The following is a 57,671-nucleotide window of genomic DNA, read 5'->3' on the forward strand; positions in this document are numbered from 1 at the left end:
CGCAGGCAGGCGATCACCTGGGTAGCGGCAATCGAGTTGCCCCCCAGGAGGAAGAAGTGATCGTCGGCGGCCACTGAAGCGCATTGCAGTTGCTCCTGCCAAATGCGCCCGATCAGGGTTTGCAGCGCGTCACCGGCGCTGTCTGCGGCATCAGCCATTGCGCCGCCGGCCTGCGGGAACAGCGCGTAGTAATCCAGGCTGCCATCGGCCAGCCGGGTGCGGCAGGCGGAACGCTGCAACTTGCCGCTGGAGGTTTTCGGCAGGGCCCCGGGGTTGAGCAGCACCACCACGCTCGGCGCTTCCTGGCAGGCTTCGGCCACCGCCTGGCGGATGGCCTTGATCAGCGCCTCGGGGGGCAGGATCTTCTGCACGCTGCGGCTGATTTCCGCGGCGATGCCGATGCCTTCCTGGCCCTGCTCGGTGACCGCAAACGCCGCCACCCGGCCCTTGCGCACCACTTCCACCTCGCGCTCGATGGTCTTTTCGATGTCCTGGGGGTAGAGGTTGTGCCCGCGCACGATCAGCAGGTCCTTCAGGCGCCCGGTGATGAACAGCTCGCCATCGCGGATAAAGCCCAGGTCACCGGTGCGCAACCAGGTACGACCGGCATGCTGGACGAAGGTCTTGGCGGTGGCTTCAGGATTGCGCCAGTAGCCATGGGCAATGCTCGGCCCGGCGGCCCAGACTTCGCCAATACGGTTGTCAGGCAATTCGCCCAGTTGCTGCGGATCCATCACCAGCACGGCGTGTTCCGGCTGGCTGAAGCCGCAGCTCATCATCGCGCTGCCCTGCCCCGGCTCAGCGCGGTTCTGCGCCAGGGCCTGGTCGTCCAGGTGCAGGGCCGGGATGCCCTGGCCGCGCACGCCACCGGCCACGAACAGGGTGGCTTCGGCCAGGCCGTAGGAGGCGAGGAAGTTTTCATGGCTGAAACCGCAGGCGCTGAACTTCTCGGCGAAACGCTCCAGGGTGTCCAGGCGGATCGGCTCGGACCCCGAATAGGCCACGCGCCAGCCGCTGAGGTCGAGGCGCTCCAGGGCCGACTCGCTGACCCGTTCGCTGCATAGGCGGTAGGCGAAATCCGGGCCGCCGCTGATGGTGCCGCCGTATTCGCTGATCGCTTCCAGCCAGCGTACGGGCCGCGCCAGGAAGTAGGCCGGTGACATCAGCACACAGGGCACGCCGCTGAAAATCGGTTGCAGCAGGCCGCCAATCAAGCCCATGTCGTGGTACAGCGGCAGCCAGCTGACGATCACGTCGTCCGGGTTGAGGTCGATACCGAAGCCGCGACGGATCAGCAGTTCGTTGGCCACCAGGTTGCCATGGCTGACCTGCACGCCCTTGGGCAGCGCGGTGGAGCCCGAGGTGTATTGCAGGAAGGCGATGTCGTCGTCCTGCAGCGCCACGGCCTGCCAGTCTTCGACCAACCCGGCTTGCAGGGTGTCCACACACAGCAGTTGCGGCGCGCCCGCGGCCTTGAGTTCGTCCATCTGCAGCAGTGAATCCCGCAGCCCGGCGCTGGTCAGCAGCAACCGTGGCTCGGCGTCGGCCATGATGGAAATCAGGCGCTCCTGGTGATGACGACGGGTGGACTCCGGCGGGTAGGCCGGCACCGCGATCACCCCGGCGTACAGGCACCCGAAGAACGCCGCGACGTAGTCCGGGCCGCTGGGAAACAGCAATACCGCGCGATCGCCGAATTCGGCGTTGGCTTGCAGAGCCGCAGCAATGGTGCGCGCACGAAGGTCCAGGTCCCGGTAACTGAGGACCACGCTCTGATCCTGCTCTTCGGCGAGAAAGCGCAACGCCACTTGATCAGGTGCCAGGACTGCCCGGCGTTGAAGGGCTTGGGCCAGGGTGCTGGGGAGTTCGAACGCGTCCGTCATGGGGTTTCCTGCCAGGATTGTGCTTGCAATGGAGAGCGGGCCCTGCTCTCCCATAACTTTAATAACTATCAATAAATCAAATAGTTATAAGAAAGTCGTGGGCATCCGGAGGGCGCCGTGGCCGGGTCTGCTACCCGGAATCTTTCTCCAATGAGAACGGATGACGTCTTGAAATAATTAGTCCGCATCCTGCCCTTCAAGGCCTGATCCAGCCCACTGACGAGCAGCCGTTCGCAATCTGCACTGACAGAGAGCATTAGTTCTTTTTCTCAATTGACAATCATTATCATTCAGCCTAATTTGTCGCTCGATGTGTAGGACGGGTCAGATTTTTCTGACGTCCCACTAACCTCTTTGCAACAAGGTGATTTCCATGACGGAACAAGTATCCACAAGCAGGTGCGATTCACCGTTACTCCAGGCTTTTGTCGACAACCGTCTGATTCTGGTGAAGATTGCAGCCCGCATTACCGGCTGCCGATCCCGGGCTGAAGACGTGGTTCAAGATGCGTTTTTCCGCCTGCAGTCGGCGCCGCAGATCACCTCCTCGTTCAAGGCCCAGCTCAGTTACCTGTTCCAGATCGTGCGCAACCTGGCCATCGACCACTACCGCAAGCAGGCGCTGGAACAGAAGTACTCGGGTACTGAAGAGGAAGGCTTGAATGTGGTTATTCATGGCGCTTCACCTGAAACCTCCCACATGAACTTTTCCACCCTGGAAAACATCGCCGAAGCCCTGACCGAGCTGCCCAGCCGCACGCGCTACGCCTTCGAGATGTACCGCCTGCATGGCGTCCCGCAAAAGGACATCGCCAAGGAGCTGGGGGTATCGCCGACCCTGGTCAACTTCATGATTCGCGATGCCCTGGTGCATTGCCGCAAAGTCTCGGGCAACCGCCCCGATACCTTCGCCCGGCGCTGACTGGCGCCCTGCATGACCCGGCTTGAAGGGTGCCTACACCTCAAGCAGGCCACTGCGGCCAAGCACCAGTAACGCTGCACGTTTATGCAATAGATCGAACTCCTGCTGGCAGAACCGACAACGGTCATGCGCAGCACAGGGCGGCGCGTGGGCGCCTGGCGCCGGCCGCTGCGCACCTGGCGGGTCCAGATACAGGGCATGTACCTGGGCCGACAGCCAGAAAGCCAGCCGATCCTGGGGCGCCGCCTCGGCTGCCTGGGCATCCACCGGCACGGGCGCCTGCCCCCGGCCCCGCAGAGACTCGAACAGCCTTTGGCGGGCGATGACCTCATCGATTCCCGTGAGCTGGCTAGTGGGCAGGGCTGCAACATTCAGCGGATCAACAGGGGACATGGCAGCGCTCACCGTCGGTTGGGCATTCAACCAAGTGACGTGGGCCGCTGCCGGAAATTTAGCCCGTTGCGGGCCGGTGCTGCGTGATGTCAGGCGTGGGGCACGCTCATCACCACAATGCGATAGGGATCGAAGATCTTGTGCATCTGGCCGTTGTCCCGCAGTTTTTGCAGGAGCCCGGAAAAGTCTTCGGCCGTGATCGGCGCCTTGGGCCGGATCAGGGCGTAATGGTGGTAGACCTGATCGATGCGTTCGGAAACCAGCAACTGCTCCGTGCTTTCGGCATTGCGCGCCAGGAAGTCGCTGAGGTAGGAGCGGGTCACCAGGGCGATGTCCGCCCTGCCCCGCAGGACCATCAGCAGGTTGCTGTCATGGGAATAGGTCAGGGTGGCGTTGTAGGTGTCGGCCAGGAACTTGGGGTCGGCGTTGAACTGGGCGAAGGCGTAGTGATAGCCGCTGAACAGGGCCAGACGCTTGCCCTTCAGGTTGGCGAAATAGTCCTGCTGGCGCCCGCCCTGACGCTGGGCAACGAAAATTTCCGCGTCTTCCAGGCCCATGTCGACACTGGTGTGGGTAATGTTCTGCCAGCCCCAGGCCGGGTTCTCGAAGATCGCCAGGTCCACCCGGCCCTGCTCGAAATCGCGGAAACGCCGGGGAATCGAGGTGGGCACCAGGACGAACTGATAGTCGCTCTGGGACTGGTTGAGGGCTTCCACCAGTTGCGGCAGCAAACCGGTGTCGGCACCGGTTTCTGGACGGACGGTATAAGGCGGGAAATGCGCCGCCGCGACCCGCACCAGCTGCGCCGAGGAGGCCGGACAGACCCAAAGTGTTGCCAGCGCCAGCAAGAGCATTCGCAAGGCTGACCGCAGCGGCAAGGACATCAAGGCAACACACCTCAAGGAAATGAAAATGAATGAGCTAAAGCTAGGCGTTTTCAGCCACTTCGACAATGTTGCCACGCACAATTAGCCAGCCGTTCAATGCTCCTTGAGCACCAGCAGCAGGGCCTCCTGGGCCAGCTGTTCCAGGGTCATGCTGCCCGCGGCCCGGAACCAGGTGGTGGTCCAGGACAGCGCGCCGGTGAGAAAGCGCCGGGTAATGAACACATCGCCCTTGATGAACCCCGCCTCCTTGGCTTCCCCCAGCACCTGCAGCCAGATCTGTTCGTAGATGTCGCGCAGCGCCAGGACGGCTGCCTGGCCTTCCGGGGACAGTGAGCGCCACTCATACACCAGCACCGCCATGGCTTCACCGCTGCCGCCCATGATCGATTGCAGTTCACAGCGGATCAGCGCCAGCACCCGTTCGCGCACGCTGCCGGCCTCGGCCAGTTCAGCGCGCATCAAGGCGGTGTTGTAGTGGATGGTCTCCTGCATCACCGCCCGCAGGATGTCGTCCTTGCTCTTGAAGTGATGAAAGATGCTGCCCGACTGGATGCCCACCGCGCTGGCCAGGTCACGCACGGTGGTGCGCTCGTAACCCTTGTTGCGAAACAGGTGCGCTGCGGTTTGCAGCAGCTTGCCCCGGGCGCTCTCGGGGTCGGTCACCTGGCCACTGGCGATCAGCTCGCGTACGACCTGCAGGGCTTTTTGCTCGTCCACCGGTGTTCTCCTACCTTCACGTCATCAATAGCTCAGCGTAACCCGGCAAATCCGGGCGCGGCGCGCGCAATTTAAGCCTCTGCCGGTAACCAAGCAAGCGCTTGGCCAGAAGAATAGGCCAACGTATTTACAAACCAAGCGCTTGCTTGGTAGCCTCCGCGCAGTTCTTCATTCGAGAGCCCTGTCATGACCAAGACCGTAAGAATCGGCTGCGCCAGTGCCTTCTGGGGCGACACCAGCAGCGCCGCAGCGCAGTTGGTGCAAGGCGGCCGCCTGGACTACCTGGTGTTCGACTATCTGGCAGAGATCACCCTGTCGATCATGGCCGGGGCGCGCATGAAGGACCCGACGGCGGGCTACGCCACGGATTTCGTCGAGGTGCTCAAACCCTTGCTGGGCTCGATCCGCGAACAGGGCATCCGGGTCATCAGCAACGCCGGCGGGGTCAACCCGCAGGCCTGTGCCAGTGCCTTGCAGGCCGCCTGCGAACAGGCCGGGGTGGCGCTGAAGATCGCCGTGCTGCTGGGGGACGACTTGCAACCGCAGTTCAAGCAGTTGAGCGACGCCGCCATTGTGGAGATGTTCAGCGGCGCGCCCCTGCCGCCAATGTGCGTCTCCACCAATGCCTACCTCGGTGCCCCCGGCATCGTCGAAGCGCTGCGCCTGGGGGCGGATATCGTGATCACCGGCCGCGGCGTCGACAGCGCGGTGGTCAGCGCCGCCCTGGTCCACGAGTTCAACTGGTCCTGGCAGGATTACGACCGCCTGGCCCAGGCCGCCCTGGCCGGGCACATCATCGAATGTGGCGCGCAGTGCACCGGCGGCAATTTCACCGACTGGCGCCAGGTGCCGGACTACGAACATATCGGCTTCCCCATCGTCGAGGTCGGCGCTGACGGCCAGTTTGTGGTCAGCAAGGCGCCCGGTACCGGAGGGCTGGTGAGCCCGCTGACGGTGGGCGAACAACTGCTGTACGAAATTGGCAACCCCAGGGCTTATCTGCTTCCGGATGTGGTGTGCGATTTCTCTCAGGTGGAACTGCGGCAACAGGGCCCGGAAAGGGTTCATGTACAGGGTGCCAGGGGCCTGCCCCCCAGCCACCAGTACAAGGTCAGCGCCACCTACCCGGACGGCTTCCGCTGCACCGCCAGTTGCCTGATGGCCGGGATCGACGCGGTCGCCAAGGCGCACCGGGTCAGCCAGGCAATCATCGACAAGACCAGCGAGATGTTCGCCCAGCGCGGCTGGGGGCCTTACAGCGAAGTGAACATCGAATTGCTGGGCAGCGAGGCCACCTACGGCCCCCACGGCCAGCGCCAGGACAGCCGCGAGGTGGTGATCAAGCTGGCGGTGCGCCACCCGAACAAGGCGGCGCTGGTGCTGTTCTCCCGGGAAATCGCCCAGGCCGCCACCGGCATGGCCCCGGGGCTCACCGGCATCGTCGGTGGCCGGCCAACGGTGTACCCGGTGATACGCCTGTTCTCCTTCCTGCTGGACAAGGACGCCTGCCGGCTGGAGATCGACCTTTCCGGCCAGCGTCACCCTTGCGTGCTGCCGCACACCGACCGCCTGGACCCGGCAGCCCTGCCCGCCCCCCATTCCCTGCCCGCCCCCCGCGGCCGCGCCGATGCCAGCGTGGCGCTGGTGAAGCTGGCGGTGGCACGCTCCGGCGACAAGGGCAACCACAGCAATATCGGGGTCATGGCGCGCCACCCCGACTACCTGCCGTGGATCGCCGAAGCCCTGACTCCCGAGGTGCTGGTGGACTGGATGGGCCATGTGCTGGACCCGGTGCATGGCCGGGTCCAGCGCTGGTACCTGCCGGGCACCCATAGCCTCAACTTCCTGCTGGAGAACGCCCTGGGCGGCGGCGGCGTCGCCAGCCTGCGCATCGACCCGCAAGGCAAGGCCTTTGCCCAGCAGTTGCTGGAAATCCAGATCCCGGTGCCGCAGAGCATCGCCGACGCCGTCAACTAAAGGAGCTGCCGTGGTGTACGACTCGATTTTCAAAGCGCAATTGTTCGCCGGCCAGACCATCATCGTCACCGGCGGCGGCAGCGGTATCGGCCGCTGCACTGCCCACGAACTGGCGGCCCTGGGGGCCCAGGTGCTACTGGTGGGGCGCAAGGCGGAAAAACTGCAGAAGGTCGCCGGCGAAATTGCCGAGGACGGCGGCAAGGTCGACTGGCAGGCCTGCGACATCCGCGACGAGGAAGCGGTCAAGGCCCTGGTGGCCCGGCTGATGGAGCGCTTTGGTCCGATCCATGGCCTGGTGAACAATGCCGGCGGCCAGTACCCGGCGCCCCTGGCCTCGATCAACCAGAAGGGTTTCGAAACCGTGCTGCGCACCAATCTGGTGGGCGGCTTCCTCATGGCCCGGGAAGTGTTCAACCAGTCCATGAGCCGCCACGGCGGCAGCATCGTCAACATGCTCGCCGACATGTGGGGCGGCATGCCCGGCATGGGCCACTCCGGTGCGGCGCGCTCGGGAATGGACAATTTCACCAAGACCGCCGCCTACGAATGGGGGCACGCCGGGGTGCGAGTCAACGCGGTGGCGCCGGGCTGGATCGCCTCCAGCGGCATGGACACCTATGAAGGCGCGTTCAAGGCAGTGATCCCCACCCTGCGTGAACACGTGCCGCTCAAGCGCATCGGCAGCGAATCGGAAGTCAGCGCCGCCATCGTTTTCTTGCTCAGCCCCGGCGCGGCCTTCATCAGTGGCAGCACCCTGCGCATCGACGGCGCCGCCAGCCTGGGCAGCCGTGCCTGGCCCCTGGGCAAGGCACGCAACAGCGAGTCCTACAACGGCTTCCATCGCGCCTACCTGCCCGACGTACTCAAGGGCGAGGAATAAGCCATGCCGGTGATCCAGTCCCAACTCGACCCCCACGACCCGCAGTTCGCGCAAAACCGCGCAGCCATGCTGGCGGGCCTGCAACAGTTGCAGGAACTGCAGCAGAACCTGCTGGCCAAGGCCGCCGAAGCCAAGGCCAAGTTCGACCGGCGCGGCCAACTGCTGCCCCGCGAACGCCTCAACCTGCTGCTGGACCCGGGCGCGCCGTTTCTTGAGCTGGCCAGCCTGGCCGGCTACAAGCTGCACGACGACAAGGACGGTACCCAGGCCGGGGGCGGCCTGATTGCCGGCATCGGCTATGTGTGCGGCGTGCGCATGCTGGTAGTGGCCAACAACTGCGCGATCAAGGGCGGGACTATCTCCCCCAGCGGCCTGAAGAAATCCCTGCGCCTGCAACAGATCGCCATGGAGAACAAACTGCCAGTGGTGACCCTGGCGCAAAGCGGTGGCGCCAACCTCAACTACGCCGCGGAAATCTTCGTCGAAGGTGCACGCAGCTTCGCCAATCAGGCGCGGATGTCGGCCATGGGCCTGCCGCAGATCACCGTGGTCCACGGCTCGGCCACCGCCGGCGGCGCCTACCAGCCCGGGCTCTCGGACTACGTGGTGGTGGTGCGTGGCGAGGCCAAGCTGTTTCTCGCCGGCCCGCCGCTGCTCAAGGCCGCCACCGGTGAAGTGGCCACCGATGAAGAACTGGGGGGCGCCGAGATGCACGCCCAGGTGGCCGGCACCGCCGAATACCTGGCGGAAAACGACGCCGACGGCATCCGCATCGTCCGCGAGATCGTCAGCCTGTTGCCGTGGAACGCCCGACTGCCAGTGCAGCCCGCCAGGACCTGGAACGAGCCGCTCTACCCCATCGACGAGTTGCTCGGGCTGATTCCCGACGATCCGAAGAAGCCCTACGACGCCCGGGAAATCATCGCCCGCCTGGCAGACGGCTCGCAGTTCCTGGAGTTCAAGGGCGAGTTCGATGCCCAGACCCTCTGCGGCCACTTGCAGATCCAGGGCCGGCCCTGCGGCTTTATCGGCAACAACGGCCCGATCACGCCCCAGGGCGCGAGCAAGGCCGCGCAATTCATCCAGCTCTGTGACCAGAGTCAGACCCCGCTACTGTTCTTCCACAACACCACCGGCTTCATGGTGGGCACCGAATCCGAGCAGCAGGGGGTGATCAAGCACGGGGCGAAGATGATCCAGGCGGTGGCCAATGCCCGAGTGCCGAAGCTGACCATCGTGGTCGGTGGCTCCTACGGCGCCGGCAACTATGCGATGTGCGGCCGTGGCCTGGACCCGCGCTTCATCTTCGCCTGGCCCAACAGCCGCACCGCGGTGATGGGCGGCGCCCAGGCCGGCAAGGTGCTGCGCATCGTCACCGAGGCCAAGCATGCGAAGAACGGCCAGGAAGCCGACCCGAAGATGCTCGACATGCTGGAACAGGTCACCGCGCAGAAGCTCGACAGCCAGTCCACGGCGCTCTACGGCAGCGCCAACCTGTGGGACGACGGGCTGATCGACCCGCGGGATACCCGCACTCTGCTGGGCTACCTGCTGGACATCTGCCATGAGGCGCAGGTGCGCGAGCTGGCGCCCAACAGCTTTGGCGTGGCGCGGTTTTGATAGGACATTTCGCGGTCTGACCCCACTTGAGGAGAACAACAATGATCTTCACCCAGGAACACGAAGAACTGCGGCGCACAGTGCGCCAATTTGTAGACCGCGAGATCAACCCCCACGTCGAGGAATGGGAAAAGGCCGGGCGCTTTCCCATCCACGAGATTTTCCGCAAGGCCGGTGAACTGGGGCTGCTGGGCATCTCCAAGCCGGAAAAATTCGGCGGCATGGGCCTGGACTACAGCTACTCCATCGTCGCCGCCGAGGAGTTCGGCACCATCCATTGCGGTGGCATTCCCATGTCCATCGGCGTGCAGACCGACATGTGCACCCCGGCCCTGGCGCGCTTCGGCTCCGATGAACTGCGCGACGAGTTTCTGCGGCCGGCCATCACAGGCGAGCAGGTCGGCTGCATCGGCGTCTCCGAAGTCGGTGCCGGTTCCGATGTGGCCGGGCTCAAGACCCACGCCCGCAAGGACGGCGACGACTACGTGATCAACGGCAGCAAGATGTGGATCACCAACTCCCCTAGCGCCGACTTCATCTGTCTGCTGGCCAATACCTCGGACGACAAGCCCCACGTCAACAAGTCGCTGATCATGGTGCCGATGAACACCCCGGGCATCAGCCTCAGCTCGCACCTGGACAAGCTCGGCATGCGCAGCTCGGAAACCGCCCAGGTGTTCTTCGACAATGTGCGGGTGCCCCAGCGCAACCGCATTGGCCATGAAGGCGCCGGGTTCATGATGCAGATGCTGCAGTTCCAGGAGGAACGGCTGTTCGGCGCGGCGAACATGATCAAGGGCCTGGAGTACTGCGTGGACAGCACCATCGAGTACTGCAAGGAGCGCAAGACCTTCGGCAGCCCGCTGATCGACAACCAGGTGATCCACTTCCGCCTGGCCGAGCTGTCCACCGAGATCGAATGCCTGCGGGCCCTGGTCTACCAGGCCACCGAGCAGTATGTACGCGGCCAGGACGTGACCCGGCTGGCCTCCATGGCCAAGCTCAAGGCCGGGCGCCTGGGCCGCGAGGTCAGCGACAGTTGCCTGCAATACTGGGGCGGCATGGGCTTCATGTGGGACAACCCGGTGGCCCGGGCCTATCGCGATGTGCGCCTGGTGTCCATCGGCGGCGGTGCCGACGAGATCATGCTGGGAATCATCTGCAAGCTCATGGGCATCCTGCCGGGGAAAAAGAAATGAACCCGCTCCCTGCCTGCCAGACCCTGCTGCTGGAGCCGCGCAACGGCGTGCTGTTCATCAGCCTCAATCGCCCGCAAAACCGCAATGCCATGAGCCTGCAGATGGTCGCCGAACTGCGCACGGTGATGGCCGCGGTCCGTGACCGACGCAGCATCCGTGCCCTGGTGCTGCGCGGCACCGGCGAGCACTTCTGTGCCGGTGGCGACCTCAAGGACATGGCCGGCGCCCGGGCCCATGGCAGCGCCGCCTACCGTGAACTGAACCGGGCCTTCGGCGCCCTGCTGGAAGAAGCGCAGCACCTGCCCCAGGTGCTGGTGTGTGTGCTGCAGGGCGCGGTGCTGGGGGGCGGTTTCGGCCTGGCCTGTGTCAGCGACATCGCCATCGCCGAGCACTCGGCCCAGTTCGGCATGCCGGAAACCAGCCTGGGCCTGCTGCCCGCGCAAATTGCCCCGTTCGTGGTGCAACGCATCGGCCTGGCCCAGGCCCGGCGCCTGGCCCTGACCGCCGCCCGTTTCGATGGCGCCCAAGCCCAGCACCTGGGCCTGGTGCACTTTGTCGAGAACGATGCAAAGGCCCTGCAGGAACGCCTGGAGCAGCAGCTTTCCCTGGTGCTGCGCTGCGCCCCGGGGGCCAACGCGGCGACCAAGGCCTTGCTCCTGGCGAGCGTCGACCAGCCGCAGGGGCCATTGCTGGACCAGGCCGCCAACGACTTCGCCACTGCAGTCCTGGGTGAGGAAGGGGTCGAGGGCACCCTGGCCTTCGTGCAGAAACGCAAACCGGCCTGGGCCAACTGAGCCCTTGTAGGAGCCGGCTTGCCGGCGAACGCCCCCCACCGATTCCCGGGAGCCTGTATGCCCAATTTCAACAAGATCCTGATCGCCAACCGTGGCGAAATCGCCTGCCGCATCCAGCGTACCGCCCAGGCCCTGGGCTATCGAACCGTGGCCGTATTCAGCGATGCCGATGCCGAGGCCCTGCATGTGCAACTGGCTGACGAAGCGGTGCATATCGGCCCGTCCGCGGTACAGCAGTCCTACCTCGACGGCGCCGCGCTGCTGGAAGCGGCACGGCGCACCGGTGCCGACGCCATTCACCCGGGCTACGGCTTTCTTTCGGAAAATGCCGAGTTCGCCGCCGCCTGTGAAAGCGCCGGCCTGGTGTTCATCGGCCCCAGCGCTGCCGCCATCGATCTGATGGGCAGCAAGCGTCGCTCGAAGATCGCCATGCTCGAAGCCGGTGTGCCGTGTATCCAGGGCTATCAGGGGGCGGAACAGGACGACGCCACCTTGCAGCGCGAAGCCCAGCGCATCGGCTATCCGCTGATGATCAAGGCCAGCGCCGGCGGTGGCGGGCGTGGCATGCGCCTGGTACACCAGGCCGGGCAGTTGCTGGAGCAGATCCGCACGGCCCGCTCCGAAGCCCTGCACGCCTTCGGCAGCGACGAACTGATCCTGGAGCAGGCGCTGATCGAGCCGCGGCACGTGGAGGTGCAGCTGTTCGGCGACCAGCATGGCCAGTTGATCTACCTGGGTGAGCGGGATTGCTCGATCCAGCGCCGCCATCAGAAGGTCATCGAAGAGGCGCCCTGCCCGGTCATGACCCCGGAGCTGCGCCAGGCCATGGGCGAGGCAGCGCTCAAGGCCGGGCGGGCGGTGAACTATGTGGGCGCCGGTACCGTGGAGTTCCTCCTGGATGCGAGCGGGCAGTTCTATTTCCTGGAAATGAATACCCGGCTGCAGGTGGAGCACCCGGTCACCGAACTGGTAACGGGCCTGGACCTGGTGGCCCTGCAACTGCAAGTGGCGGCCGGCGAGCCGCTACCCCTGGGCCAGGAGCAGGTGCGCCTCGACGGCCACGCCATTGAAGTGCGGCTGTATGCCGAGGACCCGGCACAGAACTTCCTGCCGCAGACCGGCCAGATCCTGCGCTGGGAGCCAGCACCGGGGATCCGCACCGACCATGGCTTGCAGGAAGGCCAATGGATCAGCCCCTTCTACGACCCGATGCTGGGCAAGCTGATCGCCCACGGCGCTACCCGCGAAGAGGCGCGGCGCAAGCTGCTGCGTGGCGTCGAGGATTGCGTGCTGCTGGGGCTGGAAAGCAACCGCCGGCTGCTGGCCAACCTGCTGCGCCACCCGGTGTTCGCCAGCGGCCACTTCAGCACCGCCTTCATTGCCGAGCATTTTGCCCAGGACCCGAGCCTGCAAGCCCAGGAGCCCACTGCCGAGGAACTAGCCATCGCCGCAACGCTGTTCCACCACCACAGCGCCAGCGCCCATGGCCCGGCGCTCAATGCCTGGAGCAACAACGCCGGAGTGCCCCTGGACTACCGGCTCGGGGTGCAGGACCGGCAATGGTCGCTGCACCTGAACGCACTGCCTTCGGGCGCTGTAAAGGTGCGCCAGGGCGATGGGCTGCTGGAGCTCAAGGTGCGCAGCGCCGATGGCCGGCGGGCCAGCCTGGAGATCAACGGCATTCGCCGCCCGTGCGCCTATCGGCTGGAGGGCGGGGAGCTGTGGCTGAGCAACGCCAAGGGCAGCCTGCACCTGGTGGATCGTACCCATGCCCCGGCCCAGGGCCAGAACACTGCCTCCAGCGGTACGCTCAAGGCGCCCATGGACGGGGCGATCGTCGATGTACTGGTCAGTGAGGGCATGCACGTAAGCAAGGGCCAATTGCTGCTGGTGCTGGAGGCGATGAAGATGGAGCACCCGCTCAAGGCCGGGATCGACGGAGTGATCACCCGGGTCCAGGTCAACCTCGGGGACCAGGTGAAAAACCGCCAGGTACTGGTGGAGGTGGAGTAGCCCGGGCACCTTCCAGCAGATCCAGGCAGACGGGGCATCGGTCGGGACGATGCCCCCTCGATGCGCTCAAGCAGCCGTCCCCCTAGGCGGATGCCTCGGCTTTGGCTACGCTCAAGCCTCTTCAGGATGTTTCAAGGCTGGAATTCGTGATGCCCCACTGGCTGGTAATAGATCTGGAAGCCACGACGGATGAAGGGGGCTGGCCGGTGAGCGAGATGGAAATCATTGAGATCGGCGCCACCCTGGTCAACCGTCAGGGCCGGGAACAGGACCACTTCCAGCGTTTCGTCCGCCCCTTGCGGCGCCCCATGCTGACGCCGTTCTGCCGCGAACTGACCCATATCACCCAGGCCAATATCGACAGCGCCGCGCCCCTGAGCGAGGTCTGGGGCCTGTTCGAGCGCTGGCTCGGCCAGCATCAGCCGCGCCTGGAAGGCTGGGCCAGCTGGGGCGACTACGATCGCAAGCAGTTGCAGCTGGAATGGCACAACCAACAGCTGCACAGCCTGCTCAATGAGGTGCCGCACATGAACCTCAAGCAGCGCTTCGCCAAGGCCCGGCGCCTGGAACGGCCCCTGGGGCTCAACGCAGCCCTGCAACTGGCCGGCATGCAGTTCACCGGCCAGCAGCATCGGGCCCTGGAAGATGCGCGCAATACAGCACGCTTATTACCGCTGATTCTTCCTTGATGGCGGCAGGTGACGGCCCTGAAGGCCTTGTGCATACTGGCCGCCCTTTTTGACCCTTTCTTGAGGAATCGCCCATGTTTAAAGTCAACGAGTACTTCGACGGCACCGTCAAGTCGATTGCCTTCGGCACGGCCGAAGGCCCAGCCACCATTGGCGTCATGGCCCCGGGCGAATACGAGTTCGGTACCGCACAACGGGAAATCATGCACGTGGTCTCCGGCGCCCTGACCGTGCGCCTGCCAGACAGCGCAGACTGGGAAACCTTCCCGGCCGGTAGCCAGTTCAACGTTCCGGCCAACAGCAAGTTCCAGCTCAAAGTCGCGGTGGACACCGCCTACCTGTGCGAATACCGCGGCTGATAGAGCATCGCGGCGTTACCCCGTAATAAAAAATGCCCGTCTCCCAGGAGACGGGCATTTTTCGAGGTGGCACCGGTTATTCGATAACCGTCACCGCCATCCCTACCTGCAAGCGACCGTTGCCATCATTGACCAGGTTCTGGCCGAACATCGCCCCATCGGCCTGGGCCCGGTACTTCTGCAAGGTGGCCAGCGGTTCGCGGTCGGCACTGCGCTCGCCGGTCTGCGGATCGATGGTGGTGAGAATGCAGCGCGAGCACGGCTTGACCACACGGAACTCGACATCGCCGATACGCACGCGCTTCCAGTCGTCCTCGGCAAAGGCCGCACTGCCCTCGACCACCAGGTTCGGTCGGAACCGCAGCATCTCCAGGGGCCGGCCCACGCGAGCGACCAGGTCATCCAGGGAGGCCTGGCCAATCAGCAGCAGGGGAAAACCATCGGCGAAAGCCACCTGATCATCGTCCCTGCCATAACCGGCGGCGGTGCTCCGTGCCCGCTGCGCAGGAACCTGCACCAGGCGGCTGGGCTTGCCGATGAATTCGCTGACCCAGGCCGCGGCTTCGTCCCCCGCATCGGGAACCCTTAAGGTGTCCTGCCAGATGGTCACGCCGCGCAACGGTGCATCCGCACCCGGCAGCGCTACTTCAAGGGTGGAGTGGCCTGGGGCGCTCAGGGTCAGGCCACCCTGGTCATTCCACAAGGCCGACAGCTGACTCATCCGCGCTACGGCGCGCTGGGTCAGGAAACGCCCGCTGGCCTCATCCACCAGCATCCAGCGGCGATCCCCTTGCAGCCCGAGCTTGTCCAGGCCGATCTGTTGCAGGGTTTCGCCCCTGGCGGATTTCAACGGGTATCGGTAAAGCGCGCTAAGACGCATGTCCAGCTCCCTGTATGGGCAAAAGCGCTCACCCTATACCAGCATTTAGCCGAAACAAAGGAGCGCTGGCGCAAGGCCCGTGTCAGGCGTCGGCTTCGTCCAGCATCAGCCGTTGGCGGACCACGTCCACCAGCTTGTCCGGCTGGAACTTGGACAGGAAGTTGTCGCAACCGACCTTCTTCACCATCGATTCGTTGAAGCTGCCGGACAAGGACGTGTGCAGCACCACATAAAGCCCGCGCAAACGCGGATCGTTGCGGATCTCGGTGGTCAGGCGGTAGCCGTCCATTTCCGGCATTTCCGCATCGGTGAACACCATCAGCAGCTTATCGGTCATCACCACGTCAGTGTCGGCCCAGGCCTTGAGCATGTTCAGGGCCTTGAGGCCATCACTGGCGATGTGCATCTTGACCCCGAGCTGGCCGAGGGTGTCGCGCAATTGCGAGAGGGCCACGTTGGAGTCGTCCACCAGCAGCACTTCGCGGCCACGGGCACGCTCCAGCACCGGATCTTCCAGCTTGTCCCGGGAAACCTTGGCGTTGTAGGGCACGATTTCCGCCAGGACCTTTTCCACGTCGATGATTTCCACCAACTGGTCATCGACCTTGCTGATAGCGGTCAGGTAATGCTGGCGCCCGGCGCTGGTGGGCGGCGGCATGATGGCTTCCCAGTTCATGTTGACGATGCGGTCCACGCCACCGACCAGGAACGCCTGCACCGAGCGGTTGTACTCGGTAACGATGATGGTGCTGTTGGGGCCCGGGACCAGCGGGCGCATGCCAATGGCCTGGGACAGATCGATGACCGGCAGGGTCTGCCCGCGCAGATTGACCACCCCACAGACAAAGGGATGGCGCTGAGGCATCAGCGTCAGCTTCGGCAGTTGCAGCACTTCCTGGACCTTGAACACGTTGATCGCGAACAGTTGCCGGCCGGCCAGGCGGAACATGAGGATTTCCAGGCGATTCTCACCCACCAGTTGCGTGCGTTGATCTACCGTGTCGAGAATGCCGGCCATTAATGACTCCTGGGCTTGTTCTGATGAATTCACTAAAGTCAGATATCGGCCGGGTCTGCCGTATCTTGACCCGCATGCAAATTGCCACACAAAGCCGTTGATGTCACATTAACATCATGCTTTACTGGCGCGGTCAATTCAGCACCACCCTCTGCGCCGGCCAGACCTCTATTTCGGCGCAAGGTTCCCGTGCCTAGGGGAATCCCCTATCAACAATCAGGACCAGCCTGATATTCGCGATATCCAATAGCCATTAATGTGACGCCATTCTCATTGCATGAACGGAGTCAGGCTTTTGTTTTTGATCGCAGAAAGGTGGCTTGGCCCCCTTTCAAGCCCCACTACCCTCGCTCATCCTGCCCCAGCGCGCTTGCGTCGCCTTGCTGTGGCCGGCATGCGCGCACGGACCGGGTTCGAGGCCACTCGACTCGCTCGGCAGGCTGCGACCGCAGGCAAGCATTCAGCTATAACGTCAATCCAGGTGCACCCATCGCGTCCAACTTGCAAACCGTTCAGCCAACGCCCTATCAAGCCATCGGACACGCAGTCATGGAGATAAGCATGCTAAAGGACGGCCACGAGTGCGCCACACCGCTGCCCGAGTTCCTGCTTGAAGCCCAGGCCCTGCTGGCCAGATCGGAAGACTGCCTGAGCCACCTGCACCTGATCAGAAACGATGAAGAAGCCATCAACTGCCTGCTCGCCAGCCTGCTGAGTCTGGCCCAGGCCGCGGCCCGCCACGCAGTCAGCCCGCTGGCCGAATTCTCCCTGCATATTCATGGCGTGCTCAAGCGCACCCCCCATCCCCTGGACCTCAACGATCCGATCCTCGACGCCTTGAAGAGCTGCCTGACGCTGATGGCCTGGCAACTGGAACTGATCGACCCGCGCAACGGCCAGCTCAATCTGGACGACAGCGAGCAAGTCATGCTGATCGAAGAACTGACAGAGCAAGTGGGACAAAACTGTAACTGCACATATCCATCTTGCAGCCACTGAAGTTGTATTTATCCGGCGGGGCAGCGGATAAAACTCTCGCCAATCACCGCCCTACTGCACAACATCGACAAAATATCGGGCCAACTGCCAAGCACCCGGTCGTTATTGATTAATTCATACCCAAGAGCGACATCAATCACTCCATAAAGCCAACTAGCAACGTCACCGGGACTTGCTGTTCAACGCGCTGTGCATGCGGGAAAACCCGCTCCCCAGCACACTTTGCGCGATGTTCGGGGGCACGTGACGCCCATGGTACCGACGTACCGCTACCCTCCATTTCCTGACTCTGAAGTCCTATATGACTGAGCGTATAAACGCGACCGACGGTATCTTCGGTGGTATTATGCGGCGCATAAACGGACACAGTTAATGGCACATTGATTCCAATGGCGGCAGTTACTACTCAGCCTGTACAACACGAACAGACAGCGTTGATTGAAACCGGGTATTCAAAGAGCACCGTTTCCCAAACAAGCCTCGTCATCCATACTTGACCGGGCTCTTCGCAGCGAACATCCATTGGCTCCATCCGCTATGTACGCCAGCCTCAAGTCATTCTTCTCTTGGCCCCCCTCCCATGATCACCTGCGCTGGCTCAGCCTGTTGCTGTGCTCCTGCTCGACCCTGGCCAGTGTGCTGGTCTACTGGCTGGGCCGGCCTCTGCCTCTGGGGTTGCTGGTCATCAACGTGGCGGCGCTGGCCTGCATCTGGATGCAATACGGTTATTCGCGCAAATCCATCCGCTTCCAGCCCCAGGAACTCGCCGAGCGCCTGCTGGAGGTCAAGGAAAACGAACGGCACCGTCTGAGCCGTGAACTGCATGACGACATCGGCCAACTGCTGACCGCCGCCAAGCTGCAGACCGACTGGCTCAAGCGCCGCCTGCCGGACGAGCTGCAAGAACATTGCGCGGTGCTGGGCACCACCCTGGAAGAGACCCTGGCCAAGGTGCGGGACGTCTCCGCCATCCTCAACCCGCGGCAACTGGCCAGCCTCGGGCTGGAAGCCAGCCTGCGCGCCCACCTGCTCAAGACCCTGGAAAACACTTCGGTGCACTGGAGCCTGGAGTGCCACCAGCGCCTGGCGGGCATTCCCGAGGAAATGGCCGTCGCGGCGTTTCGCATCACCCAGGAAGCCGTGACCAACATCCTGCGCCACGCCCAGGCGAAAAACCTGCTGGTACGCCTGCAACGACTGCCCGAAGGCCTGTCGCTGTTCATCAGCGATGATGGCCAGGGTTTCGCCCCGGCCAGCGACCCGGGCGCCCAGGGCCAGCGCGGCATGGCCGGAATGCAGGAACGAATCAGTCAGTTGGGCGGCCTGTTGAAGGTCACCAGCGAGGCCGACCAAGGCACACAGATCGAAGCACTCTTTCCCTGGGCCCCTCGCACTCTGGAGCGGGCCAGCACGAATAAGGTTTTACATTGACCTGTAATTTACTCTTGGTGGATGACCACTCGCTCATCAGGGCTGGCGTGCGTGCCCTGGTCATGGACATTCCCGGATACGCGGTGATCGGTGAAGCGGATGACGGCTCGTTCCTGCTGGAAATGGTCGAAAGGCTGCATCCGGACATCATCCTGCTGGACCTGTCGATGAAACACACCGGCGGCCTCGAAGCCCTGCGCCGGCTCAAGGCGCTCCACCCACAGAGCAAGGTGCTGATCCTGTCGATGCACACCGACCCGGCCCTGATCATGCAGGCCCTGGAGTGCGGCGCCCACGGCTACCTGCTCAAGGACACCACCGCCACAGAACTCGAACACGCCCTCCAGGCCCTGCGCAACAATGAACGCTACCTGAGCCCGGCCATCGCCCACACGGTGATCAACCAGGCCCTGACCCGGGCTCAGAAGCAACCTCCGCCACCGGAGCAGAACCACAACCTGACGGCCCGCCAGCTGGAAATCCTGCGGCTGATCGTGCGCGGCAAATCCACCCGGGAGATCGCCCTGGGCCTGGGCCTGAGCATCAAGACCGTGGAAACCCACCGCTCGCAGATCATGAAGCGCCTGCAGATCTTCGACGTTGCCGGGCTGGTGCTGTTCGCCGTGCGCGAACGCATCATCAGCCTCGACGACTGACTCAGCGGGCGCTACCCAGCAGCGGCGAATCCTCGGGCAGATGCACCTGCAACGCGCCAGGACGGGCGGTGAAACGCAAGGTATCGCCCTGCAGCGGCTCGCCGTCGAGGTTGATGTCCAGGCCTCGGGACGCCTTGATCTCGACCCAGGGCAGGCGTGCCCGGACAAACAGATTGTCGATCCCCAACCCGCCCGCCAGCAGGTTCTTCAGCGTGCCCACCAGTTCCTGGGGCGCCGGCAGGATGCTGATATCCAGCAAGCCGTCATCGGCCAGGGCCCCCGGGCACAACTCGTGCCCGCCGCCCGCTTGACGGCCGTTGCCGATGCCCAGGGCCAGAAGTTCGCCATGCCAGTGGAAACCCGGCCCCTGCAACTCGCCATAGGCCGCGCTCAGCTCGGCAAAACGTGACAGACCGGTGAACAGGTAGGCCGCGCCCCCCAGGACCTTCTTCAAATCCTCCGAGGTGTTGGCGGTGACCTGGCTGCCAAAGCCGCCCGTGGCCATGTTGAGGAACATCTGCCCGCCGACCTCCCCCAGGTCGATCGCCCGCGCCGGCACATCCAGCAGGTCCAGGGCCGCCGCCGGGGTCAGCGGCACGCCGGCAGCCCGGGCAAAGTCGTTGGCCGTGCCCAGCGGCAACAGCACCAGGCTGGCCGGGGCGTCGGCATTGGCCAGGGCTTCGGCGATGTCCCGCAGGGTGCCGTCGCCACCGCCGGCAACCAGCCGGGTATGGCCGGCAGCCAACGCCTCCTGCACCAGGCGCTGGGCATCCCCCGCCTCCCAGGTCAGGCGCACCTGCAAGTCCCAGCCGGCGGCGCGCCGGGCCTCGACGGCCGCGCGCACCTCCTCGTTGAGGGCCTGTTTGCCGTGCAGTATCAACAATGCCTTGCGCTCACTCATCAGCCCTGACTCCGGTTATGGATTCCATGAAGGATGTTGACCCTGCCGCCCGCAAAAAAAGTCTGTCGTCGGAATTTATTTTTTTGCCGGAAGCAGTCTGGCCTTGCCCCCCCGGCAATCCGGCAGCTTAGCCGCAGGGAAGCAAGGATTCGTCCGGCACGGTCCGGCTTTCAATTAGCGAGTCGCTGTTTCATGAGCTTTACTGACCCCTGTCGTTTAGATGAGGAAGTGCAGGTCATCACCTTGACCGGCGCCGGGGGCCCCACCTGAATACGCAGAGGGCACGGTTTTCCCACTTGAATGCCGACCACGCCTGGGGATGAAGGGACGTGGCTTTTTTTGGTGCCGGGACCAGATGGTGGGAAGTCGCAAACATTGCGAACTTCCTCGCGATCTCTCCAGTCAACCGGTGTGCCTTAGGTCGAGGGAATTGATCTTATGCGGTTGCAACCTGTAGACAGCCTGTTACTGACTCGCCCCAGCATGGTCGAGTACTTCCTGTTCGGCATCCGTGTGGTTCATGGGCTGACTGCAATCCTTCCCGGGCTGCTGCTGATCCTGCTGTCCAACAACAGCCAGGAAGCCTTGAAAAGCGACCTGACCCTGCTGGTGTTCTTCGCCCTCATCAGCGTGCTGATCTTCCAGGCCCTGGGGGTGTACGCCGAATCCATCTTCAGCAACCAGCTGCGCTTCCAGCTGACCCTCTTCGCCTGGGCCTCGTCCTTTTGCGTGCTGCTGTTCATGCATCACTCGATGCAGATGTTCAACACCATCGGCAACCCCGAGCTGTTCGGCTGGTTTGCCGGCAGCTTCGTGCTGTTCGGCATCGAGCGCCTGGTGCTGCTGACCCTGTTCCAGCAGTTGATGCAGCGCGGCGTGTTCCTGCAGAACGCGGTGATTCTCGGCGCCACGGAAAACGGCCAGCGCCTGGCCGAATACCTGGCCCAGCATCAGGATATCCGCTCCGGAGTGACCGGTTTCATCGACGACCGCATCGGCCGCCTGCCCAAGACCCTGTGCAACCTGCCGCTGCTGGGCAACTCCAGCGACCTGGAACGGCTGATCCGCGAGGAAAAGGTTACCCAGGTCCTGGTGGCGCTGCCCTGGTCGGCGGAAAACCGCATGGCCTATGTCATCCGCGAGCTGCGAAGGCTGCCGGTGAACGTACTGCTGGTGCCCGACATGGTGGCCTTCCGGCACGCCCACAACCGCATCACCGAAGTCGCCAACCTGCCGATGTTCAACGCCTCCGAAGTGCCGTTGCGGGGCTGGTCGCCGTTCTTCAAGCGCCTGGAAGACATGGTGCTGTCGAGCATCGCCCTGGTGCTGCTGTCGCCGGTGATGCTGCTGGTGGCGCTGGCGATCAAGCTGGACTCCAGCGGCCCGGTGCTGTTCAAGCAGAAACGCTACGGCTACAACAACCGGCTGATCGAGGTCTACAAATTCCGCTCGATGCACCAGCACATGGCCGACGCCCATGCCGAAAAGCAGACCACCCGGGGCGACCCGCGCATCACCCGGGTCGGTCGCTTCATCCGCAAGACCAGCCTCGATGAACTACCCCAGTTGTTCAATGTGTTCGGTGGCAGCATGTCCATGGTCGGGCCGCGCCCCCATGCCACCGCGACCAAGGCCGCCGGCATTCTCTTCGAAGAGGCGGTCAAGGAGTACACCTCGCGCCACCGGGTCAAGCCGGGGATCACCGGCCTGGCGCAGATCAACGGCTATCGGGGCGAAACCGATACCCTGGAAAAAATCGAGAAACGTGTCGAGTTCGACCTGGAATACATTGAAAACTGGTCGGTATGGTTCGACCTGTACATCCTCTTCCGCACTGTTCCATCCGTGATCATGACCCGCGAGGCCTTCTGAATGAGCACACTCATTCCCTGCATCATTGCTGGCGGCGCCGGCACCCGCCTGTGGCCGGTATCCCGCGAAGCGATGCCCAAGCCCTTCATGCGCCTGCCAGACGGCGAAAGCCTGCTGCAGAAAACCTTCGTGCGCGCCTCCGCGCTCAAGGACGTCGGCCGCCTGTTGACGGTGACCAACCGCGAGGTGTTCTTTCGCACCCTCGACGACTATCGCCTGCTGAACAAGGCCAGGGTGGAGCTGGACTTCATCCTTGAGCCGTTCGGGCGCAACACCGCGCCGGCCATCGCTGCCGCCGCCCTGCACGTGAGCCGCCTGTATGGCGATGATGCACAGCTGCTGGTGCTGCCCGCCGACCACCTGATCAAGGATGTGCAGGCTTTCGCCAACGCCGTGGACAGCGCCCGGCAATTGGCCGAGCAAGGCTGGCTGGTGACCTTCGGCCTGGTGCCCACCCACGCCGAGACCGGCTTTGGCTATATCGAGAAAGGCCAGGGCCTGAACAAGGACAGCTTCCAGGTCAGCCGCTTCGTCGAGAAACCCGACGCCGCCACCGCCCAGCGTTATGTCGATGGCGGCCTGCACCTGTGGAACGGCGGGATGTTCTGCATGCGTGCCGACGTGATCCTGCAGGAACTGCGCGAGTTCGTGCCCGAGGTGGTCAGCGCCGTCGAACACTGCCTGGAGCAGAGCCACCGCAAGGAGGGCAAGCACGAACTGCAAGTGGAGCTGGATGGCGACAGCTTCGCCCAGGCCCCGGACATCTCCATCGACTACGCGGTGATGGAGCGTTCGAAGAAAGTCGCCGTGGTGCCCTGCCAGCTGGGCTGGAGCGACATCGGCTCCTGGCAGGCAGTGCGCGAGCTGACCCCGGCGGACGAACATGGCAACCAGTGCAACGGCGAGACCGTGCTGCACGATGTCAGCAACTGCTATATCGACTCGCGCAAGCGCCTGGTGGGCGGGGTCGGGCTCAACAACCTGATCATCATCGACACTCCGGACGCCCTGCTGGTGGCCGACGGCAACCGCAGCCAGGACGTCAAGCTGATCGCCCAGGAACTCAAGCGCCTGGGCCACGACGCCTACAAGCTGCACCGCACCGTGACCCGTCCCTGGGGCACCTACACCGTGCTCGAGGAAGGGCCGCGCTTCAAGATCAAACGCATCATGGTCAAGCCCAATGCCTCGCTGTCGCTGCAGATGCACCACCACCGCAGCGAACACTGGATCGTGGTCAGCGGCATGGCCCTGGTCACCAATGGCGAGGACGAATTCCTGCTCAATACCAACGAGTCCACCTTCATCAAGCCCGGCCGCACTCACCGCCTGGTCAATCCCGGGGTGATCGACCTGGTGATGATCGAAGTGCAGAGCGGGGAGTACCTCGGCGAAGACGACATTGTGCGCTTCAACGACATTTACGGGCGGGCTCCCGCCGAAGCCGCCAAGACCTGAACTGACGCTCCAAGCAGCAATCTGGCCCGACAGGGAGTTGTGACTATGCACGCCAGGAAGACCGCTCGATGAAAAGACTCCTGCTGATTTCCAGTGTTCTCATGCTCTGCGCCTGCTCCATTCCGGCAAAGGTGGAACTGCCGCCCAGCCAGGACCTGGAGGCCGCCCATCGGGCCGGTGATGCCCTGGCCGGCCAGCCGTTGCCGCCCCAGCGGATTCGCCCGGGGGACACCCTGCGCATCGTCCGCAACACGGGTGAGGCGCCATCGATCTCGGCATTCACCGCCAATTCGATCTACGAACTGACGCTGTTCACCGTGCTCAACGATGGCACCTTCGCCTACCCCTATGCAGGGCAGGTCAAAGCCGCGGGGCTGACTCCGCAGCAACTGACCCAGGTCCTGGAAAACAAGCTGAAGAACATCTACCAGGACTCTGCACTGACCGTGAACATCAACCAGACACCGGGCAACACCGTGTTCGTCGGCGGCTCGGTACGCAACCCGGCGTCCCTGCCGGTGACCGTGACCACCACCCTGGAGCAGGCCATAGTCGGCGCCGGGGGCCTATTGAACGTGGGCGACAGCCGCAATATCGCCCTGCTGCGCGAGGGCGAGGACGGCCGCTACAAGACCTATTTCTTCGACTACCGCAAATTCATGATCGCCGGCAACGCCGGCACCGCCCCGGTGCTGCTGCAACGCGGCGACGTGGTGTTCGTGCCCAAGTCCAGCGTCGGCAACGGCATCGAGTGGGTGGACGTGTACCTCAACCAGTTGATTCCGTTCACCAAGTCGATCGGCATCGGGGCGAGTTACGAAATCAACCGTCAATCCACCAATTGATCGCCAAGGACAGCCCATATGATCAATATCCGTTCCTTTCGCGATTTGCTGCGGTTGTTCTTCATCTTCAAGCGCGAGGTCAAGATCACCGTCCTGGTGACCTTCGTCATCATCCTGCTGGGTGCCTTCCTGCTGCCCAATCGCTTCGAATCCACCGCCCTGCTGCTGGTCAAGCCGGGGCGCGACACCAGCACCCTGCCGATCGAGATCGCCGATCGCCAGGCTGTGGTGATTCCCAGCGCCCAGCGTGATCCGATCATCGATGAGGAGCGCATCCTCGGCGGCGAGCCCATCGCCCGCAAAGTGGCGGAAAAGTACCTCGACGACCTGTCCCGCCAGCCCCAGCCAAGTGGTGCCCTGGCTACCCTCAAGAACGCCGTGAAGGGCGCGGTGGAAGGCATCGTCGACCTGCTGCGCGGGGCCCTGCAACTGGTGGGCCTGGTGGAGAAGCAGACACCGGTGGAACGCCTGACCGAGCGCATGTTGAAAAGCTTCAGCGTGACCCACGCCGCAGGCTCCTCGGTGATGGAAGTGAGCTTTACCTGGAACGACCCCAAAGTGGCCCAGACAGTGGTCAAGAGCTGGATCGAGCAGTACCAGCAGGAACGCGCGCAAACCCTCGGGCGCAAAAGCCTGTACGCCTTCTATGAAACCGAAAGTGGCGCCACCAACCAGCGCATTCTCGGCTACAAGAAGCAGATCGCCGACTACCTGAACCAACTGGGGGCGGTGAGCATCGAGGAGCGCCTGAACGATATCTCGCGCAACCTCAACAACCTCAAGGGCGAACACCTCAATACCACCCGAGCAGTGGCGTCCACTCGCAGCGGCCTGGAGACCATCCAGAAGCAGCTCAACAGCATGAAGAAAGAAATCAGCATCGGCCGCCAGATGAGCCTCAACCCGGACCGCCAGGACCTGCAGCAGCGGATCAACGCCAAGCAGATCGAGCGTCAGGAAATGCTCCGCACCTTCAAGGAAGGCGCCCCTCCGGTTCGCGCCATGGATGCGGCAATCGCCAACCTGCAAGCCCTGCTGAAATCGGAAAGCGGCACTGTGCAACGCAGCGAAAACCTGGCCCCGAACCCGGTCTATACCCGCCTGCAGAACAGTTTCGCCGACCAGCAGGCCAGCCTCAGCCGCCTGCAGACCCAGGCCGCCCAGCAGGAAACCCAGTTGCTCAAGCTCGAACAGGAACGGCGCCAGGCGCTGGCCGTGGAACCTGAACTGGCACGCCTGCAACGGGAACTGAGCGCCGCGGAGAAAAGCTTCGCGCTGTACAGCGACAGTACCGAGAAAGCCCGCATCGACCGCGAGCTGGACCAGAGCCAGATCAGCAACATCGCGGTGATCGAAGAAGCCACCTTCAAACCCAGCCGGGTCTTTCCCAAGAGCCTGAGTATGCTGCTCGCCGCCATTCCGCTGAGCCTGGCGGTGGGCCTGCTGGCGCTGTACTTCTTCTATCTGCTGGACCAGCGCATCCATGACGGCGACCAGATCGAGGAGCGCTTCGGGGTCAAGGTCTGGACCAGCCTGCAGGACCTCGACAGCCACCTGCCGCAACGCAACAGCGCCTTCATCGCCAGCCTCTACCGCCTGTACGGCATCCTGCCCCTCAAGCAGGTGGCGCTGCAGGGCCTGGTGATCGGCCTGACCTCGGCACGCCGCGGCGAAGGCGTGAGCTTCGTCACCGCGCACCTGCGCGACCTGCTCCAGGAGCGCGGGCACGTGGTGCGGGTCAATGGCGCACCCAACGCGGTGCCCGGCGAAATCGTCCTGCTGGAAGCCTCGGGCTTCTTCTCCAACCAGGAAGCCTTCGTCAGCCTGCGCGAGGCCGACCTGATCGCCCTGATCGTCGAAGCCGAAACCACCACGGTGCCCGTGCTGCAAAACGCCCTGTCGATTCTCACCACCGCCTTCAAGCGGGTCGACGGCATCATCATCAACCGCCGGCGCTTCGGCATCCCGGAGAACGTGCTGAACTTCCTGGCGCGGATCAGGAGCCCCCACTGATGCACATTGCCCTGCTGGCACCCATGCCTCCCGAGCAGAACGGCATTGCCGACTACGCCGCGCACCTGCGCACCGCCCTGGAAGGCCTGGGGCTGAAAGTCAGCACGCCGCTGGCCGGGCTGGGCAACGACCCGCAACGCGCCATCGAGCGGGTGGCGCACAGTGACTGGCAGGGGATCGACCTGGTGCACGCCGAGCTGGGCGGTGGCCGGCTGGCGGAGTTTCATGCCCTCAAGGCGTTGCGCGAGCGTTTCCCCAGCCTGCCGCTGAGCGCCACGGTGCACGACCCCGAACGCCTGGTCTGGCGCCGGGCCAGCCTGCCCTGGCCGCTGTCCCTGGCCACGCGGCTGCCCTCACCGCTGCCACAGATCGCCACGGTACTGACCGACCCCTTGTGCCTGCACGAAGAAAAGCAGCTGGCCCGCAGCCTCACCCGGCTGATCACCCTGACCCACGCCGGCGGCGCCTGCCTGCGCCAGCGCATGGGGTTGCGTGCGGAACAGATGGTGGTGATCCCCCACGGCAACCTGGCCATCCCCGCCCGGCCGCTGCCGCCGCTGAGCCCGTTGAGGCTGCTGTATTTCGGCTTCATCTACCGCGGCAAGGGCATCGAGGATCTGCTGGATGCACTGGCCATGGCCTTCGCCCAGCAACCGGCAATGCGCGAGCGCATGCGCCTGACCCTGGCCGGGGGCAGTGAACCGGAAATGGCCTTCGGTAGCTCCGGCAGCTACCTCGACCAGTTGCGCCAGCACATCCAGCGCCTGAACCTGCAGGACAGCATCGACTGGCAACTGGACCTGCCGGCCACGGACATTCCCAAGGTGATCCAGGCCCACCACGTAATGGTCCTGCCCTACCGCGAGTCGAGCAAGCTCAAGCTCCTGGGCACGCTACGGGGGACCAGCGGCGCCCTGTCCTGGGCGGTGGCCTGCGGCCGCGGCGCCATCACCTCCGACGCCCGCTCCTTCGCCGAAGAGGTGGCCCAGGACAACGGCGTGATCTTTCCCCAGGGCAACGTCGCCGCCCTGGCCGCCGAACTCAGCCACTTGTGCGCCAGCCCGGAACGGGTGGAGCGCTGGGCCGAGCACGCCGCGGTGATCGGCTCCCGGCGGGTCTGGAGCCATACCGCCGAGCGCTTTGCCCGGGTGTTCAGCGATGCCTGTGGAGGCCCGGCCCATGTCTATGCGACGTAGCTCGGCGATTGCCCTGCTGGTGCTCGCCTGCCTGTCCTGGAAGGCCCTGGCGGATACCACCCTGCGCGCGCCGCGAGCGGTGGTGTGGAAGGATTTTCTCGGGGTCAACGCGCAGTTCCAGTACTTCGCCCCCGGCGTCTACCAGAAGCAGATGGACCGGCTCGATGCCCTGGGCCTGAGCTGGGTCCGCCTGGCCATTCACTGGGCCATGATCGAACCCAGCGAGAATGACCTGCAGCTGGACACCCTGGACGCCGCGATGAACGCCATGCAGGGCCGCCAGTACCGGGTCCTGGCCTACATGGTGGGTTCGGCGCCCTTCGCCGCCAACGTGCCCAGCGGCTCGCCCCCTTCCGACCAGTACCCGCCCAAGGACTTCAACGTCTTCGCCCAGCGCATGAAAATGCTCGCCCAGCGTTATCCCCAGGTGAACACCTGGCAGGTGTGGAACGAACCCAACATCGTCTGGCTGCCCAAGGAAGACCCCGACGCCTACGACCAGTTGCTCACGACCACCACCAGCGCCATTCGCGCGGCGATTCCCGACAAGCCTGTAGCGACCGCGGGCATGGCCTACTACAGCCAGATGCGCAGCACCCCGGGGCTGATGCTCGAAGATCTGCTGCAACAGGGCCTGGGCACGGAAAACCTGATTGCCGCCTACCACCCCTATTCCGAGCTCCCGGAAGGCGACGATGCCGCGGCCCAGGATTTCCTCGTACGCGGCAACTTCCTCAACAACGCGCTGCACAGCCAGGGCGTGCAACAGGTCTGGGCCACCGAGTGGGGCTGGTCGAGCTACACCAGCGGAGCCCGGGAAATGCAGGCGATGATCGGCGTCAACGGCCAGGCCGACTACACCCTGCGCCGCCTGGCCCTGATGGCGGCCATGGACTACCAGCGGATCTTCCTGTTCAACCTCAGCGACCTGGATGCCCGCGCCAGCAACCGCGACCAGTCCTACGGGCTGGTGGACCTGGCCGGCGAACCCAAGCCGGTCTACAACGCCCTCAAGTATTTTCTCGACACCACCGGGCCGAGCCTGGCCCCGGCTGATCCCCCCGGCCTGAGCAACGCCCCGAGCGACTTGTACAGCATCGCCTGGACCCGGCCCGACGGCTCCCACGTCTGGATGTTCTGGAGCGCCAGCGGCGCCAGCCTGCAGGTTCCCGGGCTCAACGCGGCCACGCTGCATGATCCGCTGACCGGCACCCGCACCGAGCTGAGCGGGCAAGTGGGCCTGAGCGTGCCGTTGAAAACCAGCCTGCAACTGTTGGTGTGGTGAGCATGAAAATCCTCTGGACCCTGCCCTACCTGCCCTGGCCCGCCACCAGCGGCGGCAAGACCCGGCAATACCACCTGCTGCGGGCCCTGGCCGCCCGCGGGCACCGCATCACCTTGCTGGTGCAATCGAAAACCCCGTTGGACGACGCCACCCGCGCGGCCCTGGAGCCCTGGCTGGAACGCCTGATCGTGCTGCCGCGGCGGCCGTTGCGCAGCCTCAAGACCCTGTTCTCGGTGCTGTTCGCGCCCTACCCCATGCTGGCCGACGTCAACGGTTTGGCCGCGCCGCTGCAACAGCGTTTTCGCGAGCTGTTGGAGGAACCCTGGGACGTGATCCAGATCGAGCACAGCTACAGCTTCCAGCCCTTCGAACAGCCGCTCAAGCAATTGCAGCGCCCGTTCATCCTCACCGAACACAACGTCGAGTCGGCCCTCGGTGCCGCCAGCTACGACCGCCTGCCGGCCTGGTCGAAACCCTTTACCCGTTACGACCAATGGCGCTACCGGCGCTGGGAACGCCGGGTGTTCCAGCAGGCGGCCCGGGTCATCGCGGTGACCGAACAGGACGCCCTGACCCTGGCCCGGCTGAGTGGCAAACCGGCCGCGGTGGTGGTCAACGGCGTGGACTGCGGGCACTACGCCGCGGTGCAACCGGACCTTGGCAGCCAGCGCCTGCTGTTTATCGGCAACTACGAATACAGCCCCAACCTGGATGCGGTGCAATGGGCCCTGGAAGAGATACTGCCGCGCCTGTGGGCCATCAACCCCGAGGTGCACTTCGCCATCTGCGGCTACGCCCTGCCGGACAGTTTCCGCCAGCGCTGGACCGACCCGCGCATCGAGTGGCAGGGTTTTGTCCCCGACCTGCGGGACCTGCAACGGCGCTCGGCGCTGTTCTTCGCCCCGCTGCGCCAGGGCGGCGGTTCCAAGCTCAAGGTCCTGGAGGCCATGGCCGCCGGCCTGCCGGTAGTCACCACGGCCCAGGGCAGCTCCGGGCTGCAGGTAGAGAACGGCCAGCATTACCTGGGCAGCGAAGACCCCGGGGCCCTGGCGCAGATTCTCGCCCAGGCCCTGGCCGACCCCGAGCGCCTGCAACGCATCGGCGCCGCCGGGCGCGACTACGTGCTGGCCCACCATGACTGGACCGCCGCCGCGGCCCAGCTCGAAGCGGTCTATCACCAACTCCCCTCTGACAAAGAAGAAGTGTCCGTATGCGCATAGGTCTGGATTACCGCCCCGCCGCGGGCTACAGCAACAGTGGTATCGGCCGGCAGAACCTGGCACTGGAAGACGCCCTGCGCGCCAATCCGCAGGTCAGCCTGCAATTGTTCGGCGTCGCCCCGGAAGACCATCCGCTGCGCCGCCGGGTGCATTGCCCCAGGTGGGGCGCACCACTGCAGGGGGTGCATCGCCTGCCGAACCGGCTGCGCTTCGAGGGCGGTTTTCTGCCCGAGGCCCTGCGTGAGGCCGAGGTGGAGCTGTACATCTGCAACTTCAACATGGGCCTGCCTCTGGGCAGGAAACCTAAGAACCTGCGCTATGTATTGCAACTGCATGACCTGTTCCAACTGACCCTGACCAACAGCCATGGCTCGCGGCTCAAGGAGCGGGTCTATGGCCTCACCGACAAGCTCTCCATCGGCCACTCGGTGAAGCAGGCGGACCGCATCTGGACACCTTCGCAGTACACCGCCGACGAACTGGTGAAGCTCTTTCCCCAGGCCCGGGACAAGGTCCGGGTGCTGCCCAACCTGGTTACCGGTTTCCAGGGCGAACCCGCCGACATCCGCGACCTGCAACTGCCCGAGCGCTACTGGCTGGCGGTGGGCACCCGCGAGCCGCGCAAGAACATTCCCTGGTTCGTCGCCGCCTGGCAGGCCGCACGCCAGCAATCCCCGGATGTACCGGAACTGGTGCTGATCGGCGCACCGGAACACCTGCCCAGCGAGCTGCGCGCCGTGCATGGCCTGCACTTTCTCAGCGACCTCAGCGACAGCCAGTTGCATGGGGTGTACCGCCAGGCCCAGCGCCTGTGGCAGCCCTCCTACGCCGAGGGCTTCGGCCTGCCGGTGATAGAGGCCCTGAGTGTCGGCACTCCGGTGGCGGTGGCCAGCGGCTCGGCCCTGGACGAGATCACCCCGGCGGGCAGCCCGCGCTTCTCGCCCACCGACAGCGCCGCGCTGAGCCAGTTGATGGTGCAACTGGCCAGCGCCCCGCCGGAAGACCCCGCCCCCCTCAAGGCCTGGGCGGCCGGCTACGCCGAGGATGCCTATCGCCAGCGCTTCAATGAATTGCTCGAGGAGCTCAAGTAATGCCCATCGCCCTGCCGCTGGCGCTGATCTTCGGCCTGGTTTTCGGCGTGCTGATCTGGTTGCTGCCAGCGCTCAAGGTGCTGGTGCTGATGGTCGGCATCGCAGCGGCGGTGACCGTGGTCCGCCAGCCCATGCGCGGGCTGCTGCTGTTCGCGGTACTGGCGACCTTCCTGCCCTATTCGACGGTGCAGATCGGCCTGCGCACCACCGTCTCCGAAGCCCTGCTGCTGTTGGTCTGGGCCAGCATCCTGGCCCAGGGGCTGTTCTCCAATCTGCCCCGGCCGCCCAGGCTGCTGCGTACCGAGAAGCTGCTGCTGGCCCTGATGGCCTTCAGTGCCCTGCCCTTCATCATCGGCCAGGTGACGGTGAACGCCGATGGCAATGGCCCGGTGAACTGGGTCCGCTGGTTGCTCAACCTCTCGGCGCTGTTTCTGGTGCGACGCCTGTTGCAGCAAGCCAAGGCCCGGGAGCAACTGGTCTGTGGCCTGTTGCTGGGGACCCTGCTGCTCCTGCTGCTGTCGATCCCGGTGTTTCTGAAGAACGGCAGCGCCACGGCCATGACCCCGATCCTCGAAAAGCTCGGCTACGGCGGCATCGCGGTACTGGGCGACAGCCTCAGCGCCCTGGCCAATCGCATGGGCTCGCCGTGGATGCACCCCAACGTCACTGGCGGCGCCATGGCCCTGCTGCTGCCCCTGGCCTTCTGTTTCGGCCTGACCCGCAGCGGCTGGCAGCGTAACCTCGGCCTGGCGGTGGCCTTGCTGGGGGCCGCCGGGCTGCTGCTCTCCGGTTCTCGCGGAGCCTTGCTCAGCCTGCTGATCGTGCTGATCTGGATGGCCCGCCAGCGGGTGCCCTACACCGGGCGCATGCTGATGGGTGGCTTCGTTCTCGGGGCCTTGCTGCTGATGTCCTATCCGCCCTTGCAGGACCGCCTGCTGACCCTGTTCACCTCCAACGATGCCAGCACCAGCGTGCGGGTCGACGAGTACTCGCACTTCCCCGCCGCCATGGCGATGTTCCCCTTCGGCATCGGCTTCAAGGTCGACCCACCCGTGCCCGGCACCGGCCTGTGGGGGATTTCCAACCTGTGGCTGAACTACATCTACAAGACCGGCGTGCCCGGCATGCTGCTGTTCGTCGCGGTGATCTGGAGCTGGTGGCGGGAAACCCGGGTTCCCGGGGTGGCCATCCAGTTGAATCGGGACAACGCCCTCTGGCTGGGCAGCGGCGCCGGCCTCAGCGCCGCACTGATCAGCGGCCTGTTCGACCATTACTTCAGCTTCACCCAGGTGTTGATCGCCCTGTTCTGGCTGCTGCTGGGCCTGAACCTGCATGAAGCCAGACGCCTGCGACTCAAGGCCGGCGCTGCGGCGCCCAGGGTTACTCCAGACTCCCCACCCTCAGGAATCCAGCCATGAAACATCGCCTCTTCCACTCGCAGAACCTGAAACAGGCCTTGCCTGACTATGCGCAGAAAATGGGGGTGAGCCTTGCAGAACTGGAGGCGGCCTATCAGTGGATGCTGGAGAACGACGTCGTGTTCGAGCAACCGCTCAAGGGCAACGTGCTGACCTACATCAGCTACCTGAACATCGAATCGAAGATCGAGCCGCCCCTGCCCCGGCGCTTCTACAAACTGCTGGGCCGCGAACTCAAGGGGGCGCTGATTCCCATGTACGGAATCAACTGGCCGACCCTGCGCGACCGCATGCTGCGGGTCTGGGAGCAGATCTACAACATCCTCATCTGCAAGATCCCCAGCCACACCCTGCGCCTGTTCTGGCTGCGCCTTGGCGGCGCGAAGATCGGCAAGGGCTCCACGGTGTGGCGCAATACCGAGGTGCTGGGTGTCGACAGCCTGCGCATCGGCCAGGACAGTACCGTGGCCTGGCACTGCCAGTTGGACGCCCGGGGCGGGCTGATCATTGGCGACCATGTGACCATCGCCTCCCATGTGCTGATCATCGCCGGTGGCCATGACCTCAAGGAGCCGGAATTCTGGGCGGTAGGCGGGCCGATCTACATCCATGACTACGCCTGGATCGCCAGCCGCGCCCTGCTGTCGTTTGGCGCCGAGATCGGCGAAGGCGCGGTGGTCGGCGGGCAGACCGTGGTGTCCAAGCCGGTACCACCCTACGCCATCGTCAGCGGGCCGGACGCGGCGATCAAGGGCGAGCGCTGCCGCAACCTCAACTACAAAGTGGGCGGCAAAGGCCTGTTCACTTTGTTCCACTAAGCCCGGCCCATGTTCGGCGCGACGCTGTGGTTGACCCTGGCCACCCTGACCGGGCTGGCCGCCGGCTTTGCCCGGGAATGGCTGCTGGTGGCGGCCTGGGGCGCCGGTGGCCAGAGCGATGGTTTCCTGGTGGCGATGTTCCTGCCCGAGGCCCTGCGCATGGCCCTGGCTGCGGGCCTGCTGAGCGCCGCCGCGCTGCCGCTGTACCAGCAGCGCTCGGCCGGGGAGCAACAGGCCTGGCTCAGTGCCCTGGCCCCCCGCCTATTGCTGTGTGGGCTGCTGCTGGCGCTGCTGCTGAGCCTCGGCGCGCCGCTATGGGTACGCCTGATCGGCCCCGGCCTGGGCAGCGACGGTTATGCCCTGGCCAGCGGCGGCCTGCACTGGCTGGCCTGGTGCGCGCCGGGGTTCATTCTTCACGGCCTGTTCTGCGTCCCTCTGCAGGCTCGCGCCCGCTTTGTCCTGGCGGGCCTGGGCTCGCTGCTGTTCAACCTGCCGCCAGTGATCTACCTGGCGAGCCTGCACCATGCCGCCACCCCCACCGGGCTGGCCGCGGCCTGTGTGCTCGGCAGCCTGCTGATGCCAACGGTGCTGTTGCCGAGCCTGCTGCGCGATGGCTGGCGGCCCTGGCGCATGCAGGCCGCGCCCGGGGCCGGGCGCGAGTTGCTGCAACGCATCGGCCCGCTGCTGAGCAGCAACCTCGCCAGCCAGGGCCTGGCCCTGCTGGAGCGCATGGCGGCCTCATTGCTGGGTGAAGGGGCGGTTACCTGGATCAACCTGGCACGCAAGCTGATCAACCTGCCGCTGATCGCCCTGATGAGCCTCAACCAGGTGCTGCTCGGGCTGATGAGCGGCAGCTCCGGCGAACAACGCCTGGACCTGCTGCGCAAAGGCCTGAGCAGCGCCACCCTGCTGACCATTCCTGCGGTGGTCGGGCTGATTGGCGCCGCCGCCGCGCTGGTGCACCTGCTGTTGCCCAATCAAGCGGCGGACAGCCCCTTGCCGGAGCTCTTGGCCTGGTTCTCGGTACCGCTGATGTTCGGCGCCTGGAACGCCCTGCTGGCGCGCTACGCCTATGCCGCCGGCGACACCCGAATGCCGCTCAATTGCGAACTGGCCGGTAGCCTGCTCAATGCCCTGCTGCTGGCGGCGCTGCCGTATTTCCTCGGTTTGATCGGCATCGCCCTGGCGGCGATCTGCGGGGTGATCCTCACCGGCCTGCTGCTGATGCGCCGCCAGCAGTTGCTGGGGCTGGTGCCTTGGCGCAGTCATTGGCTGATCGGCCTGGGTGGCATGGCCCTGGCGGCGCTGTTCCTGCATCCGCTGACCTCGATCTGGTGGCAACTGGGCCTGAGCAGCGCCTGCGGCCTGCTGCTGTTGCTGATCCTCGCGGCCTGGCTGCGGCCCTGGCGCCAGAACCTGACCTGAACCGGAGGCTTGGACAATGTCGACACTGCGCGTGGCCTGTGTGATTCCCACCTACAACGGTTGCCAGGACCTGGCGCGGCTGCTGGATTCTCTGGAAATCCAGAGCGCGCCCTTCGATACCCTGATCGTCGACTCCAGCTCCAGCGACGGCACCTACGAGCTGGCGCTGGCACGCTGCGCCAATGTGCTGCGCATCGACAGCCGCGACTTCAACCACGGCGGCACCCGGCAACTGATGGTGGAGCGCAACGCCGATTACGACCTCTATGTGTTCATGACCCAGGATGCCTACCTGGAAGATGCCGAAGGTCTCGCCCGCATCGTCGCGCCCTTCGCCGACCCGCAAGTGGGAGCCGTGTGCGGTCGCCAGTTGCCGCACCTCGATGCCAGCCCCCTGGCCAGCCATGCGCGGTTGTTCAACTACCCGCCGACTTCCCAGGTGAAAAGCCTGGCCGATGTGCCGGCACTGGGGATCAAGACCGCCTTCATGTCCAACTCGTTTTCCGCCTACCGGCGCGAGGCGCTGATGCAGGTCGGCGGCTTTCCCAACCACGTGATCCTGTCCGAAGACATGTATGTGGGCGCGAAGATGCTGCTGGCCGGCTGGAAGGTTGCCTATGAAGGCAGCGCCTGCTGCCGCCACTCCCATAACTACAGCCTCAAGGAAGAGTTCCGCCGCTACTTCGACATTGGCGTATTCCATGCCCGGGAACCCTGGATCCGCCAGGCCTTCGGTGGCGCCGGTGGCGAAGGCCTGCGCTACGTCCAGTCCGAACTGCGCTTCCTCGGCCCCGGGCGCCTGGGGCAGTGGCCCGGGTCGCTGCTGCGCAACGCGGTGAAGCTCTTCGCCTACAAACTCAGCCAGCAGGAGCGCTACCTGCCCCTGGGCCTGAAAAGAAAGCTCGGCATGTACAAGCGCTATTGGGACAGCCCCTATGCCTGAACCGAGCCCCCAGGCCTAAAGTGAATTTTCTGACCGAAGAAAGAGAATCACCTGAATTGACCCTGCGGGGCCAATCAGTGACTGTGCATGTCAGGCACTGACGCCTCATACAAGGAAGTGCACCGTCATGAAAGACAAGGAGTTTTATCCGCAAGCGCGATCACCGCTCAAGCATCTGCAGGGCCAGCCCTGGGTGGCCGCCCGCTCCCCCCGGGAGCTCGACCTGCCTCTCTCCTCGCAGCCGCTGCCGCGTCATTGTCGGCACCTGTCGTGGCTCAAGCGCCTGGCCAGGGCGGTACTGGCCGCTGCACTGCTGGCGGGCCTGGTGACCTGGGGTTTGCACAGCCGCTTCGGCCTGTTGCTGCTGTTGCTGCTGCGCTAAACCGCTCGGCGCGGGCCGGTGGCAGTCGGGCCCGCGCTGCCGGGGTCAATCCAGCACTTCACTCAGGGGAATGAAGTTGACCCGATCACCCGGCACCAGGGTCCGCCCTTCAAGCACCTCCACCAGCCCTTCGGCCCAGGCCGCACTGCGCAACACGCCCGAGCTCTGGTTGCGGTAGATAATCGCCTGCCCGTTCTCCAGGCGCCCCCGCAGGTATTCGCGGCGATTGCCGGGCTGGGGCCAGGCAAAACCCGCCGGCACCTGGAAGCTCAGGGGCTGCACCTGCTGCACGCCCTGGCGACGCAACAGGTAGGGGCGCGCCAGCAGGGCGAAGGTCACCAGGGTCGATGCCGGATTGCCGGGCAGGCCAATCACCGGCACACCCCGAAAATGGCCGAAGGTCAACGGCTTGCCGGGCTTGATCGCCAGCTTCCACAGGGCCAGCTCGCCCTCTTCGCGCAGGGCGATGCCCAGGAAGTCCGCCTCTCCCACCGAGACACCACCGGTGGACAGGATCAGGTCGACCTCCCCCAGTTCGGCCAGGCGCTGGCGGGTCGCGGCCAGATCGTCAGGGAGGATTCCCGCATCCAGCACCTCACAGCCCAGGCGCTGCAACCAACTGCACAGCACCACCCGGTTACTGTTGTAGATCTGGCCCGGCCCCAGGGGCTGGCCAGGTTCCACCAGTTCGTCACCGGTGGACAGCACCGCCACCCGGACCCGGCGCACCACTTCAAGCTCGGCGCAGCCCAGGGAGGCAGCCAGGCCTTGCTCGATCGGCCCCAGGCGAGTGCCAGCCGCGAGCACCTGCTCGCCCACCGTAGTTTCCTGGCCCTGAGGGCGAATGTTCTGACCCAGTTGCAGAGGTTCGCTAAACAGCACGCGCTGATCGTCCTGGACCTGGGCGTTTTCCTGCATCTCGACGCAGTCCGCCCCGGCCGGCACCGGCGCACCGGTGAAAATCCGCGCGCAGGTCCCGGGCTGCAGTGGCTCAGGCGCCTGACCGGCAAAGATCCGCTGACTGACCGGCAGGGGTTCCCCCCGCCAGTCCTCCAGGCGCAGGGCGTAACCGTCCATGGCGCTGTTGGGCCAGGGCGGCAGGTCCAGGCTGGAGATCAGCGCCTCGGCCAGCACCCGGCCCTGAGTCGCCGCCAACGGCAAGCGCTCACGCTCGAGGATGGGGGCCGAACCGGCCATCGCCAACAGGCGCTCCAATGCCTCTTCCACCGGCATCAGGGCGCCCTGCTTGCCCGGCTTACCCGCGGGATTCACAGGGTGCCGCCTGTTTCAGGTGAGGAACGAAATTGCACGGCCGGTGCCGCGAATCCAGCTGCTCGGCGAGGATGCCGTCCCAGCCGGTGCGCACCGCATTGGTGGAACCTGGCAGGCAGCACACCAGGGTGCCATTGGCCAGCCCTGCCAGTGCCCGGGACTGCACAGTGGAAGTGCCGATATCGGCGACCGATATCTGCCGGAACAGTTCGCCAAAGCCGTCGACCTGCTTGTCCAGCAGGCAGGCCACGGCTTCCGGGGTGCTGTCACGGCCAGTGAAGCCGGTACCGCCGGTGATCAGCACCACCTGCACCACGTCGTCGGCAATCCAGGTCGCGACCTGGGCGCGGATCTTGTACAGATCGTCCTTGAGCAGCACCCGTGCCGCCAGACGATGGCCGGCGGCGCCCAGGCGCTCGACAAACACCTGCCCGGAGGTGTCGGTTTCCAGGGTGCGGGTATCACTGACAGTCAGTACCGCAATGTTCAGCGGCGCAAAAGGTACATCAGCCTTGGCTTTCATAGGCTCGATCCAAAGGTAGGAGAAACAGCCCGTTGTTATATCACAGCGCTCCGGCCTGCCGCCGCTGTGGCCTCGGCAATAGCCCCCAGTGGGTAGACGCTGTTGCGAACTCGGCTAATCTGCCGCGGCGAACGCCTGCGATCTGCCCGGCAACGTGGCAGAATGTCCCTGGCCAAGGAACTTGCAGACGTTGTATACGTCTGAAGACCAGCACTCAAAAGTACTCATTTCGGAGACACACAATGACTCAACGGACCCTCGCCACTCTCATGCTCGCACTGGGCCTGGCCACTCTCGCCGGTTGCGCCTCGCCGACAGTGATCACCTTGAATGACGGTCGCGAAATCCAGGCCGTCGATACCCCTAAATACGACAAGGATTCCGGTTTCTACGAGTTTGAACAGCTGGACGGCAAGCAGACTCGCATCAACAAGGATCAGGTCCGTACCGTCAAAGAGCTGTAAGCCTGACGGTTGTCGACCTGAAAACAATAAAACCCGCCTGGTGCGGGTTTTATTGTTTCTGCGCCTGGGGTATTCACCACTGCAGGCTGATGCGGCTCTCGAACTCGCGTTCCTGCCCGGTCAACGGGTCGATGAAACGCAGCCCCTGGGCCAGCAGCTTCAGCGGCCGGGCATAGTCGTCCTCGATGTCCTTGAGCACCTCGGGATAAAAGGGATCGTTGCAGATCGCCGCTCCCAGGGCATTCATATGCACCCGCAGTTGGTGCTTCTTGCCCGTTACCGGGTACAGGGCGTAACGCCACAGCTCGCCGTGTTTCTCCCTGACCTCGATGGCTGTTTCGGTATTACTTGGCCCCTGCGCTTCTTGCATGCGGAAGAAGGGCTCACCGTCCACCAGCCGGCTCTTGTACAGCAGCGGAAAGTTCAACTGCGGCAAGGCAGCGGCAATCGCCTCGTAGCGTTTTTCTATCTTGCGGGTGGGAAACAGCGCCTGATAGGCCGAGCGACTGTCTGGGTTCGCGGAGAACAGCACCAGCCCAGCCGTATGCCGGTCGATACGATGCAGGGGCACCAGGTGCGGGTTGCCCAGGCGCCGGATCAAGCGCCGCAGCAACGTCTGCTCGACGTACTCTCCTGCCGGGGTCACCGGCAAAAAGTGCGGCTTGTCCGCCACCACCAGATGCTCATCGGCGTAGAGGATGGTTTCCTCGACCGGAATCACCTTTTCATCCGGCACCTCGCGAAAGTAGTGAATCCTCAAGCCTTCGCGATAGGCCAGCTCCAGACTGATGGGCTGGCCCTGCCCGTCCAGCACCCGGCCACGGGCGATACGGTCCAGCCACTGCTCGCGGCTGATGGCCTTGAAGTGATCACACAGGCAATCCAGCACCGTCGCCCAGGAGCCGGGGGGCAGGTACAAGGTACTGGCCTGATGCTGTGCAGCGGAAAAAGGTGCAGATGACATACAAAAAGCTCGAAGGATCAATGCAGGGCGGCATTATCCAACAGCCGCCACAAGGAACCTAGGAACAGTTTCCGAGGTTTCAGGCGCAGGACTGCTTGGCCAGGGCCGCGGCCTCGGTGAACTCCTTGAGCCAGCGCAGTACATCCACCGCCTCCCAGCGGCCCGGATCGTAGAGGGCGTACAACAGCCCCTGGTAACCCACCACATCCAGTTGCCGGTGGTAGCCCGCACGCTGGAACAAGGCTTCGATCTCGGCAAAGCAGGTGTTGAAGTGCAGCTTGTTGAAAGGCGTCTTGCCTTCGGTGACCAGCCCGTCCAGGCGCAGCTCAAGCACCGCTTCACGCACCACATCGGTGGGCATGCTGTTCACGCTGTTTTTCAGTTGTTCGACATTGACCATCATCTATTCCTTTAACGGTTTGAAGCGTCCACCACACTCATCAGGGCTGCTTGCGCCCCACATAACTGACCACCCACAACACCACGCCCCAGATCTCGATCGAGCCCAGGTCATCCAGAACGATGGCGGGGATTGAAGGGCGCGCCGCCTTGAGCAGCAAGCCGCCACGAGGATCGGGCGCCAGCAGGCGCAGCGAGTATTCGCTGGCGCCCTGGGCCCGAACCACCAGGTACTGGTCGACCGCCGGAGTGGCCGAGCGGTCGACGATCAACCGGTCACCGGGGTAGATGCCGAACCCCAGCAGGTTGTCATCGTCCACCAGCAGGCCATGGATCTGCGGCGCGCCCAGGCCCAGGGTCCGGTCGAGGGAAAAACCGCTGCCGCTGGGGCCATCGGCCAACGCGGCAGGCTCGCTGTCACCCTGCGGCGCAAAGCGGGCTGGCATCGGTTGCGAGCGTTCGGTACCGGTCAGGAAAGTGAGAGACATGGCGAGACTCCTCGATAGCTGTATATGCATACAGTAAACCAATCGAGAGCTCTCGCCAATGAATTCGCACGATGAGCGACGGGCGGAAACCCTGCCCGCCCCCCTGATGCATCAGCGCAGGAAGGCCACCACTTGCTCGGCGTCGAAGGGCCAGCCCAGCTCGGCGCCGGTATCCACCCGGCGCAGTACCGGGATGCGCAGGCCGTAGCTGTCGAACAGTTGCTGGCTGTCGGCGATATCCACCAGTTCGACCATCAGGCCGTGTTCCACCAGGGGCATCAGCTCGGCCTCGGCCAGTTCGCACAGGTGGCATCCAAGGGTGCCGAACAATTGGCATTCAGGGGGCATGACTGGGCAACCAAAAAAGAACAGGTGCCTATTCTAGGCCCGAGAGAAAAAGCCGTCGACCAGGCGCCCTCAGAGAATGAAACGGACCCGGCGACTGGCCATGATCAACAGCGGCGCAACGCCAAAGGCCAGCAGCAGGACCAGCCCGGCCATGCCGTTGCCATAGGCCATGCCCAGGGACAAGGCGCCGAAGATGAACCAGGGATGCACGTAATACACCGCCGAAGACAGCTTGGCCGCGAAGTTGCTCCGGGAAGCCCGGAAGTACACCTGGGGCAACAGGAACAGCGCCGGGGCAACAACCAGCAACGAGGCGAGGAAGTCGAAATTCTGCTCTACATCGGCGCGCAGGGCGAAGTTCAGCGCCGCCTCGGCCAGGATCAGCCCCAACCCCAGCACTAGCCAGCAGCACACCCCGCGCCGGCTGAGCCGCTCTGCCAAGCGATGCCGGGCACAAAGAAAGCCGATGGCCATGAACGGGAAGCCCATGAACAGGAAATTGCGTGCGGTGTAGTCGTTCTGATTGAAGTGCTGGAGAAAGCCGTTGGGCAGTTCGTAGTAGACCCGCGCGTACTGCAGGCCCAGACCGATGAGGAACGCCATCAGGGCCAGGCCGATCAGCGCACTTGAACACCAGCGACGCAGCACCAGCAGCATCGCTGCGCCGCCGAGCATGCCCACCAGGTACCAGAGGTGGAAATAGCCGATCAGCAGCTTCTTCACGACCCCCAGCACCCCGCCCAGGCTGGCGATGGTGCTCGGGTCGATGTACTGCGGGCTGTAGACCAGCATCCAGAACAGGTAGAGCAGAAGGCCGCGCTTGAACCACTGGGCGAAGGAATGGCCGCTCTCCAGGGTCTGGAAGAGGTAGTAGCCGTTGATGATGAAGAACGTCGGCACCGCCACCCGGAACAGGCCGTTGCACAGCAAGTAGCCGACCCAGGTGTAATTGCCCCCCAGCAGCTTGCAGTGCAGCGCCACCACCATCACCGCCAGCAGGACTTTCAGCGCGTCGAGGTTTGCGTTGAGCACTTTCGGCATCGATGGCTACCCGAGTAAGCAGGAAGGACCGGACGACTACACCGGATCGTAGTGTTTGCGACGGGGGGCGGTACTGAACCGGCGCTTGCAGTAGGCCGTGGCACGATCGAGGATCGGCTTTTCATAAAAGTGATAGCCAACCCAGCCATAGCAGACCACCGCCGTCATCATCAGCACGATGAAGGCCAGGTTATCCACATAGCTCTCGGGCCAGGCGCCGATCACCTGCCAGGCCCGGCCGACGACCCCCAGCACCAGTAAGTGGGATAGATAGATGGTGTAAGACATATCACCGGTGGCTATAAGAAACCCTGGCATACGTATCAGTTGCCGCCGCTCCAGCAAGGCCAGGGACAGGGTCAGGGTACCGAAGGTCAGGCCCACCGCGAGCATCCTCGGCAAGCCCTCGGTGAAGAACAGCTGGTAGGCGTAGATCAGCGGAAACCCCACCAGCAGAGCCGCCGCCAGCGCGACCCAGACCAGCGCCGTCGGCACCCTGGCGCTATGGGGTCCGTAGAAGAACAGCGCCAGGGCACTGCCGGCAATGAACTCCAGGGCGTAGGGATGGAGGATGATCTTCAGCGCCGGGGAATAGTCCTGCCAGTTCTGCAGCAGGTTGAACACCACCAGCGCCACCGCCCACAGCAGCAGGATCAGCGGCAGGCGCTTTTCCTTGAAGAACAGGAACAGGGTGAACATCAGGTAGAACCACAGCTCGAACAGCAGCGACCAGGCCACCATCACCAGCAGCACCCGGTCATTGGGCAGCAGCAGGAAGGACATCCACAGGTTGGAGCCGCCGTGGGAGCTGTTCACCAGCGCCGGCTGCCACAGATACACCCCCAGGGTGATGAAGAAATACAGCCAGTAGGTGGGGTAAATCCGGGACAGGCGGTTGAACAGGAAGCGCTGGGTCTCGACGGTTTTCTGAAAGCGCCCACGACTGACGATGACCATCACGAAGCCGCTGATGACAAAGAACAGGTCGACCCCGAGCTGGAAGAAATTCAGCATGACCGGCAGCAGGATGTCACCGCCCGAATACTTGATTTCCACCGACATCATGTGGAACAGCACCACGCCCAACACCGCGGCGCCCCGCAACCCTTGCAGTGAATACAGACGCTCCATACACCTCTCCGACACCTCACTGGCAGGGTCCTGTGGATAACCCCGTCACCCGGGCACCGCCTTTATCGACAGTTTCTGAGCATAGCGAAGGCTCATGAATATGAGACATTCTCGACAAACAATGACCTGAATCAGCGTCACTCTCTGCGGCCCGGGTAATCCTCGCGCCTTTTTTTGCCTCTAGGCTTTGCCTTGCCCGCCCCCTGTCCGGAGATGCCCGTTGTTTGCCAATCTGCTGATCATTCTTGCCTCCTCGCTGGTGGTGATTGCGTTGTTCCGGCGCCTGAGCCTGCCCCCGGTGCTGGGCTATCTGTCGGTGGGCCTGATGGTCGGCCCCACGGCGCTGGACTGGGTCAACGACAGTGAGGACCTGCCCGATCTGGCGGAACTGGGGGTGGTATTCCTGCTGTTCTCCCTGGGCCTGGAGTTCTCCTTGTCGAAGATGCTTGCCCTGCGCCACGTGGTGTTTGGCCTGGGCAGCCTGCAAGTGCTGTGCACCGGCTTGATCCTCGGGGTCCTCCTGGCCCTGTTCGGCATGCCCCTGACCGCAGCGCTGATGCTCGGCACCGGGCTGGCCCTGTCCTCCACCGCCATCGTCAGCAAGGAATTGACCAGCCTTGGCGAGATCTTCAGCAGCCACGGGCAGAACGCCATTGGCGTGCTGCTGTTCCAGGACGTGGTGGCGGTGCTGTTGCTGACCCTGGTGCCAGTCTTCGCCGGCAGCAGCGAGCACGCCTGGTACTGGGCCCTGCCGGCGACCCTGGGCAAGACCGTGGTGCTGTTCGTCGGCCTGCTGCTGGCCAGCCGCTGGCTGTTGCCGCGGCTGTTCCATGAAGTGGCCGCTTCGCACTCCGCCGAACTCTTTGTGCTGCTGGCCCTGGTGATCGTCCTGCTCACCGCCTGGCTCACCCACCTGCTGGGCCTGTCACCGGCCCTGGGGGCCTTCCTCGCCGGCATGCTGCTGGGGGAAAGCCATTACCGGCATCAGATCGAGGCCGACATCCGCCCGTTCCGCGACATTCTGCTGGGGCTGTTCTTCGTCAGCATCGGCATGCTCATCGACCTGCAACTGTTCATCGACCATGCCCTGCTGATCACCGGCCTGACCCTGGCCCTGCTGCTGATCAAGGGTTCGGTGGTGGCGACCCTGCTCAAGCTGCGCGGCAGCGATGGCGAAACCGCCTGGCGCAGCGGCCTGGCCCTGGCCCAGGGCGGTGAATTCTGCTTCGCCCTGATGGCGCAGATGCAGCTCAGCCAGATGATCCCGCCCGACATCAGCAGCCTGCTGCTGGCCGCCACCTTCTGCTCGATGCTGGTAACCCCGCTGTTGCTGCGAGCGGCGCCAGTCATCACCGCCCGCCTGCACCGCAAGCCCAACCAGGCCGCGCAACTGGAGGAAATCAGCGCGCAGAACGCCGAGCTGCAAGGCCATGTACTGATTTGCGGATATGGCCGGGTCGGCCAGTCCATTGGCCGCTTCCTGCGCCACGAGCAACTGCGCTACATCGCCCTGGACGATGATCCGGTGCGGGTCCAGGAAGCGTCTGCGGGAGAAAGCTGCGTGCACTACGGCGACTGCCGGCGCGGCGACCTCCTGGCCGCAGTCGGCCTGGAACGGGCGCGGCTGCTGGTGATCGCAGTGGACAAGAGCGATATCGCGCTGACGGTGCTCAAGGCGGCGCGCCGCCTGGACCGCACGGTGCCGATCCTGGTGCGCACCCGCGATGACAGTCAGTTGGCGGAACTCAAGGCCGCCGGCGCCAACGAAGTGGTGCCCGAACTGCTGGAGTCGAGCCTGATGCTCGCCTCCCATGCCCTGATCATGCTCGGCCTGCCGGAGCAGAGAGTGCAGCGCACCGTGGATGAAGTGCGCCACAGCCGCTACCAACTGCTGCACGGCTTCTATCACGGCACCCAGAACAGCGCCCAGGACAACCGCGAACCGCCGGCGGTGCAGATGCACGCGGTCAGCCTCGACGCCGATGCCTACGCCTGCAACCGACCATTGCAGGCGTTGGGCCTGGAGGCACTGGGCGTGGATATACGCGGGGTGCAACGCGATGGCAACGACCTGCCGCTGAACCCCAGCCCGCGCCTGCAAGCCGGCGACCGGGTGCTGGTGTCCGGCCCGCAGGCGGCCATCGAAGCTTGCGAAGCACGCCTGCAAGCCGGTTGAAGCCACCCAGACCAAACCCCGGGCGGCGAGCGCCCAGGGTCATCAATACCAGGGGCGTCGTCTCAGTCCTGGCTCACCGCGCCGATCTTGTGCAGCGACAGGTCGGCGCCGTAGTACTCCTGTTCCTGGGTCAGGCGCAGCCCGCAGACCGCCTTGATCACCCCATACACGGCCAGGCCGCCCAGCAGCGCCACCGCCACCCCGAGGCCGGTGCCGATCAACTGGCTGACCAGGCTGACCCCACCCAGGCCGCCCAGGGCACTCTGGCCAAAGATCCCGCAGGCAATGCCGCCCCATACACCGCACAGGCCATGCAACGGCCAGACCCCGAGCACGTCGTCGATCTTCCATTGGCTCTGCGCGGCGATGAAGCACCAGACGAACAGCGCTCCGGCAATGGCGCCGGTGATCAAGGCGCCCACCGGGTGCATCAGGTCCGAGCCGGCGCAGATCGCCACCAGCCCGGCCAGCGGGCCGTTATGCAGGAAGCCCGGGTCGTTACGGCCGACGATCAGCGCCGCCACCGTGCCGCCCACCATGGCCATCAGCGAGTTCACCGCCACCAGCCCGCTGACGCCCTGCAAGGTCTGGGCGCTCATGACGTTGAAGCCGAACCAGCCGACAATCAGGATCCACGAGCCCAGGGCCAGGAACGGAATGCTCGACGGCGCGAACGCCACCAGCTTGCCGTCGCGGTAGCGGCCATTGCGCGGCCCCAGCAACAGCACCGCGGCCAGGGCCAGCCAGCCTCCCATGGCGTGCACCACCACCGAGCCGGCAAAGTCATGGAAGCCGGCACCAAAGCGCTGCTGCAACCAGGCCTGCACCCCGAAGTTGCCGTTCCACACCAGCCCTTCGAAAAACGGGTAGACAAAGGCCACGATCAGCACCGTGGCGCACAATTGCGGCACAAAACGCGCGCGCTCGGCGATGCCACCGGAGATAATCGCCGGGATCGCTGCGGCGAAGGTCAGCAGGAAGAAGAACTTCACCAGGCCGTAGCCGTGATCGGCACTGATCACCGCCGCCGGTTGCAGGAAGCTCACGCCGTAAGAGATCCAATAGCCTATAAAGAAATAGGCCAGGGTCGAGACGGCGAAGTCACTGAGGATCTTCGATAGCGCATTGACCTGGTTCTTCTGCCGGACGGTGCCGACTTCGAGGAAGGCAAAGCCGGCGTGCATGGCCAGGACCATGACCGCGCCGATCAGGATGAACAGGGTGTTGGAACCGTGGACCAGGGTGTCCACAGCGCTTTGCAGGTTTTCCATGGAGTAGGCAGATCCGAAATCGGCCAGCCGTTCCCTGGCAGGGCGCCCCGCTCCTTGCACCAAGTTGGCTCCCGGGCGCGCCATTGCACGCATTCGGTGAACCGTTTTGGCGCGCCTGGGGCGGCACGACAAACCACGGGGTGGGGACTGACCTGAGGTTATGGTTTTCTTGGCCAGGGTTTACGCGGGCTACAGCGCGACCCTCGCTCGTTTTCGGCGCAGGCCCGAGGCCTGGCGCACCAGGACAAAGCAAAAGCTGTACCAGACAATTGCAGTGAACCTTCGCCCAGGGCTCACACTCATAGCTCACACAAGCAACTAACGGAGATGGAACCATGGCCAGCAAAACGGCAAAGACGGCTCAAGAAGTACTGATGGCGGATTTTCAGGCACTGGTCAGTGACACGGAGCGTCTGCTGGAACACACCGCGACCCTGGCCGGCGACCAGGCCGACGAGTTGCGCGAGCAGATCCACGACAGCCTGCTCAAGGCCCGGGAGACCCTGCAACTGACCGAAGACTCCCTGCGTCAGCGGGGCCAGGCAGCGGTCACCGCCGCCGAGGACTATGTGCAGAGCAACCCTTGGCAATCGGTGGGCATCGCCGCCGGCGTGGGCTTCCTGATCGGCCTCCTGGCGACGCGGCGCTGATATGGCTATCGGCGAATCCACTTCGTCCGGCAGCGGCCCGAGCGCGTCTTCGCGGCGCCTGGGGGCGGCAGTCCTGGGGCTGCTGCACAGCCATGTCGAGCTGTTCGGCATCGAGTTGCAGGAGCAGAAAGCACGCACCGTGAGCCTGCTGCTGTTCGCCGGGCTGGCCCTGGTGTTCGCCCTGCTGTTGCTGGTGGGGCTGTCGGCACTGGTGCTGATCCTGTTGTGGGACAGCTATCGCCTGGCTGGAATCATCGGCCTGTGCGTGTTCTACACCCTGGCGGCGATCTTCTGCGGATTGCGCCTCAAGGCAGCGATCTTCGATGAATCCTCACCTTTCCACGCCACCCTCGAAGAGTTGGCCAATGATCGGGAGCGCCTCCTGCCATGAAACTGCCTGAAGTCCCGCAGAACACTTCACGCCGGGAAATGCGCAAGGTACTGATCCGCCTGCGCATGGAAATGCACCGCCAGGAAATCCGCCACGAGTCCCAGCAACTGCTGCAACCCCTGCAACGGGTCCGCGGCCTGGGGCAGAGCTGGCAGGAAGGCTTGGGCATCAAGCACGCCCCGCTGTGGGGCGTGGCAGTGGTGACGCTCCTGGGCTTCATCACCGGCAAGGGTGCCAAGAGCGGCGCCGCCGGCGGCCTCACACGCCTGGTTCGCCTGGGCACCACACTGGTGCCGCTGATCAAGCTGGTGATGCAAGGCTCCTCGCGCAAATCCTGAGCGGCGCTATCTGGCTGCATTCTTGCTAAGCAACCCGGATCGGCCCCTTTACCCAGGGGCCGGTTCGTGGCCGCCTACCCGTCAGCCACGGCCCTACTCCACCCAGACTCTTATAAGGAGGCCCTGTGATCGACGGGCAACCGCTCGCCTGCTTCCAGCCCTTCATCGACACCGCCACCGGGCGTATCGCCGGGGTCGAAGCCCTGGGCCGCCTACGCCAGGACAATGGCCAACTGGCGTCCGTGGGACCGCTGTTCGCCGATCCTCGAAACCCCTCCAGCGCCCTGCGCCGCCTTGACCGGCTGATCCGCGACGACGCCCTGCGGCGCCTGCACGAGGCACCCGCGGACTGGTTCCTGAGCCTGAACATTTCCCCCCGCTGGATCAGCCGCCTGCGCCCCGGGCAGCCCTTGCCCAGCCTCAAGCAATTGCAGCAGAACCGCGTAGACCCGCGGCGCATCGTGTTCGAGATCACTGAACTGGGGGGCAATAGCCAACGCCTCAGCGAAGTGGTGGCGCGCTACCGCCAGGCTGGGGCACGGATCGCCATCGACGACTTCGGCGCCGGCTACTCGCAACTGGACCGGGTGCTGGCGCTGCAACCGGACATCCTCAAGCTCGACATGCGCCTGTTCCAGGCCGCGGCCCGGGGCGGCCCCAGCAGCGACGTGGTCAAGGCCCTGGCGCAGATGGCGGAGAAGACCGGCTGCTGGATCATCGCCGAAGGTGTGGAAACCGAAGCCGAACTGGATTTCGCCCTGGAGTGCGGCTCGCGCTATGTACAGGGCTTCCTGTTTGCCCAGGCCGAGCAACTGTTTTACCCCAGCGATGCCTTCGTCCAGCCCTTCGCCCGCCTGCGCGAGCGCTACGTGCGGCACAAGCTGGCCGAACGCAACCGGCTGATGCGCATGCGCCTGCAACTGGCCGAACTGATGAACCTGCTGCAGGCCTGGGCCCAGGCCCAGGCGCCCATCAGCCAACTGCCCCGGGTCGAGGCCTTTCCCTGGCTGCTGCGTTTCTATCAGTGCGACCGCCATGGCACCCAACTGACCCCGAACCTGGAATGGCGCCACAACAGCTGGCAGGCCGACAGCAGCTACGTTGGCCACAACTGGTCCTGGCGCCCGTACTTCTATCACCTGCTGGCCGAAGGCTGGGAGGAGCGACGCCTGACCCTGTCCAACACCTACCGCGACGCCACCAGCAACCAGTATTGCCTGACCGCCGGGCAGTTTTTCGACAACGGCCAGCGCCTGCTGCTGATCGACATCGACGCGGCCGGCCTGTAACCCCGTCCCGTTTGCCGGCGAACGCAGCGCCACGATGGATGCACGAACTGCGGGCCCTTTCGCCGGCAAGCCGGCTCCTACAGGTGGGCCGCAGGCCATGCCATTTCCGTGCAGGAGCTGGCTTGCCAGCGAAGGCGTCGACACAAGCGCAGACCATGCGCCTCTTGCGGCCACGCTCGAGAAACCGGAAGCTCTGCCCTTCAGTTTTTTTCGGAGAGACCCGCCTTGGATTGGCAGACCCTGCTCAACCGCGAACGCCTCGCAAAGCCAGTGCACAGCCCGGAAGAACTCGGCCGTAGCCCTTTCCACAAAGACCACGACCGCATCATCTTCTCCGGTGCCTTCCGCCGCCTGGGGCGCAAGACCCAGGTGCACCCGGTGTCCAGCAACGACCATATCCACACCCGCCTGACCCACTCCCTGGAAGTCAGCTGTGTAGGTCGTTCCCTGGGCATGCGCGTCGGCGAGACCCTGCGCAGCGCCCTGCCCGACTGGTGTGAACCCAGCGACCTGGGGATGGTGGTGCAATCGGCCTGCCTGGCCCACGACATCGGCAACCCGCCCTTCGGCCACTCCGGGGAAGACGCCATCCGCCACTGGTTCCAGCAAGCCGCCGGGCGGGGCTGGCTGGATGCGATGAGCGAGGCCGAACGCCAGGACTTCCTCAACTTCGAAGGCAACGCCCAGGGCTTCCGGGTGCTTACCCAGCTCGAATACCACCAGTTCGATGGCGGCACCCGGCTCACCTACGCCACCCTCGGCACCTACCTCAAGTACCCCTGGACCGCGCGCCATGCCGACTCCCTGGGCTACAAGAAGCACAAGTTCGGCTGCTACCAGAGCGAGCTGCCGCTGCTGGAACAGATCGCCCACAAGCTGGGCCTGCCCCAGCTGGAAGACCAGCGCTGGGCCCGACACCCGCTGGTGTACCTGATGGAAGCGGCGGACGACATCTGCTACGCCCTGATCGACCTTGAGGATGGCCTGGAGATGGACCTGCTGGAGTACGCCGAAGTCGAGGCGCTGCTACTCGGCCTGGTGGGCGACGACCTGCCGGAAACCTATCGCCAGCTGGGCCCCAGCGATTCACGCCGGCGACGCCTGGCGATCCTGCGGGGCAAAGCCATCGAGCACCTGACCAACGCCGCCGCCCGGGCCTTTGTCGAACAGCAGGACGCCCTGCTGGCCGGCACCCTGCACGGCGACCTGGTGGAGCACATGCATGGTCCGGCCAAGCGTTGCGTACTCAATGCCAAGGATGTGGCGCGGCGCAAGATCTTCCAGGACAAGCGCAAGACCCTGCACGAGATCGGCGCCTACACCACCCTGGAGATCCTGCTGAACTCCTTCTGCGGCGCGGCGCTGGAACAGCACGGCGGCAAGAGCCCCTCGTTCAAGAACCGGCGGATCCTCGATCTGCTGGGCAATAACGCACCGGACCCGAACTGGCCGTTGCATACCTCGTTCCTGCGCATGATCGATTTCATCGCCGGCATGACCGACAGCTATGCCAGTGAGATGGCCCGGGAAATGACCGGGCGCTCCAGCCCGCAATAACCGTCATTCATCAAGTGCCCGGCCACTGTGCCAGGCACTTGATATGACCTGCGACATCCAATCTGCAACTAAGGGAATCCCCTAGCCAGCGTATCGCTATATAGTTTTCTATACGTCGATAATTTCACCGGCGACACCACCAGAAACTATGGGTGCAGTGCAGAATTCTTACCACCAAGACATCTAAGGAGATCCCCTAGCAACAACAGCCCGATCAAACAAGAACAACAATAGAGCAACTACTCAAACAGAAAGAGCAAGTAGCCGAAAACACTTGGCGCTCGCAAGTTGATATACGAACTGACGATTACAGAATTAAACATCCAGTTAGCCATTCAACCAAACATCCTACCTTTGAATAATTCACCCGAGCGCCACACCCCTTGCCAATCAGGGCTGACAAGCAAATTCCGTTAGCCTTCTATGTATTTACAATTTACGTACAAATAGCCTTTTAGGTTTCGGATAGTCTCGATTTCACAGGCTATCCCCCCCGCTGACCACTCCCCGGAAAAATTAATTTTGCGCTGCGTTGTAACGTTTCCACTGCAACTCACTCAACCCTTTTGTCATACCTGAATTTGCACTAACCCATCCGGCACTTACTCAGGAACTGTCACTTCCGAGCACTTGAGCACTGAACCTCAGATATAGATATCGAAGGTATTTAGCGTTCACAGAGCAGAACTAAAAGCGACGCCACTAGTTGAGCCTCATACCCGGCTTTCCGAGTATCTGTCACTTCGTCTTATTACAGTAAGGATGCCAAGTGCCCTATTCATTACGCACTGACCGCTCCCTTCTCCCCCACACCAGCACTTGGTGCCTGGGACTGCTGCTGGGCCTGACGTACCTGACGCCGGCCCAGGCCGATAACCTGCAACCGGGCCAGGAAGCCCTACGCCTGCAGCAACAACAGCAACGGGACCTGCAACAACTGCAACTGGAACAGCGCCAGCGGCAGATGCAGCGCGGCAGTTTCAGTAGCACCCCGGCGGCCCCCAGCCAACCCGCGCAGACTGCCAGCGACGAGCGCTGCTGGCCCCTGAGCGGCACCCGCATCGGCGGCGTCAGCCTGTTCGACAAGGCCCGGCTCAATGACTACATCAAACCGTATGTCGCGCCGTGCATGGGAGCCAACCAGATCAACCAGTTGCTGGCGGCCATCACTCGCCTCTATGTAGAGGCCGGCTACATCGCCAGCCGCCCTTACCTGGCCAGCACTCCGGCGGCCGGGCACAGCCTGGATATCCTGGTAGAGGAAGGCTACGTCGAAGCCATCGAACTGGCCGACCAGAGCCTGCCGGTGTCCCTGCGCGGCGCTTTCCCGGGCATGCTCGGCAAGCCCCTGTACCTGCGGGACCTGGAGCAGGGCCTGGATCAACTGAACCGCCTGCGCTCCCTGGACCTGACCGCCGACATCGCCCCCGGCAGCCAGCCCGGAGCCTCGCGGATCATCCTGCGCTCGCGCAGCAGCGCCGCACGCTGGGGCCTGGGCCTGGGGGTGGACAACCTGGGCAGCGCCGGCACCGGGCGTGACCGGCAGTCGATCAACCTCAATCTCGACAGCCCATTGCAGATCAACGATGCGCTGAACCTGAACTACAGCGACACCCTCAACCACGGCCCGCGCTACAGCCGCAGCAGCAGCCTGTTCTACTCGGTACCCTACGGCTACTGGACCTACAGCCTGTTCGCCAGCCATGCCGAATACCGCGCGCCGCTCAAGCTGCCCCGCACCACCTTGTACAACAGCGGGCGTACCGACATGGTCAGCGGCCGCGCCGACCGGGTGCTGTGGCGCGACCAGAGCCACCAGCTCAGCGCCAACCTGCAACTGGCCTACAAGGACGTGGACAGCTACCTGCAGAAGGCCCACCTGCAGATCCAGAGCCCGACCCTGACCGTGGCCGAAGCCGGGCTCAACCTGTTCTGGCTCGACAGCGCAGTGTGGAACCTGGATGTCAATTACGCCCAGGGCCTGACCTGGTTCGGCGCCGACCGCGACTCGCAGCAGGTACAGCGCAACCTGCCCCAGGCGCAATTCCGCAAGTACCGCGCCGGCCTCAGCCAGTGGCGCAACGGCCAGCTGGGCACCCAGCGCTGGCAGTGGCAGAGCCAGCTCTCGGCGCAGTACAGCCCGGACCCGCTGCCGGCCATCGAACAACTGCTGGGCACCGACGATTCGGCGGTGCGCGGCTATCGCATCAACAGTGCTTCCGGCGCCATTGGCGCGGTATGGCGCAACACCCTGCGCCTGCCGCTCGACAACGACCTGCCGGTCAAGATCACCCCGCGCCTGGGCCTGGACAACGGCTGGATCAAGGCCGAGCACGGCGCCCGGAGCCGGCAGCTGAGCGGTGCCAGCTTGGGGCTCAACCTGAGCTGGAAAAAACTCCAGGTCGACCTGGACTACCAACGCAGCCTCAACACCCCAGAAGGTTTCCGAACGGAGCCGGAAGTCTGGCTGGCCAGGTTCAGCCTGCAGATTTGACCCGACCGCCGATTAGCCTGAATCAACCGACGAACCTGAGCATCACGCGCCGTTGCCCCCTTAGAAAGCAACGCCCGGCTCACCCCACTCAGAACGAGGTTCTCATGCCTGACAACACTCACAGGTTCCACCTTTCGCCCCAGGGCACATTGCGCTGGACCATCGCCGGCCTGCTGCTGGTCTCCCATCTGCCCCTGGCCCTGGCCGGCGGGATCACCGTGGCCGAGGGGCCCGGCGGCATCCCCCAGCTGCAAAACCAGGGTGGCGTACCCATCGTCAACATCGTCGCGCCCAATGCCGGCGGCCTGTCCCACAACCAGTTCCTGGACTACAACGTCGGGCAACAGGGCGTGGTACTGAACAACGCCTTGCAGGCCGGGCAGTCGCAACTGGCCGGGCAATTGGCGGCCAACCAGCAGTTCCACGGCCAGGCGGCCAGCGTGATCCTCAACGAAGTGATCAGCCGCAATGCCTCGCAACTCAATGGTGCCCAGGAGATCTTCGGCCGCGCCGCCGACTTCGTGCTGGCCAACCCCAATGGCATCTCGGTCAATGGCGGCAGCTTCATCAACACCCCCAATGCCAGCCTGGTGGTGGGCCGCCCGGAACTCCAGGACGGCAAGCTGCAAGGGCTCAACACCCAGGATGCCCACGGCCAGTTGGCTATCCAGGGCGGTGGCCTGCGCAACGCCGAGGGTTCGATCAATCTGATCGCCCCGCGCATCGACAGCCAGGGCGCCCTCAAGGCCCGGGACCAGTTGAATGTCACCGTCGGTCGCAACCAGCTGGACTACCCCAGCGGCCAGGTGCGTAACGTCGACCCGGCAAGCCGCACCCAGGAGCAGCGCATCGACGCCAGCCTGTTCGGTGCCATGCAGGCCGGGCGGATCAATATCGTCAGCACCGCCGAAGGTGCCGGGGTGCGTGTCGGCGCCGTCCAGGTGGACGGCCGCGACGGGGTCAAGCTGAGTTCCGCCGGTGACCTGGACATCCGTGGCCAGGCCGTGGACAACAGCCTCGACGCGATCCGTGCCGGGGTCAGCAGCCAGGGCGACATCGAGCTGCACGGAGCCAAGGACCTGACCCTGGCCGCCACCGATGTCAGTGGCCGCAACGTCAAGCTCGACGCCGGGCGCAACCTGACCCTGAGCAGCATCGAAAGCCGCAAGCTCCAGGAAAAACGCCAGCGATGGGAAAACAGCACCATCGGCATCACCTGGGAAACCTACGACAGTACCCACACCGACAGCGACAGCCGCCAGCACGGTAACAAGGTCGTCGCCCGGCAGGATGCCGAGCTGAATTCCGGCGCCAGCACCCAGATCCAGGGCAGCAGCGTCGAGGCCGGCAATCGCCTGAGCGCCCAAAGCGGCGGCGACCTGCGCCTGACCGCTGCCACCGAGACCCACACCCAGCGTGACCAGGGCCAGCATCGCAAGCACCTGTGGAAGGAAAACTGGGACAACGCCAGCAGCGAGCAGCGCACCGTCACCAGCCAGCTCAAGAGCGGCAAGCAGCTGGAACTGACCAGCCAGCAGACACTGCAACTGCAGGGCGCCGAACTGCACAGCCAGGGCGACATCCTGCTGAGCGCCAAGGACGTCGACATCACCAGCGCCAGCCGCCAGCAGAGCCAGAGCAACCAGCGCTACTCCGGCGACCTGGTGGGCGGTGGCTTCTTCGGCAAGAACGCCGACGGCGACCAGGGCAAGACCCAGAACCAGGGCAGCAAGGTCAACGCCGACGGCAAGCTGATCGTGCGCGCCGACAGCGTACGCATCAGCGGCAGCCAGGCCCGCGGCGGCACCGAGGCCAGCGTCATCAGTGACAAGGGCGCGCTGACCATCGACGGCGTGCGGGACACGTCCCACAGCAACAACCACAGTAAGGACAGCAAGTTCTTCGGCATTGCCAAGGACGAGAGCCGCCAGCAGAACAAGGGCAGCACCACGGTCGGCAGCCAGTTGCGCTCGGACAGCAACCTCAAGTTGCAGAGCGCCGAGGACCTGACCGTCAGCGGCTCCCAGGTCGCCGCAGCAGGGGCACTGGACGCCAGCGCCAAGGGCACGATCAAGGTCGCGGCCGCCGAAGACACCCAGCACGACAGCAGCAGCACCCAGAAGCGCGGCTTCGACGCCTACGCCAAGGAAAATGCACCGGGCACCGGCCAATACCGGGCCGGGGTGCGCTACCAGGATCAGCAGCGCAACGACAGCAGCGACAGCACCCGGCAACAGGCCTCCAGCCTCACCGGCGGCACCCTGGCGGTCACTGCCGGCGAAGATCTCAAGGTGCAAGGCAGCGACCTTGCGGCCACGGCCGGCGATGCCAGCCTGAGCGGCAAGCATGTGCAGTTGCTGGCCGCGGACAACACAACCGAGAAGCACAGCGACAGCACCACCACCGGCGGCGGCTTCTATTACACCGGCGGCCTGGACCGGGCCGGCAACGGCGTAGAAGTGGCGCACAACAGCAGCCAGGACAGCAGCAGCAAGAGCACCGCGCAAACCAGCAACATCGGCGCCAGCGGCAACCTGACCATCAACGCCGGCAACCGCCTGACCACCGAAGGGGCCCAGGTCAAGGCTGGCGGTACCTTGCAGGTCAACGCCGGCGAGGTGGTGAACAAGGCCGCCCGCAACAGCGAAACCAGCCACCACCAGGATAACAACTGGGCAGTGGATGTCGGCGCCAACGTCGAATACAAGGGCGTCACCCGGCCGATCGAGAAGGCCATCCAGGGCGTGGCCCAACGCAAGTTCCATCAACCGGGAGTACTCGATGCCCTGGAACAGCCCAACGTCGGGCTGGACGTGGACGTCAGCCACCAGAACCGCCAGCTGGACAGCAGCAGCGGCACCGCGGTGGTCAGCCAGTTGAGCGGTGGCCAGGTCGAGGTCAAGGTCAAAGGCCAACTGCAGGACCAGGGCACCCAGTACCGTGCCACTGATGGCGCGGTGAAAATCAGCGCCGACAGCCTGCTGGCCAGCGCCGCCAGCAACAGCACCAGCAGCAGCGAACAGGCCCTGGATGCCAAGGCCGGCGTGCGGGTCTACACCAATACCGGCGAGGACCTGAACATTCGCGGCAGCGGCGCCGGTGGCAGCAGTACCGTCACCAGCAGCAAGGACCAGGCCCAGGTCGGCAGCTACAACGCCAGCCAGGGCGTGGACATCCAGCTGGCCGGCGACGGGCGCTTCGAAGGCAGCCAGTTCAATGGCGGCCAGGGTGGCGTGAAGCTCAAGAGCGGCGGTGAACTGGCGCTGAACCAGGCCAATGACCGCCAGAGCAGCAGCAACTCCAGCCTGCGTGGCGACGCCTCGCTGACCCTGGGCACCACCCCGGGCAGCAACGGCAGCAACCTCAACCTGGGTGCCGGCGTCCAGCTGGACCACAAGAGCCTGGAGCAGCAGGACAGCCAGGCGCGGGTTGCCAGCATCCAGGGCCAGGGCCCGGTGCAGCTCGACAGCGGCGCCAACCTGACGCTGCAAGGCACGCAGATCGGCAACGCGGCACGGCCTACCGGCGATATCCGCCTGGGCGCTGGCGGCAAGCTGGACCTGCAAGCCGCCGTGGACACCCACACCAGCCAGGGCAGCAACCTGGGTGGCGGGCTCACCGCCGGTGCCAGTAAAACCAGCAGCGAGCAAAGCAGCGGCAAGAGCGCCAACCTCAGCGCCAACTTCAACATTGGCCGGGTCTCTGAAAACGACCAGAGCCAGCGCGGCGCGCAACTCTACAGCCAGGGCCAGGTCCTGCTGGGCAGCGCCGCCACCGGCGACGACGCGATTCACTTGCAGGGCACCCGGATCGATGCCGGCAAGGTCGTCCTGGATGCGGCCCAGGGCGGCATCTTCCAGGAGTCGGCGCACTCTACCCAGGCCCATGACAACTGGGGCCTGACCCTGGGCGCCGGTGGCAGCATGGGCAAGACCACCCTGGCCGATGCCAGCGAGCACGACTCGCCGAAAATCGACCGCGGGATCAACGCCCGGGCCAAGATCGACGTCGACCAGCGCCAGAGCACCACCCAGCACAACAGCCTGATCAAGGCCGACCAGGTGGTCCTCAACAGCGCCGGCAACGTGCATCTGGCCGGGGCCAACATCGACGCGCAACGGGTCGACGGAGCCATCGGTGGCCGCCTCGACATCGAAAGCCGCCAGGACCGCCTGCGCAGCACCCAGGTCAATATCGACGCCAAGCTGGAGGTGGCGAAGAACCAGCCCGGGCTGGTGGACAAGCTGGCCAAGCCGGCCGGCCCGCTCAAGGACGACCTGAAGGCCAAGGCCGAGAAAGGCTTCGACAAGCACCGCGAGAAACTGGAGAACGCCGTGGACAAGGGCGTCGACAAACTCGGCTCGGCCAAGGACAGCGTGGTCGCCCAGGCCAGCAACGCCAAGGAGCGCCTGGGCGAGAAGCTCAGCCGCAGCGGCAGCTACGACGTCAACCCCGAGCCCCGTGGCGCCTTTGGCAACGGTGTGGACAAGGCCAAGAGCTACCTGGCCGACAAGGCCGACGCCGTGGGCAATGGCTTCTCCAGCCTCAAGGAACGCTTCTGGCCGAAAACCAGCGACAGCTACTCGGTCAGCGAGAAGAACACCACCGGCAGCAAGGTGGCCAACACCGCTGAAGGCGTACTGTTCGGCGACAAGAGCGGCAACACCTCCTACACCCCGACCTTGAACCTG

The 57,671-nt window shown here is 64.5% G+C and carries 50 protein-coding genes (2 of these 50 only partly in view); 34 read left to right on the forward strand and 16 right to left on the reverse strand.

Annotation, left to right across the window (positions count from 1 at the left end; genetic code table 11):
• Positions 1–1,883 carry the 5' portion of a non-ribosomal peptide synthetase gene (locus ABCR88_RS23090; RefSeq protein WP_350403603.1) on the reverse strand. The gene continues 11,134 nt to the left of window position 1, outside the view, so the window shows 1,883 of its 13,017 coding nt (coding positions 1–1,883); the start codon lies at positions 1,881–1,883; the stop codon falls past the left edge of the window.
• Positions 1,884–2,256: 373 nt separating this feature from the next.
• Between ABCR88_RS23090 and ABCR88_RS23095 the strand changes: the two genes are divergently transcribed.
• Positions 2,257–2,805 (forward strand): RNA polymerase factor sigma-70, encoded by a 549-nt coding sequence (locus ABCR88_RS23095; RefSeq protein ID WP_011062465.1) that lies wholly within the window; start codon positions 2,257–2,259, stop codon positions 2,803–2,805.
• Between the two features lie 33 nt (positions 2,806–2,838).
• On the opposite strand, the gene ABCR88_RS23100 is transcribed toward ABCR88_RS23095, so the two are convergent.
• The 3 genes from ABCR88_RS23100 to ABCR88_RS23110 form a co-directional block, all read right to left on the reverse strand.
• A complete protein-coding gene (locus ABCR88_RS23100; RefSeq protein ID WP_232641613.1) occupies positions 2,839–3,198 on the reverse strand; it encodes a hypothetical protein in 360 nt (119 codons plus the stop codon).
• Positions 3,199–3,287: 89 nt separating this feature from the next.
• Positions 3,288–4,082, reverse strand: a complete 795-nt coding sequence (locus tag ABCR88_RS23105) for a transporter substrate-binding domain-containing protein (RefSeq protein ID WP_011062467.1) — start codon at positions 4,080–4,082, stop codon at positions 3,288–3,290.
• A gap of 96 nt (positions 4,083–4,178) precedes the next feature.
• Complete coding sequence (locus ABCR88_RS23110) at positions 4,179–4,802, reverse strand: TetR/AcrR family transcriptional regulator (RefSeq protein ID WP_350403604.1); 624 nt, start codon at positions 4,800–4,802, stop codon at positions 4,179–4,181.
• Between the two features lie 186 nt (positions 4,803–4,988).
• Here ABCR88_RS23110 and ABCR88_RS23115 point away from each other — a divergent pair, with 186 nt between their 5' ends.
• The 8 genes from ABCR88_RS23115 to ABCR88_RS23150 all read left to right on the forward strand — a co-directional run bounded on the left by ABCR88_RS23115 (position 4,989) and on the right by ABCR88_RS23150 (position 14,333).
• A complete protein-coding gene (locus tag ABCR88_RS23115) occupies positions 4,989–6,779 on the forward strand; it encodes an acyclic terpene utilization AtuA family protein (protein WP_350403605.1) in 1,791 nt (596 codons plus the stop codon).
• A 10-nt stretch (positions 6,780–6,789) separates the two neighbouring features.
• Positions 6,790–7,659 carry an SDR family oxidoreductase gene (locus ABCR88_RS23120; RefSeq protein WP_350403606.1) on the forward strand — a complete coding sequence of 290 codons (870 nt, stop codon included), beginning with the start codon at positions 6,790–6,792 and terminating at the stop codon, positions 7,657–7,659.
• A gap of 3 nt (positions 7,660–7,662) precedes the next feature.
• The gene (atuC, locus tag ABCR88_RS23125) at positions 7,663–9,279 is read left to right on the forward strand and encodes a geranyl-CoA carboxylase subunit beta (protein WP_350403607.1); all 1,617 of its coding nucleotides are present in this window, start codon (positions 7,663–7,665) and stop codon (positions 9,277–9,279) included.
• Between the two features lie 41 nt (positions 9,280–9,320).
• Positions 9,321–10,478: a citronellyl-CoA dehydrogenase gene (gene atuD, locus ABCR88_RS23130; RefSeq protein ID WP_011062472.1), complete on the forward strand. Its 1,158-nt coding sequence runs from the start codon at positions 9,321–9,323 to the stop codon at positions 10,476–10,478.
• Positions 10,475–11,272 (forward strand): enoyl-CoA hydratase-related protein, encoded by a 798-nt coding sequence (locus ABCR88_RS23135; RefSeq protein WP_232641617.1) that lies wholly within the window; start codon positions 10,475–10,477, stop codon positions 11,270–11,272. The genes atuD and ABCR88_RS23135 overlap by 4 nt, the downstream gene beginning before the upstream one ends.
• Positions 11,273–11,329: 57 nt before the next feature.
• On the forward strand, positions 11,330–13,285 hold the full coding sequence (locus ABCR88_RS23140) for an acetyl/propionyl/methylcrotonyl-CoA carboxylase subunit alpha (protein WP_350403608.1): 1,956 nt from the start codon (positions 11,330–11,332) through the stop codon (positions 13,283–13,285).
• 149 nt (positions 13,286–13,434) lie between these two features.
• Positions 13,435–13,974, forward strand: a complete 540-nt coding sequence (locus ABCR88_RS23145; protein WP_011062475.1) for an exonuclease domain-containing protein — start codon at positions 13,435–13,437, stop codon at positions 13,972–13,974.
• A gap of 74 nt (positions 13,975–14,048) precedes the next feature.
• Positions 14,049–14,333, forward strand: a complete 285-nt coding sequence (locus ABCR88_RS23150) for a pyrimidine/purine nucleoside phosphorylase (protein ID WP_011062476.1) — start codon at positions 14,049–14,051, stop codon at positions 14,331–14,333.
• A 76-nt stretch (positions 14,334–14,409) separates the two neighbouring features.
• Here ABCR88_RS23150 and ABCR88_RS23155 read toward each other — a convergent pair whose 3' ends face one another.
• Positions 14,410–15,213, reverse strand: a complete 804-nt coding sequence (locus tag ABCR88_RS23155) for an MOSC domain-containing protein (RefSeq protein WP_011062477.1) — start codon at positions 15,211–15,213, stop codon at positions 14,410–14,412.
• An 82-nt stretch (positions 15,214–15,295) separates the two neighbouring features.
• On the reverse strand, positions 15,296–16,231 hold the full coding sequence (locus ABCR88_RS23160; RefSeq protein WP_011062478.1) for a chemotaxis protein CheV: 936 nt from the start codon (positions 16,229–16,231) through the stop codon (positions 15,296–15,298).
• A 561-nt stretch (positions 16,232–16,792) separates the two neighbouring features.
• Here ABCR88_RS23160 and ABCR88_RS23165 point away from each other — a divergent pair.
• From ABCR88_RS23165 to ABCR88_RS23175, 3 genes are all read left to right on the forward strand, one after another.
• Positions 16,793–17,230, forward strand: a complete 438-nt coding sequence (locus ABCR88_RS23165; RefSeq protein WP_015636500.1) for a hypothetical protein — start codon at positions 16,793–16,795, stop codon at positions 17,228–17,230.
• A 537-nt stretch (positions 17,231–17,767) separates the two neighbouring features.
• Entirely contained in the window at positions 17,768–18,661 is an 894-nt protein-coding gene (locus ABCR88_RS23170; RefSeq protein WP_041119342.1) for a sensor histidine kinase, read from the forward strand.
• Complete coding sequence (locus ABCR88_RS23175; RefSeq protein WP_041119345.1) at positions 18,658–19,317, forward strand: response regulator transcription factor; 660 nt, start codon at positions 18,658–18,660, stop codon at positions 19,315–19,317. Before ABCR88_RS23170 ends, ABCR88_RS23175 begins: the two co-directional genes overlap by 4 nt.
• A gap of 1 nt (position 19,318) precedes the next feature.
• On the opposite strand, the gene yegS is transcribed toward ABCR88_RS23175, so the two are convergent.
• Complete coding sequence (gene yegS, locus ABCR88_RS23180; RefSeq protein WP_041119347.1) at positions 19,319–20,218, reverse strand: lipid kinase YegS; 900 nt, start codon at positions 20,216–20,218, stop codon at positions 19,319–19,321.
• Positions 20,219–20,656: 438 nt separating this feature from the next.
• Between yegS and ABCR88_RS23185 the strand changes: the two genes are divergently transcribed.
• The 13 genes from ABCR88_RS23185 to ABCR88_RS23245 all read left to right on the forward strand — a co-directional run bounded on the left by ABCR88_RS23185 (position 20,657) and on the right by ABCR88_RS23245 (position 36,184).
• A complete protein-coding gene (locus tag ABCR88_RS23185; protein WP_011062483.1) occupies positions 20,657–22,090 on the forward strand; it encodes an undecaprenyl-phosphate glucose phosphotransferase in 1,434 nt (477 codons plus the stop codon).
• The gene (locus ABCR88_RS23190; protein ID WP_350403609.1) at positions 22,091–23,548 is read left to right on the forward strand and encodes a mannose-1-phosphate guanylyltransferase/mannose-6-phosphate isomerase; all 1,458 of its coding nucleotides are present in this window, start codon (positions 22,091–22,093) and stop codon (positions 23,546–23,548) included. It abuts the gene before it with no gap.
• A 68-nt stretch (positions 23,549–23,616) separates the two neighbouring features.
• Positions 23,617–24,393 carry a polysaccharide biosynthesis/export family protein gene (locus tag ABCR88_RS23195; RefSeq protein WP_350403610.1) on the forward strand — a complete coding sequence of 259 codons (777 nt, stop codon included), beginning with the start codon at positions 23,617–23,619 and terminating at the stop codon, positions 24,391–24,393.
• Positions 24,394–24,411: 18 nt separating this feature from the next.
• Positions 24,412–26,406 (forward strand): lipopolysaccharide biosynthesis protein, encoded by a 1,995-nt coding sequence (locus tag ABCR88_RS23200; protein WP_236183892.1) that lies wholly within the window; start codon positions 24,412–24,414, stop codon positions 26,404–26,406.
• Positions 26,406–27,602: a glycosyltransferase gene (locus ABCR88_RS23205; protein WP_350403611.1), complete on the forward strand. Its 1,197-nt coding sequence runs from the start codon at positions 26,406–26,408 to the stop codon at positions 27,600–27,602. Before ABCR88_RS23200 ends, ABCR88_RS23205 begins: the two co-directional genes overlap by 1 nt.
• A complete protein-coding gene (locus tag ABCR88_RS23210; RefSeq protein ID WP_350404914.1) occupies positions 27,592–28,887 on the forward strand; it encodes a cellulase family glycosylhydrolase in 1,296 nt (431 codons plus the stop codon). The genes ABCR88_RS23205 and ABCR88_RS23210 overlap by 11 nt, the downstream gene beginning before the upstream one ends.
• A gap of 2 nt (positions 28,888–28,889) precedes the next feature.
• On the forward strand, positions 28,890–30,107 hold the full coding sequence (locus ABCR88_RS23215) for a glycosyltransferase family 4 protein (protein ID WP_011062489.1): 1,218 nt from the start codon (positions 28,890–28,892) through the stop codon (positions 30,105–30,107).
• Entirely contained in the window at positions 30,098–31,198 is a 1,101-nt protein-coding gene (locus tag ABCR88_RS23220; protein ID WP_041119357.1) for a glycosyltransferase family 1 protein, read from the forward strand. The genes ABCR88_RS23215 and ABCR88_RS23220 overlap by 10 nt, the downstream gene beginning before the upstream one ends.
• A complete protein-coding gene (locus tag ABCR88_RS23225; RefSeq protein ID WP_041119359.1) occupies positions 31,198–32,616 on the forward strand; it encodes an O-antigen ligase family protein in 1,419 nt (472 codons plus the stop codon). The genes ABCR88_RS23220 and ABCR88_RS23225 overlap by 1 nt, the downstream gene beginning before the upstream one ends.
• A complete protein-coding gene (locus tag ABCR88_RS23230) occupies positions 32,613–33,434 on the forward strand; it encodes an acyltransferase (RefSeq protein WP_015636510.1) in 822 nt (273 codons plus the stop codon). Before ABCR88_RS23225 ends, ABCR88_RS23230 begins: the two co-directional genes overlap by 4 nt.
• 9 nt (positions 33,435–33,443) lie before the next feature.
• The gene (locus ABCR88_RS23235) at positions 33,444–34,859 is read left to right on the forward strand and encodes a lipid II flippase MurJ (protein WP_019095070.1); all 1,416 of its coding nucleotides are present in this window, start codon (positions 33,444–33,446) and stop codon (positions 34,857–34,859) included.
• Positions 34,860–34,875: 16 nt separating this feature from the next.
• Positions 34,876–35,802 (forward strand): glycosyltransferase family 2 protein, encoded by a 927-nt coding sequence (locus tag ABCR88_RS23240; RefSeq protein ID WP_011062494.1) that lies wholly within the window; start codon positions 34,876–34,878, stop codon positions 35,800–35,802.
• A gap of 127 nt (positions 35,803–35,929) precedes the next feature.
• Entirely contained in the window at positions 35,930–36,184 is a 255-nt protein-coding gene (locus ABCR88_RS23245; RefSeq protein WP_019095069.1) for a hypothetical protein, read from the forward strand.
• A 45-nt stretch (positions 36,185–36,229) separates the two neighbouring features.
• On the opposite strand, the gene glp is transcribed toward ABCR88_RS23245, so the two are convergent.
• Both glp and moaB read right to left on the reverse strand, forming a co-directional pair.
• Positions 36,230–37,417 carry a gephyrin-like molybdotransferase Glp gene (glp, locus tag ABCR88_RS23250; RefSeq protein WP_236184193.1) on the reverse strand — a complete coding sequence of 396 codons (1,188 nt, stop codon included), beginning with the start codon at positions 37,415–37,417 and terminating at the stop codon, positions 36,230–36,232.
• A gap of 22 nt (positions 37,418–37,439) precedes the next feature.
• Entirely contained in the window at positions 37,440–37,979 is a 540-nt protein-coding gene (gene moaB / locus ABCR88_RS23255; protein ID WP_015636514.1) for a molybdenum cofactor biosynthesis protein B, read from the reverse strand.
• A gap of 242 nt (positions 37,980–38,221) precedes the next feature.
• Between moaB and ABCR88_RS23260 the strand changes: the two genes are divergently transcribed.
• Positions 38,222–38,443 (forward strand): YgdI/YgdR family lipoprotein, encoded by a 222-nt coding sequence (locus ABCR88_RS23260; protein WP_015636515.1) that lies wholly within the window; start codon positions 38,222–38,224, stop codon positions 38,441–38,443.
• A gap of 73 nt (positions 38,444–38,516) precedes the next feature.
• Here ABCR88_RS23260 and ABCR88_RS23265 read toward each other — a convergent pair whose 3' ends face one another.
• From ABCR88_RS23265 to ABCR88_RS23290, 6 genes are all read right to left on the reverse strand, one after another.
• Positions 38,517–39,407 (reverse strand): pseudouridine synthase, encoded by an 891-nt coding sequence (locus tag ABCR88_RS23265; protein WP_325985083.1) that lies wholly within the window; start codon positions 39,405–39,407, stop codon positions 38,517–38,519.
• Between the two features lie 79 nt (positions 39,408–39,486).
• Positions 39,487–39,807, reverse strand: a complete 321-nt coding sequence (locus ABCR88_RS23270) for a transcriptional regulator (RefSeq protein ID WP_232641630.1) — start codon at positions 39,805–39,807, stop codon at positions 39,487–39,489.
• A gap of 40 nt (positions 39,808–39,847) precedes the next feature.
• Positions 39,848–40,294, reverse strand: coding sequence for a S24 family peptidase (locus tag ABCR88_RS23275; protein ID WP_236183898.1), 447 nt, complete (start codon positions 40,292–40,294; stop codon positions 39,848–39,850).
• A gap of 111 nt (positions 40,295–40,405) precedes the next feature.
• Positions 40,406–40,642, reverse strand: a complete 237-nt coding sequence (locus ABCR88_RS23280; protein WP_011062501.1) for a glutaredoxin family protein — start codon at positions 40,640–40,642, stop codon at positions 40,406–40,408.
• Between the two features lie 69 nt (positions 40,643–40,711).
• Positions 40,712–41,683 (reverse strand): acyltransferase, encoded by a 972-nt coding sequence (locus tag ABCR88_RS23285; protein ID WP_325985084.1) that lies wholly within the window; start codon positions 41,681–41,683, stop codon positions 40,712–40,714.
• 36 nt (positions 41,684–41,719) lie between these two features.
• Positions 41,720–42,814 (reverse strand): acyltransferase, encoded by a 1,095-nt coding sequence (locus tag ABCR88_RS23290; protein WP_236183900.1) that lies wholly within the window; start codon positions 42,812–42,814, stop codon positions 41,720–41,722.
• A gap of 220 nt (positions 42,815–43,034) precedes the next feature.
• Here ABCR88_RS23290 and ABCR88_RS23295 point away from each other — a divergent pair, with 220 nt between their 5' ends.
• Positions 43,035–44,990, forward strand: a complete 1,956-nt coding sequence (locus ABCR88_RS23295; RefSeq protein WP_232641635.1) for a monovalent cation:proton antiporter family protein — start codon at positions 43,035–43,037, stop codon at positions 44,988–44,990.
• 62 nt (positions 44,991–45,052) lie between these two features.
• On the opposite strand, the gene ABCR88_RS23300 is transcribed toward ABCR88_RS23295, so the two are convergent.
• Entirely contained in the window at positions 45,053–46,261 is a 1,209-nt protein-coding gene (locus ABCR88_RS23300) for an ammonium transporter (RefSeq protein WP_011062505.1), read from the reverse strand.
• Positions 46,262–46,596: 335 nt separating this feature from the next.
• Here ABCR88_RS23300 and ABCR88_RS23305 point away from each other — a divergent pair, with 335 nt between their 5' ends.
• From ABCR88_RS23305 to ABCR88_RS23335, 7 genes are all read left to right on the forward strand, one after another.
• Positions 46,597–46,911, forward strand: coding sequence for a YqjD family protein (locus tag ABCR88_RS23305; protein ID WP_011062506.1), 315 nt, complete (start codon positions 46,597–46,599; stop codon positions 46,909–46,911).
• Position 46,912: 1 nt separating this feature from the next.
• Complete coding sequence (locus tag ABCR88_RS23310; protein WP_011062507.1) at positions 46,913–47,302, forward strand: phage holin family protein; 390 nt, start codon at positions 46,913–46,915, stop codon at positions 47,300–47,302.
• The gene (locus ABCR88_RS23315) at positions 47,299–47,640 is read left to right on the forward strand and encodes a hypothetical protein (protein ID WP_041119369.1); all 342 of its coding nucleotides are present in this window, start codon (positions 47,299–47,301) and stop codon (positions 47,638–47,640) included. The genes ABCR88_RS23310 and ABCR88_RS23315 overlap by 4 nt, the downstream gene beginning before the upstream one ends.
• 125 nt (positions 47,641–47,765) lie before the next feature.
• Positions 47,766–48,929, forward strand: coding sequence for an EAL domain-containing protein (locus tag ABCR88_RS23320; RefSeq protein WP_232641636.1), 1,164 nt, complete (start codon positions 47,766–47,768; stop codon positions 48,927–48,929).
• A gap of 225 nt (positions 48,930–49,154) precedes the next feature.
• A complete protein-coding gene (locus ABCR88_RS23325) occupies positions 49,155–50,486 on the forward strand; it encodes a deoxyguanosinetriphosphate triphosphohydrolase (protein WP_350403612.1) in 1,332 nt (443 codons plus the stop codon).
• A gap of 826 nt (positions 50,487–51,312) precedes the next feature.
• Positions 51,313–52,980, forward strand: a complete 1,668-nt coding sequence (locus ABCR88_RS23330) for a ShlB/FhaC/HecB family hemolysin secretion/activation protein (RefSeq protein ID WP_350404915.1) — start codon at positions 51,313–51,315, stop codon at positions 52,978–52,980.
• 104 nt (positions 52,981–53,084) lie between these two features.
• A protein-coding gene (locus tag ABCR88_RS23335; protein ID WP_350403613.1) for a hemagglutinin repeat-containing protein crosses the window boundary here: on the forward strand, positions 53,085–57,671 show its 5' portion. It continues 372 nt past the right edge of the window; only the first 4,587 of its 4,959 coding nucleotides appear in the window; the start codon lies at positions 53,085–53,087; its stop codon lies beyond the right edge, outside the window.

Origin of the sequence: Pseudomonas sp. W17, assembly GCF_040268305.1 — a bacterium.
Classification (GTDB): domain Bacteria; phylum Pseudomonadota; class Gammaproteobacteria; order Pseudomonadales; family Pseudomonadaceae; genus Aquipseudomonas; species Aquipseudomonas protegens.

Bases quoted from the DNA above. Each gene is read 5' to 3' on its own strand.
- ABCR88_RS23275 (WP_236183898.1), bottom strand. From the start codon at position 40,294: ATGTCTCTCACTTTCCTGACCGGTACCGAACGCTCGCAACCGATGCCA.
- ABCR88_RS23100 (WP_232641613.1), bottom strand. From the start codon at position 3,198: ATGTCCCCTGTTGATCCGCTGAATGTTGCAGCCCTGCCCACTAGCCAG.
- ABCR88_RS23220 (WP_041119357.1), top strand. From the start codon at position 30,098: ATGCGCATAGGTCTGGATTACCGCCCCGCCGCGGGCTACAGCAACAGT.
- ABCR88_RS23185 (WP_011062483.1), top strand. From the start codon at position 20,657: ATGCGGTTGCAACCTGTAGACAGCCTGTTACTGACTCGCCCCAGCATG.
- ABCR88_RS23245 (WP_019095069.1), top strand. From the start codon at position 35,930: ATGAAAGACAAGGAGTTTTATCCGCAAGCGCGATCACCGCTCAAGCAT.
- atuC (WP_350403607.1), top strand. From the start codon at position 7,663: ATGCCGGTGATCCAGTCCCAACTCGACCCCCACGACCCGCAGTTCGCG.
- ABCR88_RS23310 (WP_011062507.1), top strand. From the start codon at position 46,913: ATGGCTATCGGCGAATCCACTTCGTCCGGCAGCGGCCCGAGCGCGTCT.
- moaB (WP_015636514.1), bottom strand. From the start codon at position 37,979: ATGAAAGCCAAGGCTGATGTACCTTTTGCGCCGCTGAACATTGCGGTA.
- ABCR88_RS23200 (WP_236183892.1), top strand. From the start codon at position 24,412: ATGATCAATATCCGTTCCTTTCGCGATTTGCTGCGGTTGTTCTTCATC.
- ABCR88_RS23195 (WP_350403610.1), top strand. From the start codon at position 23,617: ATGAAAAGACTCCTGCTGATTTCCAGTGTTCTCATGCTCTGCGCCTGC.
- ABCR88_RS23305 (WP_011062506.1), top strand. From the start codon at position 46,597: ATGGCCAGCAAAACGGCAAAGACGGCTCAAGAAGTACTGATGGCGGAT.
- ABCR88_RS23135 (WP_232641617.1), top strand. From the start codon at position 10,475: ATGAACCCGCTCCCTGCCTGCCAGACCCTGCTGCTGGAGCCGCGCAAC.
- ABCR88_RS23160 (WP_011062478.1), bottom strand. From the start codon at position 16,231: ATGGCCGGCATTCTCGACACGGTAGATCAACGCACGCAACTGGTGGGT.
- ABCR88_RS23315 (WP_041119369.1), top strand. From the start codon at position 47,299: ATGAAACTGCCTGAAGTCCCGCAGAACACTTCACGCCGGGAAATGCGC.
- ABCR88_RS23105 (WP_011062467.1), bottom strand. From the start codon at position 4,082: ATGTCCTTGCCGCTGCGGTCAGCCTTGCGAATGCTCTTGCTGGCGCTG.
- atuD (WP_011062472.1), top strand. From the start codon at position 9,321: ATGATCTTCACCCAGGAACACGAAGAACTGCGGCGCACAGTGCGCCAA.
- ABCR88_RS23150 (WP_011062476.1), top strand. From the start codon at position 14,049: ATGTTTAAAGTCAACGAGTACTTCGACGGCACCGTCAAGTCGATTGCC.
- ABCR88_RS23230 (WP_015636510.1), top strand. From the start codon at position 32,613: ATGAAACATCGCCTCTTCCACTCGCAGAACCTGAAACAGGCCTTGCCT.
- ABCR88_RS23190 (WP_350403609.1), top strand. From the start codon at position 22,091: ATGAGCACACTCATTCCCTGCATCATTGCTGGCGGCGCCGGCACCCGC.
- ABCR88_RS23235 (WP_019095070.1), top strand. From the start codon at position 33,444: ATGTTCGGCGCGACGCTGTGGTTGACCCTGGCCACCCTGACCGGGCTG.
- ABCR88_RS23155 (WP_011062477.1), bottom strand. From the start codon at position 15,213: ATGCGTCTTAGCGCGCTTTACCGATACCCGTTGAAATCCGCCAGGGGC.
- ABCR88_RS23270 (WP_232641630.1), bottom strand. From the start codon at position 39,807: ATGGTCAATGTCGAACAACTGAAAAACAGCGTGAACAGCATGCCCACC.
- ABCR88_RS23215 (WP_011062489.1), top strand. From the start codon at position 28,890: ATGAAAATCCTCTGGACCCTGCCCTACCTGCCCTGGCCCGCCACCAGC.
- glp (WP_236184193.1), bottom strand. From the start codon at position 37,417: ATGCCGGTGGAAGAGGCATTGGAGCGCCTGTTGGCGATGGCCGGTTCG.
- ABCR88_RS23095 (WP_011062465.1), top strand. From the start codon at position 2,257: ATGACGGAACAAGTATCCACAAGCAGGTGCGATTCACCGTTACTCCAG.
- ABCR88_RS23140 (WP_350403608.1), top strand. From the start codon at position 11,330: ATGCCCAATTTCAACAAGATCCTGATCGCCAACCGTGGCGAAATCGCC.
- ABCR88_RS23165 (WP_015636500.1), top strand. From the start codon at position 16,793: ATGCTAAAGGACGGCCACGAGTGCGCCACACCGCTGCCCGAGTTCCTG.
- ABCR88_RS23170 (WP_041119342.1), top strand. From the start codon at position 17,768: ATGTACGCCAGCCTCAAGTCATTCTTCTCTTGGCCCCCCTCCCATGAT.
- ABCR88_RS23300 (WP_011062505.1), bottom strand. From the start codon at position 46,261: ATGGAAAACCTGCAAAGCGCTGTGGACACCCTGGTCCACGGTTCCAAC.
- ABCR88_RS23285 (WP_325985084.1), bottom strand. From the start codon at position 41,683: ATGCCGAAAGTGCTCAACGCAAACCTCGACGCGCTGAAAGTCCTGCTG.
- ABCR88_RS23210 (WP_350404914.1), top strand. From the start codon at position 27,592: ATGCGACGTAGCTCGGCGATTGCCCTGCTGGTGCTCGCCTGCCTGTCC.
- ABCR88_RS23290 (WP_236183900.1), bottom strand. From the start codon at position 42,814: ATGGAGCGTCTGTATTCACTGCAAGGGTTGCGGGGCGCCGCGGTGTTG.
- ABCR88_RS23280 (WP_011062501.1), bottom strand. From the start codon at position 40,642: ATGCCCCCTGAATGCCAATTGTTCGGCACCCTTGGATGCCACCTGTGC.
- ABCR88_RS23240 (WP_011062494.1), top strand. From the start codon at position 34,876: ATGTCGACACTGCGCGTGGCCTGTGTGATTCCCACCTACAACGGTTGC.
- ABCR88_RS23115 (WP_350403605.1), top strand. From the start codon at position 4,989: ATGACCAAGACCGTAAGAATCGGCTGCGCCAGTGCCTTCTGGGGCGAC.
- yegS (WP_041119347.1), bottom strand. From the start codon at position 20,218: ATGAGTGAGCGCAAGGCATTGTTGATACTGCACGGCAAACAGGCCCTC.
- ABCR88_RS23225 (WP_041119359.1), top strand. From the start codon at position 31,198: ATGCCCATCGCCCTGCCGCTGGCGCTGATCTTCGGCCTGGTTTTCGGC.
- ABCR88_RS23145 (WP_011062475.1), top strand. From the start codon at position 13,435: ATGCCCCACTGGCTGGTAATAGATCTGGAAGCCACGACGGATGAAGGG.
- ABCR88_RS23260 (WP_015636515.1), top strand. From the start codon at position 38,222: ATGACTCAACGGACCCTCGCCACTCTCATGCTCGCACTGGGCCTGGCC.
- ABCR88_RS23265 (WP_325985083.1), bottom strand. From the start codon at position 39,407: ATGTCATCTGCACCTTTTTCCGCTGCACAGCATCAGGCCAGTACCTTG.
- ABCR88_RS23205 (WP_350403611.1), top strand. From the start codon at position 26,406: ATGCACATTGCCCTGCTGGCACCCATGCCTCCCGAGCAGAACGGCATT.